Origin of the sequence: Halosimplex marinum (genome assembly GCF_051414075.1) — an archaeon.
GTDB classification, from domain to species: domain Archaea; phylum Halobacteriota; class Halobacteria; order Halobacteriales; family Haloarculaceae; genus Halosimplex; species Halosimplex marinum.
On the sequence record NZ_JBLKNY010000004.1, the window covers coordinates 111,526 to 169,196 of the forward strand.

Sequence of the window (57,671 nt, forward strand, 5' to 3'; positions counted from 1 at the left end):
CTCCGCGTACGCCTCGAGCGTCCCGTCAACGGTATCGGTGAGCCACTGGCGAACGTCGGTTTGGTCCCACCCCAGCGGCGAGAGGACGCTCTCGACGGCGCGAACGAGCTGTGTCTCGTAGTACGAGGCGTCGTAGCTGTCGATGTCCTCGTGAGCAAGAGCGACGCGGTCCCGCGAGGCCTTCGTGTCGTCGACGACGACGTATCGGATCTCCTGGCCGGGGTTGACGGCCAAACCCTGGTCGTGAGCCCGTTCGAGCGCTGCGACCGTATGCGTGTACTGCGTGTAGGCGTCGACCGGCTTCGAGACCCGCACCTGCTCGGCAAGCCGGTTGGGGTCGACCCGGCCAGCCTGGAGTCGTGTGATCGCCGCCTGGAGGCGTTGCAGCACCGGCTCGGGTGCCCGGGCTTCGTCAAGGCAGTCGAGACACTCGCGCTGGACGGCCTCGACGAACGGTGGCGTCGATCGCTGGCGGGCTTCGATGCCCCGGATCTTATACTTGCCCGTGTCGGCGAGCTGGCCGAAGTACTTCGTCAGGGCACCGGCCGAATCGTCCCGTCGCGGGACGAACGCCACCCAGTCGTAGGCGGCCTCGTACTCCAGGTCGATCCCGGCGGCGTCGGTGATCTCGGCGGCGAGCGTGTCGAGGTCTGATCGGTCGCCGGCCGAGACATCCGGCGCCGGCTTCACCCAGATCGAATCGACGATGCCGTGGACTACCTCCCAGCCTCCGGCCTCCAGTCGCTGTTTGGCGTCCAGGAGGATCTCCCGCGCGAAAGCGTTGATCGCCTCGTGGCACTCGATGCGGCCGAACTTGGCGTTCGCGAAGCCCTGATAGCCGAAACAGGCGACCAGAATCCACTTCAGCGCGTCCGAGCGGCCTTCGAGGGCAGACAATCGATCCTTGTCAGGGTCGTCAGTCGCCCGCTCTTCGCGGATGGCCGCCTTGATCGCGTCCCGATCCTCGATGATCGGTTCGAGGACATCGACAAGATAGCCCTGGTCGTCACAGATCGCGTAGTCGAGGCCGGGCACGTCCGCGCGGTCACGATGGCAGTCACACCGGATCACGTCCGGCGAGACATTCCGCGTGCAGATGATGTTCGGATAGAGACTGGAGAAGTCCAGTTCGTGGACATCCTCGTGGACCCCCGTATCGGGGGCGAAGATGAACCCGCCGCGGTCGGCATCGTGCAGTGTGTCCATCGACTTGAACAGCTCGTGGCGCCAGGAGTTCCACGGAACGAGGACACCGCGGGCGGTCGCCTCCCGTACCTGGATCGCGGTGAGGACGGTGCCGATCGACGCCCAGGCGAGTTCCTGGACGGGCTTGTGCGACCGCTCGACCAGATCGAGCACGCCAGCGAGGTTGGTCTCGTCGTACAGAAACGTGGCCGACTCGTCGATGATCGCACGCCCCGAAACGTTGTATCGCGCTGGGGAGTGACCCACGCGGCCGTAACTCGTGTAGGTCGACTGGCCGGCGAGTTGCTGGTACTCCACATCGGGCCAGCGACTTAGCGAAAACTCGTTGCCGACCTGGTCTGCCATGCTGTAGAGCGTCGGCACGATATCGGCGGTCGAGCAGACGAGTACATCGGGGTCTCGCGCTTCGACGGCGGCCGTGACGGCGTCGAGGATCGTCGCCGGGCTGCCGGTGACGGTGTCGCCGGCGACGGTCAGCGTCTCGTACGTGTCGCCGGCCGTCTCGGTGACCGGGACCGACAGCGAGAGGGTCGTCAGGTCCCCGGTGGGCGTCGGGTCGACTCCGCGTTCGAGACAGTAGCGGAACTCGCGTGTGAAATCGACGTTGTAGCAAGCAAGGTCACCCACGGGGTAGGCGTCGAGCTGGCGGGCTTGCCTAGCGAGTGACGTGACGCGGTCGACGTGGGACACGTCAACGGCCAGGACTCGCTCGATGTCACGGCGGAAGCCAGGTCGGCGTTCGACGACCTCGGTGCCAAGCACGTCGGGGTGGCGTTCGTAGAACTGGCGAAGAGGTACGAGGTCGATATCGGCCTCGGGATCACGGGGTCCGACGAAAATGCGGGGTGTGTAGTCGTCGACGACCGTGGGTTCGGCGCCGTCATCGGTGACCGTCCATTCGAGGACGCGCCCGTCCTCGAGGAAGTCGAAGGCGAACGGCATTGTGGTCAGCAGTCGTCCTCTTCGGTAGATTCGTCGGGGTCCGGTTCGACGGCTGCTTCGAGTGTCTCGACGCGCGACTGGAGAGTCTCGATCGTCCGTTGCTGTTCGAGGGCGATGCTCACGAGCACGGGATACATCGGCTCTTGGTGGTTCAACAGCCCGCTGGCGTCGGCGTGCTCGCGGGCGTGGGTGAACAGCTGGTCGAAGTGTGGCTGGTCAGTCCGTCGCAGCGCACGACGGTAGTCGCTCCACCGGACTTCGAGCGCGGTGAGCGTGTCGCGGAAAGTCGGGTTGGTGCGGCCCATCCTCAGTACCCCCCGTTGGGCTGGCCGGCCCACGTGTCCAGCAGCGGGGCGCCCGGCTGGCGGGTGGGTGCAGTCGTGATCTGGTCGTCCGTGTCGTCGCTGGCCAGCGACGGGCTCGACGGGCTGGCGGGCTGACACCCGGTCCCCTCGGCACGGGTGGCCAGTAGGTCCGCCCAGTAGGCCAGCGTCGTCTGATAGGTGTCGCCACCGCCGACGGGATACCACTGCGGCTCGAAGTCTTCGCCAGTAATCCGCGGGCCCATCTGCGTCGCCTCGCACGTGTAGCGGTGGGTCGCGGCCGCCTCGACCGGGTCGGTTAGCCCGTCCTGCTTCGTTCGAGTGCAGAGGACGGGCACGTCGTAGGCGTCGGCGTACTGGTGGAGACGGGCGAGACTGCGCGCCAGCAGCCGGCGCGTCTGGGCGTCGCAGAGCGTGTCGTCGGCCCGGTAGAGCGCGTCGACGGCGGGGACGACGACAAGGGAAGGCGTCGGCTGGGCGTCCGTGTCGTGGGTGCCAGCGTCGTTCCGCTGGAACGCGTCGGTGGTCGTCGCCGCTTTGACGTGGGCGTTGACTGCGGTGGGCAGGTCCGCGAGCGCACTGAAATGCTGGTAGGCGGTGAAGCCGCGGGCGACATGGATGCGGTCGAGGAGACGCCGACTCGGCGCGATCTGGGTCAGCGTCGCCGTCGTCGCGTACCCCTGTGCGTCCACCCAGAAGGCGGGGCCGTTCGTGTCGAGCAGGTGGTCACAAACGAGCGCGTGGACGACCGGGACGTTGCGGTCGGCCTCGATATCGAGCAGCGTCAGGCCGGGGTTGAGCGACGGGAGCAGGCCGTCGACCCGTTGGTCGGGGGTGCCGGCGACGGCCGAGCAGTTGTGCTGGGCTGGCCGCGTCGAGGTGTCGGACCGGGGTCGTGAGCGGTCGGTTCGGGTGGGATCGGGCATAGCCGATCATAGCTGGGGACACTCAGTAAGGGCTCGCGTGTGGTTTCCGGAGTTCTGAGGAGTGGTTAGAATTGAAGTTTCACGGCCAGTAGTGTTCGACTGTGTGGGATCTCTCGGCTTCCAGAATCGTTTCGTGAACGCATTTGGCAGCTGTTTGATTTCGGTGCTGACTCGGACCACGGTGCCTCCTATAGAGATCGAGTCCACGATGTCTCGTTGTGGCTACTGGATCAGGTTCTTGGGATGCCGACGTGCCAAACCTGACATCTATCGTATGTGTGGGCGTCTTCGTGGGCGACGTGAGTGGCTATCCCCTAAAGCGTGAAGCTGATCGTCGCCATCCGACCGTAGGTGTGACCAATATCGCTAACGACCACGACCAAGCACGTTACCGGATCGATATCGCGGAAGTGGTGGTCGGCGTCGTACGGGAGACAGTCACTGGTGTAAGCGAAGTCACCGATGATGAACGGGTCAAGCGCTCGCGTTTCGGATGTTCTCAACGTCAAGGAGAGTTTTCTTGGCATTCGCTCTTTCGACAAATTCCAACGCGAAATACTGAGGACCCCTTCGTTTATCAGCAGTAGATCTCGTAGGTGATTTGGCGGGATCTGTGTGCAGGACGTTCACACAGTGTTTATGTAGGTTGACAACAAGTATGTGGCAATATGGCTGTGGACACTTCGGAAGATACCGATTCTGATGATATTAAGCAGGTGTATTCTGAGGACGAATTCTGGTATAAGATTGACGTTGACTGGGAAGAAGTCAAAGAGACGTACGAAGACGACCAGAGTGACGCAGTGGATTCAAATGAGACTGAAACCACCGAGTTTGATGAGGGTAGACAAGCTGAAAGCGATAATGAAGACAAAGAAGAGGGGCCAGACACGTTTCCTGAAGCCCTATTGCTTGAGTTTTCGAAAGGGAAGCGAAAAGTCATTGAAGCCGAACACGAGACAGTCCCTGCGTTCGTAAGAGAGATTCAGTCTGCAGATGATAAGGAAATTCGGCAGGAACTCCGAACACTATACGTCCAGTATGAGTGGTCGCTGAAGCAGAAAGAAAACGAGTTTACTGGTTCCGATTTTCAGGATGTGCTATCCAAGCTGTCCGATGACGGGACAGTCGTTCGTGACCCTGTCGATGACACATTTGATATTTTATGGCCTGGCAACAGCCGGATCAACAAAGAGGTAGAGGGTGACGAGGTGACTGCACGGAAGCATCTTCGAACTGAACCTGTAATCGTTAAAAGGACAGGGGACAGCTCCTTTTCGATTCGTGGATCCGGTCGGAGTCGAGGAAAGGTGATTGATCGGCTCCGTGCAAACACCGATGCGGAGGAAGTTGAGCCGGATCGTGTTGACGAGTCTGTTTCAGGGCGTGTCAGCCAGGCTCTCTCTGGTGAGGGTTCAGACCGGGATACAAAGTTCCGTGAGAACTTCAAAATCGTTAGTATCCAGTACAAAGATTCCGCACTACCGGATCGTTCTAAGCTTACCCTCAAGAATGACGTTCGCGGTGTTCGCTCGGATATGGAGACACTGCGTGGATCGGGATATCTTCCCAGCGGTGGGATGGCTGGATTGGACTCATTCCGAGTTGAGGATATCATCCACGGTGGCCGTCATAAGATTGAGCTCCAGCATCTTTCTGACGGATTTCAGTTTCTCTCTGAGACATCCCGAAAAACCGACGATGAACGAGAGAGGTTCGAGAGAAGATTTTCGACAATCGTAGGGGTCGAATTCGATACCATCTATTCGTACGATGGAGCCGATGATCAGTATCTACTGAATCGGATCCTCACAGGAGAGTATAGTGCCTACGAACGGTTTTATGGCAATCTCTCAAACGAAGTGCGTGAATTCGTCGACGACGTCCTTGCGACAGATGAAGACGGAGAACTAGTTGTCGAAGAAAAGAAGACATGTCTCGAGTGTGGTGCCCTCTCTGACCCAGAAGAAGACACGTGCAGCGATTGTGGCGAAGTTGAGTTCAATGATCCAAAACCAGCTGAGATAACTATCGACAATGACGCCATCGCATCGAAAATCAATCGCAAACTCAAGAAAATCTCTCCAAGTCATGAACGAGTGAACTTCCTCTCGTACGAGACCACAACGGACACAATCTCCAACAATCGGGTTGCGGAAGTCGATGTGAAGTTCCACTGGGAGCCGGGACAGGCAGACCTGCTACGACGGCGGCAGGTTCGATTTGCACCGACCGGAACTGGTCTTCGTATACAGCGGTTCAATTCGTATATGCTTGAAGCCGCATATGTGACCTACAGCGGCTCTGAAGGACGCCAATTCCTCGGGTTCGGAACGCTCCCATTATATGATCTACTCTTTAGGGAGGATGCTCCACTTGACGAACTCGTTGGCCATGCCCTGTACGACGCATTCACTGATGTCCAAGACCGAGTTGCAGAGAAGGCGCGAGAATCCTATGATATCTGTCGGAAATACCTCACGGCAGCTTCGAGATATGATGACCTTCACGAGCACAAAGACGAATTGAGCGAACACTTTTCCAGCGGAACGTACTTCGAAAAGCAGGTCTTCTATCTGCTCAAGTTCCTGTTTTCTCGATCCGAGAGATGGGGCAAGGAGAGTGAGCGCGAATCGGACGGGGCAATTGTGTTTCCAAAAGACCGGAACTCGTACCATGTTCTATCATACGACACAAAGCGATCCTTCAGTGAGGGAGGATACGACTTCGATCCTGCTGAGGAGGATCAAGCGACGCGCTACATTCTCTACGACAACGAGATGACTCGGATTCGCGCGAAAACCGGCGACGATCAGCTTGATGCCCACATCATGATTTCGCAGCATTTCAACGAGAATCATTTTGACAAAATGGCTCAAAATATGCGGAGCCACTTCGACGTGTTCACGGACGGCTCAGTGTCGACAACGCTTGCATTCATGGACTTAGAGGCGGTGGTCAAGCTCTACGAATTGAAAAGGGAACTGTATGAGTATCTTGGGAGTGGAGACCTCGTGGATGATTTCAACGACCAGTTCCTTTCACTAGCGACGACGGAGGTGGAGGGCGAACGCTACGCACGAATTACTACTTCTGAGGTAGAGCAACTGGAAAGTCGGATGGCCCGACTCGCGAGCGAACTCTCCGATGATCGTATTCGTCCCTACTCGAAACGGGCGCGGGACGACTCTTGAATGAGGTCTATTGACGACGTTAGAAAGTACTGGAGCCAGTCCAGCAATCAGCCAATGGCCTGCACTGAGCAGAAGCCACCACACCACACTCACTGCGTCGGCGATGCCGTTGCCGGGTCGACCAGCGCGTATTCGCGGTCGCGGCTCGTTCCCTCGGCGGTGAGCAGATTGTACTGGGTCATCTTCGAGAGGTAGTTCCGAACGGTCCGCTTCGTGCGCGGGTCCTCGACTTCGTCCGTATAGTACTCGTGAATTTCGCCGGGTCCCAGCGGGCCGTGCTCGCGGACGATATCGTAGACGACCCGCTGGTGGGGCGTCAGCGAGTCGAGGTTGGTCTGTCGGATCGAGTCGCGGGCGTCGCTGGCGGCGTCGAGGAGCATCTCGTCGGTGATGCGGTCGGCGCCGCGGCGGTCGGCCGCACTCGCGGCGGTCCGGAGAATGCCGATGGCGAGGCGGGCATCGCCGGCCGCGGCGTCGGCGATCCGGCGGAGCTGGGCGTCGGTGATCGCATCGGGGTCGAGCCCACGCCGGACGCGGGCGGCGAGGATGTCCTGCAACTGGTCGACGTGGTACTTGTCCATCCGGACGTGCTCGCTCGACCGGAGCCGACTGACCAGCCGGTCGTCGACGCGGGCGATGAGGTCCTCCTCGCTATTGGCGATGCAGATCAGCCCGAACTGCGGGAGGCTGTGCAGGTCGTAGAGCACGTCGGGGTTCTCCAGCTGGTCGGCCTCGTCGAGGATGACGACCGTCCGGGGCCCGTCGTACTGCTGAAGGCGTTCGACGAGTTCGTCGTGGGGTGTCGACTGGCGGTGAATGTCGATGGTCTTCCCGAGCGTATCGAGGATCTGGTAGAGCGTCCGGAAACGGGTGTAGTTGCGCCAGCAGTTGACGTAGACTGTCTCGATGTCTAGCACTTCTTCGCGCAGCCGTTCGGTGACGAACTTCGCGAGGCAGGTCTTGCCCGCGCCACTCGGGCCGGTCACGAGAGCGGTGTCGGCGGGTTCGCCCTCGGTGATCGGATCGAGGACGCTGGAGAGGTGGTTGACTTCCGCGTCGCGATGCTCGATCTCCCGCGGAACGAACCCGGCGCGCAACACGCGAGCATCGCGGATCATGTCTGGTACGGAAGTGATCCGGCTTGGACCACTAAAACGTGTGCGGGCCGTTTCCGGAAAGGATCACGTGCGAGGAGATTGGCTTCGGATCCGGCCGCTTGCCCGTGGTTTGATCCGGTCACAGCGGTATTTCCGGAAACGAATCGGCTCGGGTTGCCGGTCGCTTTCAGAGTTCATATTTGGATTTGTCTTATGTAACAGTTGTCTGTTCTAAGGCCGAGGGAGACTTACATAAGACAACCCCCGGATTCGACAGCTGGACTGATACAGGGTCTTACAAACAGTCCCAGGGTGGTTGATTTCAATACTACTAGGGATGAATCACCTACTCAGTGAATGTGCGAGTGTCTCAGTGATTTCTATTGGCTGGGTCGTGGAAAGAAGTCGTATCGGAGTGGTTGCACTCGACGGTGGGCGTTGAAAGCCCTCGGCGCGCTCGCGGTCGCTAAGCGGGATATCCGCGCTCTCGGCACCTCCCGCGCGGATAGGGGCCGCGCAGGCGACTGCACAAGCGCGAGCGCGCCTCGCCCTTTCAGTCTGCTCTGTAGGATCGCTAGACTGCGCTGAAATTGGGCGGAATAATCTGACTGCTAACAGTACCAGATGGACCGACTATCCTCACCAAGATCGAGCGTCTTCGTGAAGATACAGTCTCTTATCCACAGAATATCAGCAAATGCTTGTAATTTGTATACCATTCAACTTACCATCAATCAGCCGAAAACTGCCGCGGTATAGCGATCCTACAGAGCATTTCAGTCCGCCAGGGTCCGCACGGCTCTGCACAGCACCGCAGACGGCCACGAGCCACCCCAGCCGATTCGCTCCTGCCGTCGCTCATCACTCGCGCGACTGCGGTCGCGCGCATGAACGCGCGCGACAGCGCACGCCGCCCGCACCGCAACCGCTCACCGCAACAGCTACCGCCTGCGATACTCATCCATGGTCAGAGGTTAGCTCTGACGAGCCTCCCCTCACAAGTTCAAGAGCGTGAGAAAGAACGATTTTCGCAACCCTGGCTACAAGAGGTTGGTTCTGTCGGCTTCTCACTGCCCACCAACTCAGATGTTCTAGGTAGGCGTCTCTGACTCAACAGCTAGGTCAAGAATCTCTCTGACGGCATCATCAATTGCCATTCTCGCAGCTTCGACATCCCCATTGGCGCGTTCCTCCTTTTCGAGGGAATCGAAAAGATCGGCTAGCTGTTCGATGTCCGATGGTTCGAGTTCCCGCGGATCTATAACGGGGGCACTTTTCAGGGCGCTAAGTTCAATCTTCTCCAGTCCTGAGTAGGACCGACTCACCTTGCTGATCTCCTTCCGCACGATATTACTGTTGAGGTATGCAAGGAGTGCCTTAACACACTCTTCGTCATCCTCGAAATCTGGATCGATATTATGGAAGTTATTCAGCGTCCGAAGGTCAATATCGTTGTAGATGAACTGTGAGCCTGTTCTACTCATGTACTTAGCGAGTATTGGGGCCGGATCTCGTCTGTCCACGCAGTACCATGGGTTACGCCGGTCGAAGAGTTCACGATCCGTGTCAAACGTCTCCGTAGCATAGGAGAGGTATTCCTCAAGAGGGGCTCTATCGGTGAGCTTCTCACCGTCTTCGTAGGCATATAGCAACCAGACGTCTTTTCCCTTATCGCGCCAATCCTCCCAGTCCTTTCTCGTGATTTCATAGCCAGGGATGTCCTGAGCACTCTTGATAATTGGTTGGAGGAACCGATCAGGAATGTCGTGGTCAGCCAAGTCATCCCTGTTCAGACAAAAAAGAGCATTATTCCCTGTCGCTATACCGCGTTTTATCGTGGCAATATCCGTAAAATCGCCTAGCCCATCGATTTCGCTCGTTTCCGTCGGCGAAAAATAATGCTGCCAGTTCTCTTCCGGGGAAAGGAGGCGTTGCAGCAGGTCCACTCTATATTTATCTTCATCCGTATCGTCTGCGAAATCAATTTCGAGTAATTCATTTAAGCTATCGACCTCGGGCCAGCTAGGGAGGTTAATAAAGGTCGTTTCATGCTTTTCCGGGGGTTGCTCATACTTGAGAAAGAGGAGACTCGTAGTCGTCCGGACGCCGCGGAAGGTATTGTCCTCTTCGTCAAGTTGCACGATCGCCTCAACCCGGAAGTAGTCGAGAAGATACTGCTTGAACGGGACGCCGAACTTTGTCTCCATGAATCCGGATGGAATAATGAATGCTAGGCGGCCGCCATCGGCGACGAACTGTGCGGCATGGGCAAGGAAATAGACGTACAGAGGGGACTTTCCGTGAAAGTCGATCCCCGTTTCGTCGGAGACAATCCTGTTTGCTTGTTCTTTCATCGCCGTCTCCATTGCTTGGGATCGGGAATATGGTGGGTTCGCGACAACGGCGTCGACGGATTGGATTTGGACACGGTCGTTTCCGGTCCAATCGTGCGCTCTGCACTCAAGGAAGTTCCCTCGCTTGAGTACTGGGTTGCCAGGGCCGTCGACGAGTTTGAGCGAGACGGCGGCCATCGACACTCCGAGCTCATCGATGTCGTTTCCACGAATATCCGGAAGTGGTTTATCTGCCCCACGATGGATTTTTTCCCTGACGGTTGCAGAAGAGAGCATACCGGCTCCAATACCCGGGTCAAGGATAGTATCGTCTGCGTCATCTATCGCCCACTTCGCAAGGACCTCACTGATGTAGTTCGGCGTGGCAAACTGGCCGAGGTCACGCCGTGCATCTTGGACGAACAGTCGTTCATACACCATACTGAGGGTCTCTGCAGGGTAAGAAGCCGAACTAAGTACGCTTCGCAGGGCGAGAACTGTTCGAATCTCGGATCGATCAAGTTCTCCGATCAACTCACTAGGAACACTTAGCTCAAAGCCTTTGTTCTGTGTGACCCCCTCCGCTTTAGCGAAGTCGGTCTCCACCGAGAGCGCTCCTAACTCTTCGTATTCTGGTTCATACAGATCGTATAGAGTGCTCTTGAGGAAGAAGTCAAAAATACAGGCTCGAGAAAGGATCTGTTGCGCACAGTGAGAGTCATCCATATTTCGTCTTGCAAGCCACTGCTGGTACCGGGTTGGAATATCATCGGCCAGTAGCTCGTTTTGAGATAAATTACACGCGATACTGTTGACAGTCTCGATGAGAAGACATGCGATTGTTTCTTGATCATAACTTGCTCCCGTTTTACCGGATTTCTCCAGCGATGATGGATCTAACTGCCACTGATGAGCCGCACCAACTCGGGTGCTTTTAACGGCTCCAAGAACCTGAAGCTCTTTGAGTTTCTTAATCGCTGTGTCATAAGAAGAGCCAACCGCAGATTCAATGTCACTCGTGCTTGCCGGCTCGGCCTTGGCGACCGCAGTGAGAAATTCATGGAGCGGGAATTTCAACTGAGGCTTATCTTCCCTTAGATCCTGACAGAGAGACATACGGTTGAAAATACAGCCACCTGTATTGGGTTTTTTGATTGGCGAAGGATGCAGAGTTAAGATCATTTCAGATACAGATATTCGGGTAGACGCGGCCTTCTCGGTTGGCAAAAAGGACAGGAAACCCCGATAGAAGAAGGTGATTTGAAGCTTATCGCTGATGGGGATATCCGTCTTCGAAGGTCCTGCAGGCATCAATTCGAAAATCGATGTCTACCGTGGCATCGAAGGTAGCCGTACTACTCGGTTTGATATCGCCACGCACCAGACAGACCCCATCAATAGAGAGGGCATTTTCCTCTATTGCCTCTTGAGTTTCGAATGAGAGGGAAGTCGCCTGTGCCAAGTCTCTGCAGGTCTGGATTGCATTATAGTGATCACCCGCTTCCGATTCTGCAGGCGTCGTGAGAACAGCGACATCAATGTCGAATTCCAATAGTTCCGTATGGATCATTTCAACAAACCTCGGGGTTAGTTTTTCGCTCTGAATGAGCACTTCTTCGCGAGCAAAGGAAAGATAGTCCTGCAACAGCCCTTCTGCCTTGAACCCACTTGAGAAGGAATCCGCAGGGTTTTCTACTGCCTCAAGTATCTCGCTTAACGCACCTCGCCCGAGTGATCGGCTACTCACGAACGGACGGTCGAATGTGAGGAATGAGCACTCTCGGGTTTCCTCCACACAGTGTTGACAGCCGTCCCAACAGAGTGGAGCATCACGCAGAACGTCTCGGATCGAATTTCGTGACTCATCGTCAGCAAGCTCAGCCGAGTCAATATCGCTAGTTAGCTCATCAAGCACAGTCTCGGAGACATCATCTGCGTCTGTTTCAGAGAGGTACTCATATACCGCTCGACGAACCGATCTAGCATGCGGGTATACATGATCTGAGTCCAGCCCTTTGAACGCTCGTGCCATTAATTCGGCATGGGCATGTTCGTCCTCGAAATCGCGTCTAGATAGTGAGTTGAACTTTCCTTGTACCTCCTCTTCATGCGCGGTCAAGAACTTGACGACAGGTGTGACCAACTCCCCAATGGTTTCGATACCGTCGTCTTCCAGCTGCCCCACAAATTCCGATAGATACCCGAATCCGCCGACTGCAGTCTCAAAGAGAACGATCCTTGTCTTATTGGAGGTCGCTGTTTGGACATCTGCCGCCGGGTGTTCGAGATAATACCCGAGATGCTCGGTTTCTGCACCGAATCGCATGCAAAGCCGGTCTCTCAGGAGGTGTGAAAGTGTGTGGAGGAGGGTTACTTCTGCAAAATCACGCGCGTCCTCATTTTCTTCGAAGTTAATACGTTTGGCGCGTTCACCGAGGTTGGGATCCCCTTTGAGACCGGACGCAGCTCCCTCCTCCATCTTATCGAACGCGTTGAAGCCGTTCTTTCGATCGACCTGCTCTTGGTCTTCATGATAGAGTAGATACTTTAGGCCAAGCCACTCCTCAATTCGCGTTGAAGAGTCGATTACGTCCAACACGAGATCTGTTAGGACATCCTCTTGGAAGTCTAGCTCAAGGGCGCTTACTTGCCGTGTTCGAAATCCGATGCCCTCCGAGAGGAAGACGTGCGCACTCCACATATAGTCGGGCTGGGAATTAAACGAAACTTCATCGATATATGCGCGGAACTCACCCTTATCGGCTAGCCCAAGAGAGAAGAGCGGCCGATCACCGTACCGAACAGCCCCGATACGCTCGGGGTCCCCACCCGACGAATCCGAATAATGCTGTAGAACGTTCGGATAGATTTTATAGAGTCGGTCATACCGCTCGTCCTTCCGGTATTCACTGCAGCCCCCCTCCGCCTGCGGATTCTTCTGGTGGGGACACTCATGACGAACAGGGCATTTCTCTTCGCTTGAGGCAATAACGAAGGCCTTCCGGCAATGGTTAGTTCGGGAAAGTGAGTCATGACTAAATTCCATGTGGACTGGTGGATAGTCCCAAGCTCTGTCCGAATCTAGGGAGTTGTTTTCATAGATGATCTGGCTATCTGATCCCTCCTGAAATTGGGTGAACTTCAACAACAAGGGCTGCACGATATCTTTATCGAACGCCTCAAGTGGGACCTCGTATTGATCCCGAGTTCCCTGACTCCGATAACTCGAAGAGCCATACAGGCGGTGGTCTTCGGCTTGTAGATAATTAACGGGCGGGAGCAACAATTCAAACGGTTCTGTATTTCGTAGCTGGAAGGGCGTGTACCCGTAAAGTGCGCTAATTCCTTTTTTACTCATGCAGTGGTTTCCTCCATATCGAACTCCGGTTGCGGCGCTTCGAAGGTTCCCGTGAAGTGGATAGAGTTCTGCAAGATTGTATTCAGTACGGGGAAAAGGTGCGCGCCCTCGGCACGCTGGTACTCCACGACCAGTTCTTCAAACCGACTCAAAACGTGTGTCGACGCCAGCACTTCGAGGTTCTGCTCTTGGAGTATCCCAACCTGATCTAAGAGGGACTCGATTTCGGATTTGAAGTTGTCCTCTCGGTTCGGTTCGAATCGCTGCACTGCGTTCGTCAGTTTGTCGGTGATCTCCTCCATGTGTAAGTCGTATTTTTCCTCTAATTCAGAAGTGGAGCCGTATTCACCGCTGACCCAAACCATTAGCTCCATAAAAAGAAGGTCATGCATCTCCGAGCGTTCTGGGATTCGGTTGATAGCATCACGGAGTTCACTCTCATTTTCTTTGACCCACTGTCGTAGGTGGTCCGGGTCACGCGTATACCATGCATGTCGCACCGTCTCCTCTAAGTTATTCACCAAGTGGGTTAGCGTCCGAAGAGAATCTGCTGTTTCCTCAATGGGTTCCATGTACTCTTCTGGAATATCTGGAAGTGCAGCGAGATCTCGACGGACCGATTCGAGCTTTCGCCGAATTTGCCGAAGCTCTCGGTAGTACCGCTGTGATTTCGTAAGAATACCTTCCGGGTCGATGTCCAACGCCTCATCCGTCGACTCATACCCGGAAACAACCGTTCGAAGCTGGGCTAGGAACTCCTGTTTCTGTCGCTCAAATGTATCCCTGCGTGTGCTTTCAGGGTCAACAAACGAGTGAGGCAATTCAGTATTTTCAACGTATGTGATCAACTCCCGGAGGAAGTCGATAAGCTCGGCGCGAGTTTTGATGCCGTCTCTACCATCTGCATAGGTATTGTACCCCTCCCGTGCCATCCTGTGGAGAGCTCTAGAAAGGACATGCTGAACCTGTATTGAGGCACTGTTCCCGATCTGCGACGGCGAGAGGTTCGAGGTGCTCTCCAACTCCTCTCGGAGTTCTTCGTCAAACATGTACATCATGCTGGAGGGCTTTGATGAGAATTCGATAATTCCGAGTCCGACGCGATAGGTATCTGGATTTCGTCCAGCCCGCCCGATGCGTTGAATGACACCTTCATTTTTCCCCGGCGGTAACTTATACTGAAGGACTGCAGCAACGCTGTTTAGGTCGACACCCATTTCCAGTGTCGACGTTGAAAGAAGAAGCCGTTTGCCTCCATCTTCTGCGTTGAACGAATCTTCGATGTGGTTGCGTTCCCGATCAAGAAGTTCCCCCGAATGGGTCCCGATGCTATTTGCGAAGTCAGTCATCACGTAATCCTGGAAGTCACTTCGCGACGAATCGACCCAATCACGAGGAAGTAGAGATTTCCAGGAGAAGGGGTCCTGATCGCTAATATCGACATCAGGATGGGTGTGTCGAACAACCTCTTCCCCCCGGTTGCCACTGGGAGAAAGGATGTAGCTCGCGATGTAGCTGTATTGGCGGTTGATCTCTGCAATGCTGTCGATGAAGTTCAGCGCCCGGAAACTCCGTCTCGCACACCAGAGGTTCAAACACTGAACCATCGCTTCGTTTAGAGTTTCAACACTCCGGTTGGGTGGGGGAAGAACGTAGTAATGGACGAGATGGCGCTCGTCGTCGACGCCAGCATCTGCTAGCACATCTTCGTAGTCTACATGAACGACCGCCTCCCGATCCAGCGTGGTCAGGTTTCGTGTAAACTCGACGGGGTTTGAGAGAGTAGCAGAGGACAGGACGAATTGTGGGATCGCGTCTTCTGCCTTGGCATCTTTGAGGAGTTGTAAAATGTACTGGACATGACCCCCGACATAGCTGGTGTATATGTGGGCCTCATCAAGTACGACATATTTTAAATCGTCATAGCGTGTTGCGTTGTTTCCTCGTGAGCTTCGAAGTCGATGGTAAACGGTCCAAACAGTGCTTAGCAGAATCGTCGGTGGATCCCGTGCAATGGCGGACTTGGTGGGAACAATGTAATCGAGGATTTCGTTACAAGCAGGACACCTGACCTGAGGGTTGCCGGCAACGGATTCGATCATCAAGTCGTTTTCATTATCATGGTGCTCGCATCTCGGACAGGTAATGCCGAAAAAGCTCTCTTCGTCCCTCTCTCTGACCTCATTGGGTGTCTCACCGTGATCTACCCCCAGCGATATCGTTGGCTTGCCTGTGTTCTCAAGACGGTCATTCAGTCGATCGAGCCGTGGCAGGAGCGTCGAAAGTTGGTCACGGATTAGCGCCTGTCGAGGATAAAGAAGTAATGAGGATGTCTGAACATTCCCTCTGTCGAGGGCATCAAGTGCATGTTTGAATGATGGGATCGAAAACGTGAGCGACTTTCCGGAGGCTGTCGGTCCATCCAGTGTAAGACAATCATTGGCTGGACTGAGTACTTCTTCGATCGCCGTTGCCTGATGACTAGAGAGCCCATCTATCATTGAGTTGCCTCCTTCAATAGCATGAACAATCAACTCGGCCTTCTCATCGTCCAGCTCCGCACCATCTAACACTTCTCTGAGGTCTCTTGCGCCGAAATCAGGTACTTTCTCAGTCTCGATGGAAATGTCCGACTCGAACACCAATGGGTCCTGATCGTAGCCATTTCGGATGTTCGAGAGACGATGAAGAAGATCGAAGTGAGTTGTCCGATAACCAGAGGGAAACTCTAGAAGCATCCCGTCTTCGAGTAACTCTGCTGGTGAGACGCCATCTTGTAGGCATTCCGCCAGTGCTTCATCGTTGAGATAAGTTTCTGGGGGGGACAACGATTCCCCATGCTTTCGGTAAAGCGACTCTTCGCGTTGTAGAAGGGCTTGATAACTTTTGATCGCCTCTGAGTTCGGAGTTGTCATGATGGTCTATGATCGTTATTAGCGGAGCGGTTGACGCTCATTTGTTTCCTGTGTCGGGTCAAGCTTTGGGAGGATACGGTCCGCTAACTCATGCTCTCGAACCGGTTTGAACTCCGAGAGCCGGAGCAAAGGCTGTGGAAGGGTTGCCGTCCGTCGCCGTTCATTATCGTCTTGTGGATAAACTCGGCTGAAGGCTTCTTCGACAGGAGAAGGAGTTGCTGAATGAGCCTTCGAGATCGTGTTCTGCCATTTCTCGGTCTGGGAGCCTGAATGTTGGCTGTCAACAACAACCGATATCACATATCCTGCTTCAATAAGGCCACGATAGAAGGGGACAGAAAGCCCCCGTTCATAGCTGTTAGCTGTGCGGGCGACGTTTTCCCATGTCCGTCGGAGTAATGTGGGAGAGACATGGCTTCTTCCATCATCAATATTAGTCACGGCGAGCTCGGTCAATGAACACAACATTCTAAATCCAGTGACAATGAGTGCTGTCCGAGCGTTGTATGATGATAGATCGATATTCCAGAGATCGCGGATTTCTGCGTCGAGATCACCCGGTGAAGTTTGGATTGCGTCACTCAGAATCCGATTCGTGACGATAACAGCTGCACTGAGCACCGAATACTGGCTATAGAATTGCTTCTTGCGATCATTTTCGAGAAGTTTCCGATAAGCTTCTAGTTGCTCTGAAAGGTATCGATGATGAGATTCTGAATCAAATTTTGCCGTTTCACGGAGCTCGATGAGGGCGAAATACCAGCCCGTGAGTTCGGTCTCCTCAGAGATCATGTGATTCGAATCGCCATCAAACACAACGCGGAAGCCCTCATGACTCAGCCGAACAGCATCCTCCGAACCAAATTGGAGGCCGAGTTTATGCGTAGACTTGAGCAGGCGAAGGCATTCCTTGGCTTCATCGGTGGCACCAGACTGATCCGCTTTGAGGGCAAGCGCTGGGATGAACTCAACGAGAGGGGGGTGGAATAGCTCTCTACCTGTCAATTCTTCATTTTCGCTTAGATTGAGCAGTTCACGACTGTACTGGAGTTGGCCAGCCTCAGAGCGGTCTCCCTCTACAAACTCATCCTTTGACTGAAGAAGTGGCAATTCGTCTGTTTGCGATCGATCGACGGTCTGTGTCTTCTCGGGTTCGCCCAATAGCCTCTCAAGAGAGAACCGGGTGATATCAAAGACCTTTATCGTCATTACGTTGATGCCCCGTGACCAACTTGAACTCGAATTGTCCTCAATCAGTGAACAAAGGAACTCGTGGAACCCACGGAGTGGGTTTTCGTCAACTCTTCGGGATTCTCGTACATTTCGAACCTCACTCAGGTATCGATCCCCCGTAATCCGGCTTTCGTACGCTGCGACGATTCCTGCAGGAGTTGCGAGGGTCAATGAGCGGATCGCGTATTCTCCGATTGCCCACAGGCTAACTCCTGCAAGCGTCACGAGTGATGCGGCCGTCGCGAGCCGTAACGTCTCTGGTATTACGTTCGTGATTGTGATTACGAGTGCATTCAAGAAGAGTGAAATACAGACCATAGCGAGTGTCTGCCGAAGGTGGCGGTTATCCGTAAACAGCCAGGTCAGTCTTGCAGAGTATTGTGGACTTGTCAACTGGACCCCAACGTAGGTTAATGAAAACACGATTGCGAGAACGCTCGCTTGGCTAGTGAACAGCACTTCCGCAAGTTGTCCTGGTGCGCTCTCGGAGACAACCGGACCGCGGTTAAATTCATACTGCCAACACGTAACAAAAGCTACCACTAGGACGAATGCCCCTATAGCAAAGACAGGGGACTGCTTTCCGATTCGCTTGTTCCAATCTGTCCCCGAGATATGGCGTCATTTCCCATCCTTCTTAATAAATTCAGGCCATTATACTGATGGATGTCGAGTGACACAATTCCATCCGATAGATGTGACTGTCAGTAGAGATCTACAGTTGGATACGGAATTAAAGTATATTAAAAATACATTTATATTTAGGGTCGAATGTAGTATATTATAAACTCGTCTTAATTAAATCGTTTAATTTTCATATTGACCTCCGACGAAAACTCAATACTGTATTTTTGCACCCTCTCTGGAGCAGTCGACACCGCTACCCCCTGCGATAGCGGGCAAAGCGCCGCTTTGTGGATACAGACAGTTGACAAATCGTCTCTTGGGCCTTGTCCGAGAGTGGATAGTCTTCCTGATTATCCCGAGTCCCTCACGTTCAGATTCGGATTTGTAGGACTTCTATATAGGCCGCGTTCTGCTCCATTGCACTGGTCGCACAACGGACCACCACAATCCTCCCCTTCGTCTTATCGGGACTGTCGTAGCAACATGGTCGCCGGTGAGCACTCGTGTGGTTTTCTGTGCGCCCCGGGGGGTGGGGCGCATCCTGCCGGAGGCGTCTCCGTCCAACGGAGTCGTTATGATGGAGACACTTGATTCGTCGGTCTCGTTTGACGAGTCCGACACGCGAAACGGCGAGATGCACAGTGCGATCAACGAGTGGATCGACGATCTGGTCGTAGCCGTCGACGACGCACGAGCCAGCCAGCAGTTCCAGGAGTGGCTGGACATCCAGCAGCGTTTCCACGACTACTCCTACCGGAACACGTTGCTGATCAAACGGCAGTGTCCTGAGGCGACGAAGGTCGCCGGGTATCGGACGTGGCAGGAAGAGTTCGACCGCCACGTCACGGAGGGCGAGTCGGCCATCTGGATCTGGGCGCCAATCATCACGACGCGGTGTCCCGAGTGTGAGAATTCGCCGAGCTACCACGAGCAGATCGGGTGTGACTACGACGAGACAGAGCCCGAGGAGTGGTCGGAGGGGTTAGTCGGGTTCAAGCCCGCACCGGTGTTCGACGTGTCCCAGACCGAGGGTGAACCGTTGCCGGAACTAGAGACCGAGGCGACTGGGGACGCCAGCGACCACGTCCCGCGGTTGACCGACCTGGCTGACGAGGTTGGCGTGACTGTCCGGATCGTTCCCGACGGCGAGTGGTCACACGATGATGCGGATGGTGTCTGCCAGTGGCCCGATAGTCGGGATGGGGATCCGGTCGTCGAGATCCGGGACCGCGAGTAGCGGGCAACAGTCGTCGGGACGTTGCTTCACGAATACGCCCATGCACTCTTGCATTCCGGAGATCTTGACGAACCCGAACGGGCAAAGCGTGAGGTCGAAGCGGAGGCTGTCGCCTATATCGTCGGCCGTCATTGCGGGCTCGACATGAGCGGGTCAGCGTTCTACCTGGCGGCGTGGGAGTCTGAGACGGAGGATGCGATCCGGGATCGGCTTCAGCGGATCAGCCAGACGGCGGCAGACCTGATCGAATTCGTGACTGAATAACGGCTCGTACTGCTATACTGGATCCGGCTGAAGGAATGCTGAAACCAATGAAAACTACGAACGGTGCAGTACGGGAAGAACGAGAACCACTCAAATTCCCATAGAGGAGGAGTCCTACAATCGTTGCCTCCTCAATGAAGATGCAAGAGATACTAGCGGCGAAATTGGTGATGATCCCAAAACCCCGTTCCAAGTCCAACTTAGGTGACTCTGATTTCAACGAGCGGTTCGATACAATTCGGATCGTTTAGTACTTTGAGCGGAAAGACTTGACTATCAGGTTTCAGTATCGGCTTCCTCTATTGCTCTAGGATCTACAAAGGGGAATTCCTCGGACGATTGCGGAACCGTGGCGGTCAGGTGGATTCCACCGTAATCCAATAACCGATATTCGCCTTCATACGCACCAAAATTTTCCGACCAGTATATATCTAACCCACCGCCCATTGAACCTGCCATAACAGGATTTACGCCATCAACTGCTTCTACTTCCTCTGCGATTTCGTTTAGTCTGTCTCGGTCCCACTCAATTTCTTGTTCAGCATACGGCATCACCAACCAGAGGCCTGTTGGACTTGCCGATACGACGGGGACAATATACTCTCGGATCTGTTCATACCGAGACAATAGGATCTCGCGCCAATTCTGTACGAATCCCGTGCTCACGGGTACAGATTCATGTTTATCCCGCTCTCTCGCTCCGACAATCTTCGCAATGTACTCTGTTGAACCACCAACCGATTCCGGGAGCTTGCAAACAACTCGACCGCCGCCAAAACTCAGCAACTTCCCCATCTCCTCGCGAATTTCATCGACGACGTCATCATACGTTCGCTGATCTGGGTTATCATCGGGGAGAGAGCTATGGCGAGATTCTGAGCGGGTGAGACATTCAACGGCATATCGTTCTAACTTAATTTGCAACCAGATAGGTATCTGAACAGGATCTTTTGCAGGCTGAATCGGGGGCATACATCTTAGATCCAATCACGCAGAAACGAATTAAATGCTTAAGGGTCCAACCAGTCTATGATCGAGTTTCGAACATAGTATTCACAGGACTACCCGTACCGAAACAAAGTGACTCGTCCAGCGATTAGGGATTCGTTGCTGGCTCACCGCTGGACCTAAGAGGGATACGAATAATTGGACGGGTATGTCTCTGACGCTGGATGAGTTGGACTCTCACCTCTTCAAGTGCGCCGACATCATCCGCGACGCGGTGGACCCGACCGACTACAAGGAGTATATTCTGCCGCTCGTCTTCTACAAGGCCATCTCCGACGAGTTCGAGCAGGAGTACGAGGAGATCGTCGACGAGTACGGCGAGGACTTCGCTCGCCGAAAGAACCTCTACGACGTGCCGGTCGTCCCCGAGGGCTACCTATGGGACGATCTCCGAATGGAGAGCGAAAAGGTCGACGAAGTTCTCAACGAAGCCTTTGAGGAATTGATTGCGGAGAACCCAGACCTCGAAGGTATCTTCAATACTAGCTACGTCGAACCCGACGGACTCACCGACGACCGACTAATCAAACTCCTCGAACATCTCGAAACCGTTGATCTCGACCGAGACAGCGTCCCACCGGACATGCTCGGCGAAGCGTACATGGATCTTGTGCGGCACTTCGCCGAGGAAGAGGGGAAATCCGGTGGTCAGTTCTTTACACCGCCGCACATTGTTCGGCTCTGCGTTCGTCTCGTCGATGAGTTTGAGGACGGGATGACCTTCCACGACCCGACCGTCGGCTCTGGTGGGATGCTGACCGAGGCGGCCCAGTACTATCGACGTGAGCAGGACGGTGACCCGTCGAAGCTCACCTTCACCGGCCAAGAGATCAACCCCGATATCGCCGCTATCGCACGGATGAATCTTGCGCTCCACGCGCTCAACGGCGAGATTGAGCGTGAGGATTCCCTGCTTCGGCCGGCTTTTACTGACGGTGAAGAGCTGGAACGCTTCGACCGTGTGCTCGCCAACTTCCCGTTCTCGGCAGACTGGGCGAAAAGCGACCTGCAGGACGACCCGTATGGTCGCTTCGACTGGCACGAGAAGCTTCCGCGGGCCGACCGTGGCGACTACGCGTTCATCATGCACATGGCCGAGCAACTGAAGGACCCCGACCGTAGCGACGATTCCGGTGGGAAAGCCGCCATCGTCATCCCGCACGGCGTGCTCTTCCGTAAGCACGAAAGTCGGTACCGGGAGCCGATGCTGGAGAATGACTTGGTTGAGGCCATCGTCGGCCTACCCGAGAACCTGTTCCAGAACAATTCGATTCCGTCAGCCATCCTCGTGTTGAACACTGACAAGCCCGTAGAGCGCAAAGGCGAGGTGCAGTTCATACACGCTGCCGACGAGGACTTCTACCGCGAACTCTCGAACCAGAACGAACTCACTGACGAGGGCGTAGCCCACATCGTCGAGAACTTCCGCAACTGGGCGACCGAGGAGCGGGTCAGTCGCACAGTGTCACTGGAGGAGATACGGGAGAACGACTATAACCTCAATGTTGCACTATATGTAGACACGACTGAACCGGAAGAAGAGATTGATGTAAAAAAAGAATTGTCTAAACTGCGAGAATTACAGGCTGAACGCAAAGAAATAGAGAACCGAATTGATGAACATGTTGAGGTGTTAGGATATGAATGAACCCGAGGGAGAGCAAGCAACACTCAATGAAATCACAGACGAAAGTACAGATGAAGAACACAAGCTAGAACGAGTAGGATTAAAAGAACTCAAACTCCCGAGTCAGTGGGAAGTATCGAAGATAGGAGAAGTATCTGATATAAAAAACGGGAATAGAAAAATAAAGGGGCACGAATATTCAGAGGAAAGTACTGGGTATCCATTTATACGTGTTAAAGATATGGAATTTGGGTCCGTTTCTACCGATAATTTAGAGTATTTAAAGGAGGAAACCGCTTCTCAGATGGATAGAGGAATAATCACCTCAGACGATGTATATATAACGGTAACTGGTAGTGTAGGTAATGCTGGAACTGTCCCCCAAGAGCTAAGTGGGGCAAGATTTACCGACAACGCTGCTAAATTGTATAATTTCAAAGGTATGAACAATGAGTATCTAGCACAATACCTTCGTTCCGAATTTGGGCAAAATGAGGTCCATAGATTCACTGCAGGTTCTAATCAGCCGAAGCTTTCTATGTATATGATTGAAAAGATGGAGGTTATTCAACCGATTTTAAGAGAACAACAAAAAATTGCCAGTATACTCTACAACGTTGACCAAGCAATTCAGAAGACTGCAGAAATCATCGACAAGCGGGAAAGGCTCAAATCCGGCCTGATGCAAGATATTTTTCGATATGGTATATATTCTGATGGACAGCTACGGTCACCTGAAGACAACCCAAACCAAAAAGCAAAGTATGGTTTAGTCCCGGAGGGTTGGGAAGTAATACCTCTCAAAAATATCGTCGCAGATGATTCTCCAATTACCTACGGGATTGTGAAGCCTGGCGACCATCACCCCGGAGGTGTTCCGGTCGTAAAGGTAGAGAACATTAAAAACGGAGAGGTTCAGACGGACAATCTACTTCATACTGACCCGGAGATTCACAAGAAATTTGATAGAGCGGAACTCAAAGAGGGCGACTTGCTGTTTACGATTCGTGGCACAGTAGGTCGAATGGCTTTCGTCCCGGAAAGTTTGGAGGGAGGGAACCTCACGCAGGATACCGCGCGAATCAGGGTTGGAGACGCCAATCCAAGATTCGTACGATACTACCTCGAAACTGCAACGCCGAATAACTACTTTGAGCGTCACACAAAAGGTCAAGCCGTCCAGGGAGTCAACTTAGAAGACCTCCAAGAAGTCCCAGTTCACCTCCCTTCTCGTGAAGATCAGAAGCGAATCGTCAATATTCTCGACTCACATACAGAGCTGATTCAGAATGAGAGAGAGTATCGTGACCAACTCAAGCGATTCAAACAGGGCCTCATGCAGGACCTCCTCTCTGGAGAAGTCAGAACGACCGACACTTCCATAGAGGTGCTTCCCGAAGTCGCACAGCATGGTTAGAACGCCGTCCGAGCAGGGCGTCGAAGGGTCCCTCCTCTCGTGGCTCGATGGCGTCGGGTGGGAAACCCACGGCCAGGACGGCCGCCGAGGCGCGAACGTCCTCGACGATACTTACGAGCGCCGGACCAACGATGTTGTCTACTGGGATCTCCTCGCCGAGCAGGTCGTCGCGCTCAACGACGACGTGACCGAGGACAACGTCGACCAGTTCATCTCATCGCTCAAACGCGACCTGGACCACGACAATCTGATGGACGGCAACCGCGAGTTCTACCAACTGCTCACCAAGGGCAATCGCTTCTCGGTCACCCGGGACGACGGATCGACCGAGACTGTCTACATCGACCTAATCGACTTCGAGACCCTCGACAACAACCGTTTTCACGCCGTCAATCAGTTCTCTGTCTCCCGCGGTGCGACCACCATCCGCCCGGACGTGAACCTCTTCGTCAACGGGATTCCGCTGGTGACGATGGAACTCAAGAGTCTTGCCCAGGACAACGACTACTACGACGCTATCAGCGACCTCCACGCATACGAGGACGACATCTCGCGGCTGTTCGTCCCCGGACTGTTCAACGTCGCCGCCGACACCACGGAGCTGCGCTACGGCGCCGTCGGCGCACCCACCGAGTTCTACATGAAGTGGGGTGACGCGCCACCCGAGTACGCGGACGACAACGAGATGAAACAGGCCATCCAGGCGCTGTGTAACCCCGCGACGGTGCTGGATCTCCTCAAGAACTTCGTGTTTTACGAGCGCCGCGCCGGAGGTGACGCGAAGATCGTACCGCGCTACATGCAGTACTACGCGGTCAACGAGATACTCGACCGCGTCGTCGAAGGCGAACCACATCCCGACCCCGACGAGGAAGGCCACCTCGACCGCGGACTCATCTGGCACACCCAAGGGTCGGGGAAGTCGTACACTATGCTCTACGCGGCTGAGAACCTGCTCTCTCGGATCATCCTCGACACGCCGCAGGTATTCCTCATCGTCGACACCGACAAGCTCGCCAGCCAGATGCGCGACACGCTCGCCAACATCGGCTTCGAACAGTCGACTATCGCTGAGAGCATCGACCACCTGCAGGAACTCATCGAGCAGGGTCAGAGCGGGCTCGTGCTCACGACCATCCAGAAGTTTCAGGGCGTGGACCCGGAGATTCAGGGGAACGACGAGGTGGTTGTGATGTCCGACGAGGCGCATCGCTTCATGGAGAAGGACCTCAGTAGCCGCCTCAAGGCCGCTCTCCCGAAGAACTTCCACTTTGGGTTTACCGGCACCCCAGTCCGCGAGGGCGAAGGCCAGGAGGACCGCAACACCTTCGACGAGTTCTCACCCGAGGGTGAGGAGTACCTGCACCGCTACTCGGTCAAAGAGGGGATCGACGACGGACTGATCCTCCCCGTGTTCTTCACGCTCCGCCACCAGATGGAGTGGAACGTCGACGAGGCGGCCCTTGACGAGGAGTTCGAGCAGCAGTTTGCCGGTCTTTCGACCGAAGAGAAACGCGAGTTCATCAAGGAGAACATCACCAGTCGGGACTTAGCCGAACTCGAACCGCGAGTCGACCGCATCGTCAAGGAGATCGACGACCACTACGAAGGCGTCGAGAAGAACGACTGGAAGGGGATGGTCGTGACCCCAAGCCGCGAGTCGGCCGCAATGTACGGCGAGCGACTGCAGGCACGCCGCGGCGAGGAAGAGGTAGAAGTCCTCTATACGGCCACCAACGACGATCCGGATCTGGTCCAGCAGTTCCACACTGACGACGAGGAACGCGACCAGATTGTCAAGCAGTTCAAGGACGAAGAAAACCCAAAACTGCTGGTCGTTCACAACATGCTCCTGACGGGCTTCGACGCGCCCGTCCTGAAGACGATGTATCTCGACCGCAACCTGAAGAACCACAGTCTCATGCAGGCCATCGCCCGGACCAACCGGGTCGCCGACGGGAAAGAGAACGGTGAGATCGTGGACTTCCAGGGTGTCTTTGAAAACATCGATGAAGCTCTCGACTACGACACGGAAACGCAAGAGTACGCCGCCCGTGACAAAGACGAACTCTTCGACGACTTGGTCGAGCAACTCGACACAGTTCTCGATATCTTCGACGGTATCCCGATGGACGATTCCCAAGAGACGCTTGACGAGTGTCTGGCTCGCGTGAGTACCCATCCGGAGAAGGGTGACTTCAAACAGGGCTTCCGCCGGCTGCAGAACCTCTACGAGTCCGTCTCACCCGACTCCCGGCTCGTTACCGAAGGGATCCAGGACGAGTACAAGTGGGTCGCTCGTGTCTATACCGCCTTCCAGCGTCATCACAACCGCAAGGACCGACCCGAGGATGCCATGCGGGAAAAGACGAAGGAGATAATCGAATCTCACGTCGACGTTGGCGAGATCAAGCGGGACTTCCCGGTGTACGAACTCGGCACAGAGCACCTGGAAGCCATCGAGAACATGGACGAACCCGCGACCGCGGCGACGAGCATCGCCCATACCACTCGCGAGCACCTACAGACGCGGACCGGACAGAACCCGCGATATGAGCGCCTGAGCGAGCGCGTCAACGAGATCGTTGAGGAGTGGGAGCAGGGCGACCGAAGCGATCCAGAAGCTGTGGAGGCTCTCAGGGAAGTCGAAGAGTCAGTCATCGAAGTCGACGAGCAAGCCGGCGAACAAAATAGAGCACGAGCGGAGTTTGCCATCTTCACCCACCTCACTGAGGAGACTCCCGACGCCGTCGATTCGGAAGAGCAGGCCCAAGCTGTGGCCGAAAACTTGGTCGGGGAATTCGACGACCGAGTCGACCGGAGTTATCCCGGCTGGGAAAGCAACGACACGACACTGAAAGAGATAGAGAAGATACTGTTAGACGTACTCGTCGTCGAGCACGACCTGCCCGACTTGATGAAAGACGACTCGTTCGCAGACGACGTTCGGGGCTATCTCATCCAGAACTATGTCCAAGACTGAGCGGACAACGTCGCTCGCTGGGCACTCTGTGGACTATCAGGTCCGTCATAGTGAGGACGCTACTGAGCCGCGAATCGACGTTGACATCCATGGGGTGCAGATCACACTCCCCGAAGAATCAGACGAGGACCCGGAGCGGTTGTTGAACGAAAACGCAAACTGGGTGCTCGAAAGGAAGTTGAAATACGAGCGATACCGGGAGCAAGCTCCAGACCGGATGTTCGAACCCGATGAAGAGTTCCCCTATCTCGGTGAAGACCGGGCGATTGTGGTCGAACCACGGGGAAGCCACAGCGTCGACGAGGAGAGCATCCGGCTCCGGAAGAGCACGGTTGACCAATCCTCGTTACGGCGAGTGCTCGAAAACTTCTACCGAAGTCGAGCCCGCGAGTATCTCACTGACCGTGCCGACCACTTCGCCGACGAGATGGGTGTAGAGTATGACCGGATAGAACTACGGAACCAGCGGACCAGGTGGGGGAGTTGTTCTACTAATGGGGCCCTCAGCCTGAACTGGCGCTTGGTGATGGCACCCCGAGGTCCCATCGACTACGTGATCGTTCACGAGCTGGCGCATCTTGTCGAGTCGGATCACAACCGAGAGTTCTGGCGTATCGTCGGAAAGCAACTCCCAGACTACAAGGAACACGCCGACTGGCTTGACAAAAACAGCATCAAGCTGGTCTTCTCTGAGGACGATATTTGAGAACTGTCTTTGCGTCTAGAACGCCTCCTGTAGTGGCCCCGCTTGGTTGACTGTCTCGTGCGTTTCGCGTACCTCGTCGAATGAGAGATATCGAAGAGTGCAGTGTTCAGCCGGCCCCAGAACCTGTTGGAAGGTGGGTCGGTTGATCTCCTCTCGGACTTTATCCTCGTCGTCAACGGCAGCGACGATGTGCATGTCAACGGCGATATTCGGGACTTTGACCATGAAGTCCGTCATTCGGAGAATCCCGCTGTAGATACTCGTCGTACTTTCGACTTCGAACATTTTTGCGATAAAGTCTCCGTCAAGCCAGATCACGTCGACGTATTCGATAATGCGGGTCGCAGCGGGACTGAACCCTGGAAGATTGAGATGTTCAACGCACTCCTCGCCGAGTCGACTTCCGTTGTATTCCCGATTCTTGTCGTTCCGAGCGACGTACACGTCGTATCCGTGTGCGAGACCGAGTTGAATGAGGCGCCACTGAATCTCGGTGTGTTCCCGTGAGTCCTTGCCTTTGCTTTCTTTCGTCTCCGGCCCGTCGGGACCATCGCCACTCTGGAAATCCTGAAACGCTTCTTCGATCGAGTTGTACTGTTGGAGGAGGCTGTTGACGGCGTCAGGTGACACACGGAGGAAGCGGTACGGGACCCACGCCTCTTCGTAGCCGAGTAGCACTGCTACCTGTTCACGGGGAACAGAGATCTCCTGATAATCTTCGACTGTGAAGATGAACCGACTTTCCTCGTTTTGCCAGAGATCACCTCCGGTCTCCGGATCTTCGAACGCTGTTCCAACTCGACCAGCCGCGAAGAACTCGCCATTGTGATAGAACAAGAGTGGATCGCCAGGTTCCATCTCCTCAAAGAAGGTGCGCTTCTGCTGGCCTTCTGTCGTTCCCCAGATTCGCACCTGATCTTCACGTTGCAAATCTTCCGGTGCGTGCTCTGGAATTGCGACCGGCGATGCGACTGTCTCCTCAAATGAGTGGATCCAATCATCGCCAACCGGGATAATATACAGGCGAGTCACTATTGTGGTCAATTGCTTGCGACTGGTTTGAAATTTCGGGCTGAGAGGATGTAGAAGGAGTCACTTGGTAGCCGGAAGATTCAATGAGAGATACCGACTGCGTTCCATCGTGTCAGCTGTCGGGCCAACCGAGCGGTGGCAGTGGTGGGCGACAAGATACATCCTCAACGATATCCGGTCAGCAATGTCGCCCCATCCCATTCCCTTATATTCGGTAGACGGGGAGGCACCTGAAACCACGAGTCGGGAACTCGACCGATTCACGTCGGAGTTCCCGTCCGATAGTGCCTATCTCTATGTCCTCTATACCGATGACCACCCGTCAGGAACGGCCTGGACGCCGAGCCGTCTGCGGCCGGTCTACGTCGGCGAGACTACCGACATCGCGGGGCGACTCGCTACGCATGTCGACAAGCTTCGCGGGCCCAACCCGAACCACGATAGCGACCGGTGGGGAAAGTACAACCACCTCGCTACCGTTCGCGACCGGGCGGATAGCCGACTGTATGTCTGGGCACGGCCCGTCACAGCAATCGAACGTGGCCCCTACGGCCACGACTGTGCCGCCAAAGAGCTCGAAGCGAAACTCGTCGGGCTCCTCCACAGGATCCCCCCGTTGCGACGAACACTCGCGAATCGCGAGCATGTCCCTCACTGGAGTCGCTACGCGCGGAACAATGATCGAATTGTCTGGGTCCAATTCGATCCGCTCGCGGATCACTTCGACCAGTCTCCCACGCAGGAGACGGCGCCAACGACCGAGCGTTCGAAAGCGGCGCTCTGGCAAGACTGGATCGAGCAGTATCTCGTTGCTGACCTCACAGCGGACACAGCGCCCGATCCGATCCCGTTGTTCGACACGGCTCCAGACGGGGAGACGGTCCACGTCACGGCAGACGAAGTACTGGCCCGCAGTCCGCAGATAGAGCAGCGGATTCGGACCGTAGCCACTCAGTGTCTCGATGGTGGAACACCGATCGGTCGAGACCGGGAGGGGCTGCTGTATCTCATGTACCAGATCCAGGAGGGGGCCGAACCGTCAGATCCCGCAGCGATCGATCCACTCTATCTCGGGAAAGCAGAAATGTGGGGTAAACAAAAGGATTTGAGCACGAACTTCGACGAGTTCCGCCCGAATCACACGGGGACGCGAATGTTCGCCCGCTGGGGCGACGGCCCCGACTGGCACATCGGGCAGCTGTCGGCCGCTGTCCGGACGGGCGAGGAGGGGCACGTCCACTGGGCGGACGCCCTGTTCGAACCGGAATCGCGACGGTTACGCGACCCAACCTACCTGTGGGTCCACGTCTGGGACCGCGACGACGATGTCGGCCCGTATGGCGACTCAGTCTCACTGCCCGTTGTCGAAGCACAACTGATCGCCCTCGCGTACGACGTAGCACCAACCACGCTCCTGAACAAGGACGGCGTTCCCGCGATGGCCCCGATCAAGCAGGCGGAGTCTCACTTCGATTCCCCAGCCGAATGGCCACGTGGCGGGAGTCGACAGCAGAATCTGGACGACTTTCGCTAACCCGATTTGAGGTATAGCCCGTGGAAGAACCCCACTCTCCGGACCCAGGACGGATTACTGGTCCGCTTCGACAGGGACGAGATCGCGGTGACGGAAGGGCACCGAGAGTTCACGGTCCGAGTCAACCGCACGGAGATCGTATGCGTATGCATCCAGATCTCGACTCGTTTCCGCACCGAGATCGTCGACGAACACGTCCACAACTTCACAGACCGTCCCATGTAATTCCGCATCAGGGTCATCAGCATCGAGATAAATCCGAACTCTATCACCGACTGAATACGGGTCCGTCGCGGGCTGGGGGATATCTTCCATGAATCCGGGGTAGCATCACCGCTCGTATCAGTCCACCGCTCCCGCTGGACCGATTCCTCTTGGAGTCCCGATCCGTACGGATCGACGGGTTCCCACATTACACGCCGTGGCCGAAACACCACAGCGAGATACACTAAAGTAGTAGCGACAACGGGGACGAGACAGATCAGCATGGAAGTTGGCTTGGTCAGCTGTACGAAGAGCAAACAGAACACCGCCGCGGAGCCACGAGAGCTCTATATGGAGTCGGCGTTCTTCCGGAAGGCGCGCGAGTACGTCGAAACCAACCACGACACGTGGTATATTCTCTCCGCGAAGCACGGGGTACTCGAACCTAACGGCGACCCCATCGAACCGTACGACGAGACGCTCAGCGGAGCAGCGGTCGACCAGAAGCGGCAGTGGGCGGACGCCGTCTTCGAGGAGCTCCACGATCGAGGGCTCATCACTGACGAAAATCGGCTGGTGTTCCACGCTGGCCGTGACTACTACGACGAACTCCTCCCCTTACTCCAAGAGACGGCTGTCGAAACCACGATACCGACGGACGGACTCCAGTTCGGTGAGACGCTATCCTGGTACAACGACCAGTTGTAGTTATATAAGACGTTATCCGACTATACGCCCTGAACTTCTGTATCGCCAAATTTTCGGATTCCCCGTGCATGATAAACGTCTTCGAGGGTCATCCCGCCGTCTTCCAATTCGATCGTCATTTCCCGTCCGAAAACGCTTTCACGATCAGTATTCCCGAGAAGACCCTCGTTCGTCACAACGAATTCAAGCGTAATCTTATCGAGGCCCTCTACCGCGAGACGATCAGTAGCGGCCATGAGGCCATGCCCACCTACCGAATCATCCGCAGAAATATCCGTGAGCGGCTCTCCCACGAATCGAACTCTGTGCTCTCCAGATTGCAGGGAGTTGCCGACCCGGTTTGCGTACGTACCATCTTCATCAACTCGTCGTAATCTACTACGATCTGATCCCGGGCTAAAGTCAGACACTGGTTCGAAATCAATTCGCGTCTCTAATTCAATATCTGTTGCGACGCCATTCCCTTGATTCGATAGCCAGATCTCAAGCTGCTTCCCATCGACCTCGTATTCTTGAATCTCAAGATGGGGTTTATTCTGGACTTGGAACTGCCTTGATTGGAGCCAGTACTGCCCAAAATAAAGAAGAACGAGCATCGCAGTAAGTAGTACTGAAATTGCACCCTGATTCCGATTTATCCCCGACCGGACCGATGGGAAGTACCACAGAATACCACCGATAAGAACGATCACGATGAGGCCAACGAGCCAGGGCCAGTTTTTGTGCTGGAGTAGATGCTTCGGGATCATCCTATATGATTCGTTGATGAATCTGCAAGTTTAACCCTGTCGAGGTGGCGTTTAAATTCGATTTAGAGGTTCTGCAGTCGGTCGTAGAATACCTCGTGGAACCGCTCACCCCGGTCGAGCATCCAATCGTGATACTCCGGCCAGTCGTCCTTGGCAGCGAGGTCACCGGGTCGTCGGAGCGTGATCTTCGCTCGATTACTGTTTTCGCGCGCGTCTTCGGGCGACTGCCATATCAGTGACTCCCCCATTGCTTCCTCGATCTGGTCCTGCTGGTTCTGGAGTTCCTGATAGATCTCGGGGTCGTCCTGAATAACGAGCTGGCAATAGAGGTTGTCCTCGACCGTATTGGCCGTGAACTGGAGTTTGAACCCAGCGCGGCCGATCGGGTTGTTGTACCAGTGCTGGGGTTTCGGCTTCCGCGCTCGCAACGGCGTCTCCCGATCAGTGATTAGATCCCGGAACTGCGTCCAGTATTCTTCCTGGAGCTGCTGGGTGTCCGAAAGCTCATCCTCGCCCCGCTGTGCTTTCTCCTTCCACTCACTGGGGTCTTCGATCGGATTGAACCGAACAGCGGGCGCCGAATCGCCGATCCGCCAGACCTCAAGCCGAACCGCAAACAGGTCGATGCCCTCGCGGCTGTTTTCGTTGAGCCATTGGAAGGCGTCCTTGTGTTCGTCGTTGAACTGCGGGGCGATCCAAACGATGATGTCTGCGTCGACACCGGCAGCATAGGCGAGACACTTCCCGAGGTGGTCGTGGTCGGATGCCTGCAGTTGGTTCTCGATGACGATCTGGCGGCCGTCGTCGATGACCTCCGCGACGATGTCGACGTTGTACTTCCCGACGCTTTTCTCCGTCTCGGTAACTTCGAGATCCAACCCGAGGACATCTTCGAGGTGCGACGCGTCCTCGTCGCGAATAGAGTCGGCGAGCCAGGGTGTGAACTGGTGGGCTTCGTGTTCCCAGTAGTCCCGCACGTCCTGGGGTTCGAGATCGCGAAAATCAGGCGGATCGAACTGGGACATACGTGGCCTGTTCTTTCCAGGAACTATAACAGTTTGTGAGAGCTACTGCAGGCGTCCAGAGCACGACAGTAGTGGTACGAGACTGTCGACTCACCGAAGCGCCCGCTGTTTCAGTAGGCCGCCCCCAATTTCGCCCGTAACACGATAGTTGTCCAGTGAGCTACGGCGACCTGAACTCTCCCTCGTACAGATCGTTGAGTGTCCCATCTAGCAGCGCGCCGACTCGCACACGAAGCGGTGCTTCTGCTGGCGGCTTCACGTTTAGTGTCTTTTTGATACCCTTCTGTTCAGGGATCGTCGGCAACGACGTGCGGTCCTGAGCAACGACGCCTTTCCCCTGCTGTTCGATGTCGACCTGCACGGCAGCGTTTGTTGCTGGAGCGTCGCCCCAGTTCGAGACGGTCACGTCGAAATTGATCCCCTGGGCAGGCATCACGTAGGACTCCCACTCCAGAGCGAGCGACGGCGACGTATCCACCTCCTCGATCTCCGCGTTCGCTCCCTGTTCTTTCACATTCTGTGGGACCTCTCCAACGGTCCAGCCGGACCCGGTTGTTTCGACGTAGTAGTATCGCTGCCCCTCGTGTTCGTAGTAGGACCCGGAGATGTCGTCTTCACCGGCCACGCCGACGGCCATGTGATTGGCATCCGGAAGCAAGAGCAGGACCACCCCATAGCCCATCGCCTGCAGGACGGCGGCCAGCAGGATCGCGGTGTCCTCACAGTCGCCACCGCGGTCGACGAGCGTTTCGAACGGGTATTTCGGATACTCGTTGTAGCCCGTCGCCGGCTTGTCCTGTGTGTACTCCATTCCCTGGACCCACGCGATCGCGTGGTCGACCGTCTCCCGCGTCGAGAGGTCGTTGCGGTCGCCGAATTGCTCGATCGTGTCGGCGAGCCCAGCGATCGACTCGTCGTCGAAGTCGTCGGAGACGTACGCCCCGTAGTCGCCGATCCGCGGCCGCGTCTTGTAGTAGCGGTACTGTGCCTTCGGGATCGAGAGCGTAAACTCCGTCTGCAGTCCATGGGCCTGTTGCGTAAAGGTCCGCTCGTGGACACCGTCGACAGATGGGTCCGGAAGCGTGCTCCCCGACAACCCATCGAGGTGGTCCGCCTCCGGCAACGGGGTCGCGCTCGTCCCGACAATGTGGTCCGAGACCTTCCGTGTCGTCCCGGCAATATCGGCGTGGAGCATCGTGCCGCCCTTGAGCAGGCCAACGTCGGTATCCTCGCCCGCGATCGTGTGCCGACCGTTGTTGGTGAGTGTCACAAGCGGCGTTCTGGGGTCCTCGTCATCCGTATCGATCTTGATGACTTTGATCCCCGGCGCACCGTCGAGCGTCACGTCCAGCGTTACCCGGAGCTGCGACCGTGCGACCCGTGTCTCAGACCACGTGAGCGACGGCTGTGGTTTGGCCGTCGGCGTCGCCTGGACGGGCTTAGCTGTATCCTGCGGTGCTTGGTCCGGGGTTGGCTGTGGATCTGTTGTGTTGGAACATCCTGCGAGAGAAAGGGGAACTGCAGCACCCGCAACCGAACGGAGTATCGTACGGCGGTTCACGACCCGTCAATCCTCCTGATGGTGCTTATAGGTTCGTTTTACTGATCACAAAGTCGCGAACAATGAGATCAGCTTTCGCTATCCAGTTGTGGATCAGCCCGAGGTTCTATCCCGATTACCGACGAACGATGGTGATATGACTCGCGACACTGATCTGGACCGCTTCTACGACCTCCTGGCCGACCTCGAAGCGGCCGTCGACGGGATGCAGTATCTGCGCGACTGCGACGGCTACATGGACTGGCCCGAGCGTGGCGTCTACTTCTTTTTCAGTCCCGAAGAGGCCCGCGCTGGCGGCCAGCGTCGACTCACCCGAATCGGGACCCACGCCGTCTCCAGTGGGAGTGGCACCTCGCTGTGGGACCGGCTGCGAACCCACCGCGGGATCAACAGCGGGACCTTCGCCGGCGGCGGCAACCACCGTGGCTCGGTCTTCCGTAAACGAGTCGGGGAGGCGATGCGTACCCGCGACGGGCTCGCCGAGGTTTACCCGGAGTGGGGCGAGGGTAGCAGTGCCGACCGCGAGATCCGGCTCAAGGAAACCGGGCTGGAGCGCCGCGTGACCGAGTACATCGGGGACCTGCCGTGCCTCTGGCTCGACGTCAACGACGAACCCGGACCCGAGAGCGACCGGGCCTACATCGAGCGCAACGCGATCGCGCTGGTGAGCAACTATCGAACGGACCCACTCGATCGCCGGACGGGTGACTGGTTGGGGATGTACTCGCCGGCGCCCGCGATCCGTCGCTCCGGACTGTGGAACATCAACCACGTCGACGAGTCCTACGACCCGGCCTTTCTCGATCTCTTCGAGGAACGCGTCGCAGAGACCACGCCGCTGTAGCCCATCACCTACTTGCGCAGGAGAATATACGACGCGACAGGTAGAGATAGGTCCAGAGCCAGCGCTGGGACTGTCGCTGATCCGAATCCGCACGATCGGTTTGTCACCCCCAGGAGGGGTGCGGGGGAACTCGATCCCTCGCGGAGTACAATGGGACATCGCGCACTTCTCGCGTACGAACGACCGGACAGCACGTACAACCTACACTACTCGCACTGGGGTGCCCAGAACCTCAGACTCAAACCCGCCATCACCGAACAGACGCCCTTCGGCGGCGACGATCCAGACGAGACGCTCCAGACCGTCCACCGACGACTCCGGGAAGCGACCACCGACGAGGGTGTCGAGCACGTCCTCGACAGTCACGACATCCTGCCCCAACAGATCGACATCGACCCGTGGGCGATCCGCGTCACCATCGACGAGATCATCGACGAACACCTCGATTTCCTGCACCACGAAGCCTTCTACGTCGTCGACAGCGATCTCCGAGTCACCGCCTACCGCACGCATTGGTTCGGCCTGCAATACGACTGCGAGGCCGTCAACGACGCGCCGACGATCGGCAATGGAGCACTCAGAACCGTCCGGTGGTACGAGGGCGAGCCGGTCGGCGACGGCCATGCACAGGGGGAGTTCCGCGGGCTCAAGAACACGGTCGGCGATATGCTGGATCGGGGTGTGTTCACCCGGGCTGAGGCGACCGGGTATATGGCCCGGAAACTCGACCACTGGGTCGACGACACCGAGGAGCTGATCGTCTGCAAGCCCCGGCATATCGAGTAGATCCTGCATTCGCCGTATCGGAGCCGACGTCAAGAGCATTTCACAGCCACTGACGGCTTAGCCCACAGACCCATTACGTGGCTAACCAAACCGTACGGATGGTGGCTATATGACAGTCGACCTCACTACATTCGACCGCCTGCGAACACGGTATCCAGGGTCAAGCTGGGCACTCTGGAGTGACTCGTTTCCGGAGGTAGGTTGTCTTGAGGAAGACTCAGACGACCTCGTCGCGTTTCTCGAAGCCAACCGGGACCAGCTCACGCCGGCCGTCGTCTTTGTATCCCTCAATCCGTCTGCAGAGTCTCCTAGCGACTGCGCCAATTTCCACTCACCGAGTGGTCGCCATTACGACGACCGACTGAAAGCGTTCATTCAGGAGGCAGGACTCGACTCGCTTCTCGGGGGGTACATGACCGATATCGTTCCCGACACGGTTGATCCCGACTCGGATAACGTCGACCCAGAGGATGCAGATGTAACCCGATTCCTCGACCAACTCGATATCCTCGACCAACCTGCATACGACATAATCTGTTTCACCGGGTCGACCTTCGAGACGCTCCAGCAGTACTTCAGTGCGTCAGTGACCGACCGACCACACAACATCGAGTCGTTCTCGGTGACAGTGTCCGGGCGTGACCTCTCGGTCTATCGGGTCTGGTTCTACGGACTCTACGGGGTCCACCAAGACAAGGTCACCGAACTGGTAGACCAGCTACAGTACCTCGATCGAGTGATCAATTGAGTCGATACCGAGGCAGCAGCGAATCTCCTCACCACGTCCCGTCGAGATGTCTGCAAAGGCGTGCATATACTCACAGTGATTCCCAGTTCTCGTCGCTCGTCCGTGGCGTCGTCAACCGCTGAACTGTTTCAAGATCCCGGTTCGCGATCTGTGTGAAGTTGAATCCCTGTTGCCCGCAGTTAGTCATCGCCTCGGAAAACGCGCCTTCTTCGATGAGACGGTGAATCTCTTGGTACCCGATCGTCGGTTCGAGTGCGATTGGAGATGCAAATTCGAGATAGGCACCATCACTGTCGATCCGCTTTGCCTCGATAGGCAGGACGTGGCTGAGACACGTCGGATGCTCGTCGACGCTCGATGCACAGTAGAGCAGAGCCGTATCTCCAGCCTTCGCTGTCTCCCACGCCTCACGCCGTCCGAATCCCTCTTCTTTCCAGTATGGGTCCGCGTTGAAGTAGCGGTGGTGACGGAGGGGTTCGTCGACGAACGTAGGCCCCATTGCCCCGTCGAGGTATTCCGGCTTCGCGTGGTCGCTGATCTCTCGGCCGTTCGTCTGGATGAGAAAGACGCTCATACTGGCATGGATTCTGCATTGCATATCAATTTTGGAGTCTGTGGCAGGGGAACCCGATCGCTGTCCCGAACTTCGTTCAGACTCCACCGCACGGGATTTTATCGCCCCCGAGAGGGGTGCGGGGGGCAGGACAGACTCGCCTCGCGCTGACCTTCGATGGCAACGAGCAATCCCTACGAACGCGACTTCGACGAACAGCACGAAAACTCCATTCCGGCCGAGGACTGTCCCGAGTGCGAGGGTCAACTCACCACGGATGGTGGCGAAACCCGGTGTACCGACTGCGGACTCATTATCGAGGCCTGCCGGGTCGACCGACGTGGACCGCGAACTTTCAACGAAGATGAAACCAGCCGGGAACGCACCGGGGCACCGATCACCCAAGCTCGCCACGACCGCGGCCTCTCGACAGAGATCGGGTACAAGACCGACGGCAAGGGCAACTCACTCTCCGGCGAGAAGCGGCGACAACTGGGCCGCCTTCGTCGCGAGCACACCCGCGCGAAGTGGCAGTCCAAAGCCGAACGCAATCTCGGCCACGGCTGTACGGAGATCGCCCGCATCGTCGGGGCGCTGGACTTAGAGCGCGACCACCGAGAACAGGCGAGTAAACTCTTCCGGTCGGCCCAGTCGGCGGACCTCCTGCCCGGCAGGTCGATCGAGGCGTTCGCCGCGGCGACAGTCTATGCGGTCTGTCGCTGTTCCGATGCCACCCGGACACTCGGCGAAGTCGTCTCGGTCGCACAGTGTGCCCGCGAGAAGATTACCAATGCCTACGACGTGCTCAACGACGAACTCGGGCTACCAGCGCCACCACAGCGGCCACGAGAGTTCATCCCGGGTCTCGCGTCGGCAGTGGATGTTCCACCTGAAACAGAGCGCCACGCACGATCACTCGCCGAGCAGGCCTGGACGGCGGAGGTGAGCATCGGCGTCCACCCGGGTGGCTTCGCGGCGAGCTGTCTCGAAGTCGCCTGTCGAGATCACGAGGTCGAGATCATCCAACAGAAGTTGGCGAACGAGGCCGACGTAAGTCCGGTCACGGTCCGGACTCATCGTGATACCATCGAGGCCACCCGCGGAGAGTGGTCATGATGATAGCCGCGTGGCTCCGTACTCTCTTCCCAGATCGGTCTTCGAATAGCGAAGTCTTCCACGAGTGTCGCCACTGTGGCAACGAGGTCGACGACAGGACAGACGCCTGTCCGAGCTGTGGCCACACGGGCATCGCGACGTACGAATTCGACTGAACGCGCCGCACGATCTGTTTTTTAGCGCCACCAGGGGTGGGGCGCTCACGATCGGGCGCTCCGATGACCGATGCATCCACTGCAACAACTGGAGTTCCCGAGCCGAGTCGCAAAGCGCGCCCAGTACGAAGCCTTCGAGTTCACCCTGTCACCCAATGGAATCGTCGTTCGAAACGGCAGTCACGCGAATCCAGCCGAGCACGAGTATCTCGTCACTGTCGAAGACGGCGTCCCTGCAACCTGTGAGTGCCCGGCCGACGACCAGTACGAGGGCGCGTGCAAACACCGAGTCGCGGTGGCGATTCGTCGGCCGCTGCTCGATGCTGTCGCAGTGGCTGATGGACAACCAGTCGCGACGGACGGTGGTGAAGTCGACGTAGCGCCAGCCGCATCGAATCCCGATGCTGAGTCCACCGAGACTGAATCGCATTCAGAGCGGACCACGACGGACGACGAGGAGTGTTCGGAGTGTATCGGCGAGTTCCCGTGTTGGGAGTGTGTCCGAACGGGACGGCGTGACCTTCCGAAATGAGACATCACGATGAGCCCGAGAAGGAAAGACTCGATCACCGATGGCTATCTACGAGGACGGCTTGCGTAGGTCCCCGTTAGCAACTGGATAGTATCAGACTCCACCCCTGAGTACTTGGTATGTAGTCGACGGGTATTCATAGTTATCCAGAATTAGTGTCTAATGCTACTATTTTCACCACCAATCGGGAAGATATTTACAAGACCACGAGACGATGTGGAGTAGGTCGCTCGTTTCGCGCCGCTCGCCCCCGTGATGGGGTGTGATCCGGCACGCTGAGCGACAGCTATACCCATGATAGACGACACGTCGCAGGACGATTTCGCGCAGGAGAATCAGTCAGAGATGCTTCGCAGCGTCGTTGCCGGGCTCGCACCGACACTCTCGTGGCTTGCACTCGCGCTCGGTGGGCTCGTCGTCGTGCTGGTCGAGCCGGCGGCCGCACAGACGACGACAGCGGCGAATGGAACCAGTGTCGGGAGTAGTTTCTGTCAGACGGATATGGCGACGACGATCCGGAATCTCTTCACGCTCATCCAGTTCGGCGGCCCGCTCGTTGGCGGGCTCGTCGCGCTGGGTACGACCGTCGCGATCCCGCTGCTCCGGCGTGCGGATACGAAAAAGGAGCTCAAATCGATGCGCGTCCAGGCAGTCGTCTGGGGCGTCATCGTCGCGCCGCTGGGGACGACTATCCTGCAATTCCTGCTCACGTCCGTCGTGGCGGGTGGCGCCAGTTGCAGCTTCTGAGTCGCTCGCTCGGCGCCGGCGTCGCGATTGCCGTCCTACTGGCGATAAGCGCGCTCGTCGCAACCCAGTCGGTCGCCCGCCCGCTCGATACCAAGGCGTACAGCCCGGACGAAGATCACGACCACGGCGACAATCGGAGCCTCTGGTCTCGGGACCGCGATACGATCAACCGCTCCGCGCTCCGGAACCGGACGGGGTCGGTGACGAACGCGTTGGCGGCCACGACGGATATCCCGTTCAACCGGCCACCCGAAGCCGTCGAACGCCACAACCGCGCACAGCTCGACAAGTTCCCGGGCTTCCAGCGCGACGAGTCGGTGCACCCACCGGGTGTAGCGCTGACCGACGGGACGTACATCCGCGACGGGTACGTCGATATCTTCACGACCCAGCCGTCGACGAACGCCCGTCTCACCCCAGACCGGCAACCCTACTACGTCGCCTCGGATGGAGCCGTGCTTGCGACGCTCGATTACCGACTGCGTGTCCCGCGTGGCTACGCCACTGCGACCGAACGAATCACATGGTCGCTACAGTCGCACAACATCACGGAGGTCCGACTCCTCGTCGACGGGCAACGCGAAGCGAAGTCGGTCGGAACGCGAACGCCGCGGTTGGAATACGACCTAGCCGACGACCGCGGGCTGAATCACACGCTCTCTGTCGAAGCGAATCTCTCGGTGGAGTTGCAACGCACTAACACCTGGTGTACCAATGCTACCAGCGCAGGCAACTGCACGGCGTGGACCTCGGAGACGACGACCGTCACCGAGAATCTCACCGTGACAGACTCGCGGTCGGTACGGGAGTACTCGCTGGATGTGTACGGGTTCTACGCTCGCTATCCCGATGGCGACCTCGGGCTGGCGATGTTCAAGACCGCGCCGTGGCTGGGGTATTCACTGCCCGAGGGGCAGGTCAACGGAGTGTGGCGGTTCTACTCCGCCCGCGATCCCAGCTGGGACCGACTGGTCACGACGACGGCCGAGGCGTCGACGACCGAACACTCACCGATGCACCCGCTCCAGATGGCGGCCTACCCAATCAAGACTGGGCCGACTGCATCGCCGGCCGATACCGTCTCGATCCTCCGCGTGAACGGGCGCCAGCAACAGCCGCCTACCCTTCCTGAGACGGTCAACCTGGACGTGCTCGAACGGCCCTACCAGACGAGCTACAACATCATGACCCGCTTCGAGACGCCCAACCGGGATCTGTCGGACGTGACCGCTTCCGGGCTAGTCCGGGGTGCTCGGACCGATGTCGACCCGCGGATGTTCGAGGAAGTGCCCATCCATCGGAGTAACCTCACGCTGACCGTTCTGAACACGACTGCCCGGACGGCGACCGTCCACATCTCCTTGCGGGATGTCGAGACGGGCGACCCCATCGAGACCGATGACAGCGAGGGCTATGTCGTCCTCGGGGGCAAGCGCGTCCAGACCGGCGCGGACGGGACGGTCACGACGACGGTGGCCCGGCCAGCGGGTGCGATCGACGCCCGGTTCGAACCGGCAGAGTGGTGGCTTCGACAGACGGGCTACGTCGGTGATTCGGACACCGTCTCCGTCCAGGGGACGGTGCTGTCGATCGTCACCTCGCTGTACCGGGCCGGTGTCCCGGTCGGACTCTTCCTCCTGGCCGTGTTTCTCATCAACCGGATCACGGGGTTGTCTGTGTGGCCCCCATGGAGGGGGCTATGACGGGTGAACAGTACTCCCGCCGGCGGTTCCTGAAGAGCGGGCTTGCAGTCACCGTAGCGGGGCTGGCCGGGTGTTCGGGCACTGGTGCAACCGGAACTGCTACCCCGGAGTCCATCTTTCAGGAAACCTCGGTTTTGAGGAACTCGCTCAGGGTCACGCTCCGGGAAGATCACGACGTATCGAAGGTCAACCTGATCGCGCCCGATGGGAGTGAATTCCACTCAACTGGCGTAGAAACCGGCGTAACTACAGTGAAATTCAATCTCTTTGATTTCTATCCTGGTCAGCACTATTCCCCTGGTGAATACGAGCTTATCGCAGTTCGTGACGGTAAGGAACTCTCTTCTACATCGCTCAATTTGCAGCCAGATCTCCGGCTTACCAGTATCGAACAGTACTCTGGTGGCACGGACTCACCACAGAATCGAGCGAATCTCCTCGTCACAGTGGAGAACGTGGGCACGGCCCCAACCTGGGTATACTACCTTGGATACAGTGGAACCCCAAATGCCACTCACACTCCTCAGGAAGGGCACCCGAAGGACTCACCGTTAAAGGCACTCGAAATGCCAAAATCGAAGGAAGAAACGATCCTAGCACCGTCGGAGACGCAGTCGTTCCTCGGACGGTGGCCACCGTTCCAATTCTCGGGCGAAGAGCACTGCCGAGAGATGACGATAGAGTTCGGACTGACTGTCTACTCTGGTATCGGTGATAATCTCACGCGTCAACACCGAGCGACTCTCTCCGGCGAGAAGATCCAGGAACTGTACAGAGAGACCTGCAGTGAAATCTCGATCGAGACGACCGAAAAGAGGGGGACAGATGGGTAGCCGATTTCGCTTTCAAATCTCGTTCGTCGTTGCCGCTGTTGTAGCCGCGTTTACCAGCCCTGCTCAAGCCCAGAGTGGCGGTGACTCCAGTGGAGGCGGTGCTCTCGGTGATGTCTTTGTCTGGGCGATCCAGGAAGGCCTTGAGAAACTCTTCGAACCGCTGGAGGGGATCATCGAAAAACATGCAAACGACGTAATCGAGATCATTGTCGGTACACCACACCCGAATCGGGTTTTCGTCCAGCCGACGAACAACTCGTGGCCAGACATCTACGGATACTTCTGGGATACCATAGTCCCACTCTCGCTTCTTCTGTGGGCCTTGGCGGTTGGCCTGGTAATCTTCCTCGAATCGACGAGTTATCTCTTCAGTAGCTATCACAGGACGAAACTGAAACGACGTGCATTCGCTGGTTTGCTCGGGATCCTCGCTTGGTGGTGGATGGACGCATTTGCTCGTCAATTCACCCAAGATTTAGCGCTCTTCCTCGCACCGGATCTCTCTGATATCGAACTCTTCCAAACACTCTCGTTTGGTTCACTGGGGGCTCTGATGACAGCGCTCACCCTCTCGGTCGACTTCTTCTTGTTTGCCCTCGTCGTTCTGATCTATTTCATCCGAGAGGTGATCCTGTATCTCTTCACTCTCATGATGCCCATCCTGATTGCATTGTGGATCCCTGGAGTGGGCCCTTTCAGTCTCGTCTCGAAGTTCATGAAACGGCTAGCCGGATTCTATGTGCCGTTTCTATTCATGACCATTCCAGTCGTACTACTCTTCCGCTTAGCTGATATTCTGGGCTCGAGTTTTGGAATCTCACTTTCCGGGATTGGTGCCTGGCTCACCGCCCTCGTCATCCCGATCGTTGCAATTGCGTCGCCGTTCGTCCTGTTCTGGCAGGCCGGGTCGATCTTCTTCATGGCTCAGAGTGCCTCCCACCATGCATCGAGGCGGCGCGCCAAGTCACGACTGGGCGGGACGAAAAGCCGTGCTGGGACCGTCGCCCACGGAGGACGGAACTTCTCCCGCGGAGCGCAGGGCAAGTCCGCACTCAAGCCCAACGGGCAAGCGGTGTTGGGCTCCGGCGACTCCCGGGCCCACGCCGCAGGGTCGCGGCTCAACGACGCAGGGTCACGACTCCGGGGTGCTCTAGCACAGCCATCGAGTACAGACGCCCAATCAGACGCCGGCTCGGCGGACAGTTCGCCAACGCAGTCGAACAATACTACAGACAACTCCGGTGGCGATGCGTCGGACGAGCAATCCCGGAGCCAGTCGTCCGACAGCCGCGCCCAGGAATTCGGCGCGCTCCGTGACCCGACCCGAACTGACGACACGAACTCTGACCGAGACCGTGACGCGATCGACGACGAACCTCGCTACATTCGCTAAGATGGACGACCACAACCCTGCAAAACGCATTCCGAAATCGCTCGGTACCGACACGAAATTGTTCGGCAGTTACACGATGACCGACCTCGCCGTCGCACTGTTTCCCGGCGTGGTCGTCGTCCTCTGTGTCCAGGTGTTACTCCCCGCGGGAATGACCGTCCGCGGCTATCAGGTGCAGACGCTCGCACTCCCGCTCGCCGGCGTGATGATCGGCCTCGGCGCACTCTTCGTCTACCTGACGCCGGCGTACACGACCAGCGCAGACTGGGTCACCTCGATGCTGACCTTCCACAGTCGCTCGGAACAGACCGATCACGAGGCGGCCAAGGAATACACCCAGATCGAACGGGTGTACCCCGATCGCGACGCTATCGAACGCACGGACGGCGCGATGATCGGCCTCGTGCAAGTGATCCCGCCGACGATGGCGCTGGCGACCGACGAGGAGTGGGCACAGAAGGCCGAGAGCTTCCAGGACTTCCTGAACACGACCGTCGAGTTCCCCATCCAGATCTACTCGACGACCCAGCCGTTTCCCGTCGACGAGCATCTCGGTCGATACGAATCCCGCCTCGACGATCCCGATGTCGAAGCCAATCCCCAGCTGGAGGGACTCATCGAGAACTACCTCGACTGGTACGAAACCGAACTCCACGAGCGTCGGATGACCATCCGCGACCACTACGTCGTCGTCCCCGTCGCGCCGGCAGAGGTCCAGTTCGACGAAGCGAGTCTCGCACAGCAACTCGCTACCCTTCCGGTCCTCGGCGCGATCGTCCGCGAACTCTACGCCCCGCGAGAGGCAGTCGAACGGGAGGCACTGCTCTCGGAACTCGACGACCGACTCGATCAGGTTCGTGCAGGGCTCCGCAGTATCGAGGGCTGTACCGCCCACCGTATCAACGCGACAGATGCAACGAAGGTGGTCGGCGAGTACTGGAGCGACGAGCCCCAGGCCTATGGCGACCTGGACCAAGTGCTTCGCACCCGTGGGATCGTTGGAGGGCCGGACCGATGATCGACTCACTGCTATCGGTCCTCCCGACTCGAAACGAGGAGAGTACGGACACCGACGATACGACGGATCAGACAGCCGATGAGGGGCAGGGACAGGACAGCCCGACAGACGGCGTCAGCGTCGCGTACGACCCGACCGAGGCCACTGGGAGTGGAGCTATCCCCGAGGTGTCCGACATCCACCAGACGGTCGTCACACCGTCGAGCATCGAGCGTGAACCGACTGCCGTCCGGACGGATAACAAGTGGACACAGACGCTACTGGTCGGAGAGTACCCGGACACCCCGATGGACGGGCTCTTCGAGACACTCTATTCGACCGCGGCGACACGGCAGACGGACATCAGTCTCCACATCTCGCCGCGGGATACGACCGCGACGCTGGACACGCTCGAAAACACCATCGAGGACCTGGAGGCCGACCGGGAATATCTCGAGGAGAAACGACGGGCCGGTGCCCGGGGCGTCGAGAAAGACCTGCAGGACTATCAGGCGCTGTACGACGCCCTCCGAAACACGTCGATGTCGGCCTTCGACGTCTCGATGTATCTCGCCGTCCAGGGCGAGTCACCGGAGCAGTTGAACGTCGACGGCGTGACGAGTGCGGCCCGGGAGTCCCCGACGAATCTTACGCCCGTGATGCCGCGGTGGACACAGCTCGATTCGTTCATCTCGGGGAGTCCCGTTGGCGTCGACAAACTCAACGAGTCGATGGATACGACGACGCCGATGCTCGCCGGTGCTGTCGGCGCGATGTTCCCCTTTGTCGCCGGTGCCTTCGCAGAGCCCGGCATCGAATACGGGACCTATGCGCTGAACGAGAGCCCGCTCATCCTCGATCGCTTCGAGCGGGAGACAGGCTACTGTACGATGGTTATCGGACAACTGGGTGCTGGGAAGTCCTTCTCGACGAAACTGCAACTGCTCCGGCGGGCGATGTACGACCAGGATACGATCATCATCATGCTCGACCCCCTGGAGGGATTCGCCGGGGTGAACGACGCCCTCGGTGGCGAGCGAATTACCGTCGGCGGGACGCGCGGCTTCAACCCACTCGAAATTCGGGCGACGCCCGACACAGTGCTACAGGACGTGCCCGACCTTGACCCGTGGTCCGAGCAGATCTCGTGGGTGCTGACGTTCTTCGAGACCTTCTTCGAACACGTCGCGTCGAATCCGCTCGGCGACCGCAAACAGACGCTCCGGCGGGCGATCCAGGAGGCCTACGAGCACCAGGGTATCACACGGGATCCGACGACCCACGACCGACAATCACCGACGGTTCGCGATGTCATCAGTGTCCTCGAAGCACTCCTCGAGGACCCAGCCGAATTCGGCTACGCGACCGAGGGCGAACAGGAAAAGGTCCAGCGTGATGCCCAGTCACTGCTCACGGATCTACGGCCATCCTTTCGTGAAGGCGGCGACCTCGCAAACCTCGCCCAATCGACGGAATTCGATCTGGATTCGTCGGTCCTGTACTTAGACCTCCACCAAGAGGAAGGCGCCACGGGTCGCTCGGAGACGAGTCTGATGATGCAGGTGCTATTCAACGCCGTCTACGAACGCGCGAAGGGGACGGACAAGCGAGTTGTGTTCGCGATCGACGAGGCCCACTACCTGATGAACGACGCCACCTCGCTGGAGTTCCTGGAGACGGCCGTCCGGCACAGTCGCCACTACGATCTGTCGTTGCACTTCATCACCCAGACCGGCGGCGAGTTTGCGCTGACGCCCGAGGCGAAGACGATCGCGAATCTCTGCTCGCTCACGTTGATTCATCGGGTCCAGGAGGAAGCCGAGAAACTCTCAGAGTGGTTCGGCCTGAGTGAGCGGGAAGTGAACTGGATCCGGACCGCAAAGGCAGGCAACGACGAAGATGGATTTTCGGAGGCGTTGCTCGGGATTGACGAGGAGGGTTGGTTCCCGCTTCGCGTCCGGACGAGCGAGTTCGAAGCAGCACAGATCGATGCGAGCGATTGATTCCCGATTAAGTGACCGACTTTGATCGCCTGCATCTAAGAGCAATATTTGTGATGTGATCTCGTATCACAAGACTATTCCAGCCGACGTTCGTATGAATCGGCGTGATTCGCCGTCGATCGGTTCTCATTGGCCTCTTCGTCGTGCTCGTGGCTCTTTCGGGCTGTGTCGGCCTAACGCAGTCTGACGCCGGGCCCACGGACTCCCCGTCGTTGACGGTCAGCGGGGACCAGCCGACCCTGACACAGTCGGCGACGCCGACCCGAACGGCAACGACACCGAACGGCACACTGGATGTCCACTTCATCAACGTCGGCCAATCGGCGAGCACGCTGGTTGTCGGCCCGACGAACGAGACGATGCTGATCGACTCCGGCGACTTCAGAACTGACGGGGAACACGTCCTGCAGTACCTCAAACAGCACAACATCAGCCGGATCGACCACTTCGTCGTCACCCATGCCGACGCGGACCACATCGGCGGCAACGCGGCCATCATCGAGTACTACGAGACCGAGGCCGACGGCATCGGCGCGATCTACGACCCCGGGATCGCGGCGAGTACCCAGACCTACGAAGCGTACCTGGATGCCGTCGAACGGCACAACGTCACGCTCTACGAGACGCGCGAAGGGGATCCACTGCCGTTCGACGGCGTCTCGGTCGACGTACTCGGTCCGCCCGACCCGTATCTCGATGACCGCGACCGCAACGAGAACAGTATCGTGCTCACGCTCACCTACGGGGAGACCCGGTTCCTGTTCACGGGCGACGCCGAGAGCGACCAAGAGCAGTACCTCGTCGACAGCTACGACGAAACACTCCGGGCGACAGTACTGAAAGCGGGCCACCATGGAAGTGGGAGTAGTACCGGCGCGGCGTTGCTCGACGCAGTGGGCCCGAGGGCAGTCGTCATCTCCAGCGCGAACGACTCCCAGTATGGCCACCCCCACGAGGCAGTTCTCCAGCGCCTGGCCGATCGCTCCATCCCGGCCTACTGGACAGCGACACACGGAAACGTCGTTCTCACAAGTGGCGGCGAGCAGGTCACCATCAAGACACAGGAAGCGGCCCCAACCGACCCGCTCTCGATCCGCGATGGGACGCCGATCGAACCGGGGGCAACCGATCCAGTCGCTCCCCGAGCGACGATTAACGGTAGCATCACTGGCTCTCAGGGACCGCCCATTGCGACTGACGGCGGGACCGCGACGGGCAACGAAGATGGCGCGCTCGTCCTTGACGACGTCCACGCAGATGCCGCGGGCGACGACCGGGAGAATCTCAACGGCGAATACGTTGTCTTCCGGAACGCCGGTGACGAATCCCTTGACTTGGGCGGGTGGACTGTCGCGGATGCCGCCGATCACACCTACACAGTTCCCGACGGTTTCACGCTCGCACCGAACGCGACAGTGACGCTACACACCGGCAACGGGACCGATACCGACAGCGATCTCTATTGGGAGGCTGGATCCCCGATCTGGAACAACGGCGGCGATACGGTCATCGTGACGACCGCGGATGGCGAGGAAGTCCTCAGAGAGGGGTACACATGATCCCAGACGGCACCTACACGGCAGTCGTCGACCGCATCGAAGACTCACTGGCAACGCTGGAAGTGGACGGCGACGACGAGCTGTATGCCCTCACCGTCGACGAGCAGGACCTTCCGGACCCAGCACGACACGCCGATGCAATCCTGCAGATCGAACTCGTCGACGAGACACTCGTTGGGGTGGACTACGACGAACAAGCCACCGAAGACCGTAGCGCGCAGGCGCAGGATCGGTTCGACAGGCTCTCCCAACGGCCACCACGCGACGATGAGTCAGACGGGTCCCGTTAGAGCAAGGATTCTGCCGGCACAGGAGACGCGTTACGACGAGTTCTAATTGGGCGCAGGGAGCGGTTTCAGTCTTGACATCCTCCTCCGCGTGAATGCGGAGGAATCCCGAGCGGTGGGAGTTTCAGGATCGCAGTCCAATCGGCGGACTACTACGCCTTTCGGGCACGGGTAGTCCCACCGCATTGGCGTAGTGGACTGCTGGCCATGCCACGTGGCCGGTACCCCTCTCCTCAACCGTGTCTGGCGTCCCGGTGTTGTTTTTGCCAGCAGGACGCCGGCAGGCGTCAGCAGAGTCGGGGGTATCGTGATGCTCCCTTTGAGCAGTCGGCACAGACACACTCTGCTGGAATGTGCGTTCACCGGCTGGTCTTTCAGATACCGCCTCGTTACGTGGGCGGACAGGCCGCCTCCGGAGGACGGTTCGGAATCTACTCCGTTCCGACCGATTCCGACAGTACTGTAGAGCGGCCCGTCACTTAAACGTCAGCGTGAGAAACTCGGAGGCCGGCGTTTGGACGGTAGTCTGTTTCCCAGAGTGACGGCGCGTATCCACGCCGTGAACGGCGTGGTATTGCGCCTGTTCAGTCTATAAGGGGTGTATTATCACCTACTTGTAGTCGTTCTGATGGTCACAGGTCTTCAGCGCAACACTGACTTCGTGAGTGAGTCTACTTCTCGGGATCCTGCATCGCTACTCACTCTTCGTCTTCGAAATACGCGAGCACATCGGCCTTGATCTCGGTGAATTCGTCGCCGGTCCGGTCCCGGGGACGCGGCAGGTCCACTGAGATGACGTCGAGGACAGTCCCCGGTGCCGTCGAGAACACGACGATTCGGTCGGACAGATAGACCGCCTCTTCGATGTCGTGTGTCACGAAACAGATCGTCTTCTCGGTCTCCATCCAAATGTCGAGTAGCTCTCGGTGGAGCGATGTCTTCGTGCGCGCGTCAACGCTCCCGAACGGTTCGTCCATGAGGAGTATCGGTGGGTCGACAGCGAGCGCGCGGGCAATGCCGACTCGCTGGCGCTGTCCGCCGGACAGCTCCCGCGGATACGCGTCGGCTTTGTCGGTCAGGCCGACGAGTTCGAGACAGTAGTCGACCCGCTCTTCTGTCGTGAACCCCTCGGGTGGACCGACCTCTTCGAGCCCGTAGGCGACGTTTCCGGCGACGGTCCGCCAGGGAAAGAGCGCGTCGTCCTGGAAGACCATGCCGCGGTCGGGGCCGGGCTCGGTGACCGGGTCCCCGTCGACGAGGACGGCACCCTCTGTGGCCGCTTCGAGCCCGGCGATGATGCGGAAGACTGTCGACTTTCCCGAGCCCGACGGGCCGACGATCGAGACGAACTCGCCGTGACCGACGTCGAAGTTGACATCGGCCAGCGCTTCGACGGGACCGCTCTCGCTCTGGTAGATCTTCGAGACGTCGTCAACACGGATCTGCGGGTGTTCGTGGGTCCGTCCGTCGTCCGCGTCGGAACGATTGTGTGAGTGTTGTGCGGTCATGTGTGTCACCGCCAGGCCAGCGTCCGCGCTTCGAGGAGTTTGATCAGACGGTCCGAGATTAAGAACAGGATGCCGATCACGAGCATATACGCGATGACGACCTGCATCTGGAGGAAGTTCGCAGCGTCCCAGAGGTGTTTCCCGATCCCGGGGACGCCCAGCAGTTCGGCCGCGACCATCACCATCCACGCCTGCCCGGCGGCTGTCCGGAACCCGGTGAACAGCTCCGGCATCGCCGACGGGAGGACGATCCGTCTGATCAGTCCCAGATCCGACTTCGTGCCCAGCGACTGACCGACTTCGAGCAGCTCGTCATCGACACTCCTGACGCCGCTCTCGGCGTTGTAGTAATTGATCCAGAACGCGACGATGGCGATGATGAACGCGGCACCGCGGTCGTTCAGGCCGAACCAGATGATCGCGAAGGGGATCCACGCTAGGGGTGGGACTGGACGGAGGATACTGGCGATCGTGCCGACCGACAACTCCGCAGTCCGCGACCAGCCGACCAGGATCCCGACGGCCATCCCGAACGCCGACCCGACGAGGAGCCCGGGGACATAGTGGCGGAGGCTCTGCCAGATCAGCTCGAACATGAGCCCGGATGTCGCATCGGAGACGAGGACTTCGAGAACGGCCGGCGGCTGTGGGAGGAGGTTCCGCGGCGTCACGAGCGCGCCCGCCCACCAGACGAGTACGAATGCGACGAGCGCGCCCGCCTGGATGGCGAGTGTGCGACCCTGTTCGAGCCGGAGGCCGTCGGTCGGGTACCCCGCCGTTGTCGATTCGTTGTCACTCGCCACTGCTTGCCTCCTCGTAGAAACTGTGGTCGAAGACATCTGACTCCGACAGGTCCGTCTCCACAGAGTCAAGCTGTTGGTGGAAGTCGTTGTAGACGAGCGACTTCTCGACGATCCGCTTCGGGTTGGAAACGAAGTTCGACGCAGGCGAGTTGATCGCCCGCGTCGCGACCTCCGACGTGAGGATGTCGGACCCGATCACCTCGCTCGCCATCTCGGCTGCCTGATCCCGGTTCTCGTGGATGAACTCCGTTGCCCGGATGTGGATGTCGACCAACTCTTGGACGAGGTCCGGGTTGTCGTCAACCAACGATTGAGAGGGCTGGAGGACTGCACCCGGCTGGCCGGGCATGATCTCGCCGGCGTATTTGAACGGCTCCATGTCCGTCTCCGAGTTCTCCTGTAGTAACGTCGGAACCGGCTCAATGGCGCTGCCGCCGTCGGCGTTCCCGGTCGACAGCGTCGACTGGAGCGCGCTCGGGCTCTGGCCCAGGATTTCGACGACATCGAGGTCGAGCCCGAGCACCTCGGTGATCCAGTATCGCAGGAATACGTCTGGCGTGGAGCCGGCCGGGAGCGTCGCGAACCGCGGCTTGCGACCCTTATCAGCGCGGAACTCCTCGAAGGCGTCGGCGCCGTGTTCGACCCAGTACGACCGGAACTCGGAGCTACCGACCATCACGTTCGGTTCGACCACGTTGGCCGCGACGACCGTCGAGGAGACGCCGTTGGCGATGGCCACCAGTCCAGGGCTGATCCCGACGTACGCGAAGTCGATGTCACCCGAGGCGTACGCCTGCACGAGCGGGGGGCCGCCGCCGAACGTCTGCACCTCGATGTCGGGCCCGAGGTCATCGTACCAGCCCTGCTGGTCGATGACAAAATACTGCATCATCGGGAAGACGTTGAGCGTCCCGAGCGTCAGCGAATCCGGTGATGATACGCCGCCGTCGCCGAGACACCCTGCAAGTCCAACTGTCGCTCCTGCGGCTGCCCCGCTTGCAGTCCGCAACATATCCCGGCGAGAGAGGGTTCGCTCAGTCATGCGTTCCCCTCGGAGATTTGTCCCAATATCATTTTCACCCCGAGATAGACTTACCGGTGTCTATGACAGTCAGACCAGGACGCGTTAGTTCGCGGCGTACATTTGCACGCGCCCACACTATCACGGAACTACACCTCTCGTCCGACCAGTGTCTTGAGTCGAGGCAGTAGGTCGAACGATGCCGGTACGGGCTGGAACACACGCCGCGCGATGCTCGGCTTCAGGAGTGCGGCCGGCGGTTGTTCGAGTCGCATCACCCGCAGGAACGCCTCACTCAGGACTGCATCGGTGTGAGCTCGGCTAAGCAACCGATCGAAGTACCAGTTTGACAAGTCGGCACCCCTCGGCTTGGGGCCTGTTGTCTGTAGGAACCCAAAGTCAGCCTCGCATGGGTCTCGCTTCCGCTCGGCTAGTCCTGTCAACGCTCACGCTCTTAGGCGTTGTTGCCGAGCGCTTCGGCGCAGCTCGCGGCACCGGCGGGTCGCCGAAGCGGGGTCGCCGACGGCCGGGGTAGGCTTATCCGTCGTGCCGGTGACCGGCGAGACATGGAGTACACGACACTCGGGTCGACCGGGATGGAGGTGAGCCGGATCTGTCTCGGCTGCATGAGCTTCGGGTCGAGCGACTTCCGCGACTGGGTGCTCGACGAGGACGAAAGCCGGCCGATCATCGAACGGGCGATCGACCTCGGGATCAACTTCTTCGACACCGCGAACGTCTACTCGAACGGCGAGTCCGAGCGCGTGCTCGGCAACGTCCTCGACGACTACGAGCGCGACAGCCAGGTCGTCGCGACGAAAGTGTACGGCGAAATGGTCAAGACGAATCCGAACGCGAGCGGGCTCTCGCGGAAGGCCATCGAGCAGGAGCTCGACAACTCCCTCGACCGGCTCGGCATGGAGACCGTCGACCTCTACCAGACCCACCGCTGGGACTACGACACCCCCATCGAAGGGACGCTGCGCACGCTCGACGACGCCGTCCGTCGCGGGCAGGTTCGACACGTCGGCACGTCCTCGCAGTGGGCCCACCAGTTCGCCGAGGCGCTACACACGAGCGACCGCCTCGGCCTGGAGCGGTTCCAGACCATGCAGAACCACTACAACCTCGCCTACCGCGAGGAGGAACGCGAGATGCTCCCGCTCTGCGAGCGCGAGGGGATCGGGGTCGTCCCGTGGAGTCCGCTCGCTCGTGGGTATCTCACCCGGCCCCACGAGGAACTCGCCGACACCGTCCGCGGGGAGTACATGGAGAACAGCCAGTTCGCCGAGCGGATCGCGACCTACCGCGCGAACGGCGGCGAGGAGATCAACGAGCGCGTCGAGGAACTCGCCGCGGAAAAGGGCGTGACCATGGCGCAGATCGCGCTCTCGTGGTTGCTCCACCAGGAGGCCGTCGACGCGCCGATCGTCGGGACGACGAGCGTCGAACATCTGGAGGACGCCGTCGAAGCGCTCGACATCGACCTCTCCGACAGCGATCTGGAGTACCTGGAAGCGCCGTATCGCCCGGTCGAGATCAACGGCCACGAGTAAAGTCCCGATTGGGTGTCGGCGCGCTCGAATCGGGTCCAGAAGTGGCGATCCGGCCAGTCGCGAAAGCTCACGAACGGCATACGGGCGTTCATCAGCGTCGTCTTCCCGACGCCGGTCAGCGGCGTAGCGCTCGTCGATCGGCGGGATAGCCAGATCCCACTCGGCGAGTGCGATACAGACTGAGTAGAGATATAACCGTATTTTTAGTTATCAGACCAGCTGGATGGTGTTGCCGTTCGAGGTGACGTGCAGGTCATCGCCCAGCTGGTATCCCTGGCTCGTCGCCAGGTCGACATAGCCCGAGAAGCCGGACATGTCCTGGTGGGCGGGGATGACGTTCTGGGGCTGGAGCGCGTCGAGCATCTCGTAGTGTCCCTCCCGCGAGAGGTGGCCTGAGACGTGCACGTCGTCGTAGATGCGCGCGCCCTGCATCCCCAGCAGCGTCTCGGACTGGTAGCGCTGGCCCTCGTTGGTAGGTTCGGGGATGATCCCCGCCGAGAAGATGACCTTGTCGCCGTTCTCCAGCTCGTAGGGTGTCTCGCCGCGACCCATCCGGGTGAGCATGGCGCGCGGTTCGCCCTGGTGGCCGGTGACGACGGGCAGGAAGTTCTCCTTGCCCTCGTTCATGATCCGCTCGAACGTCCGGTCGACGGAGTTGCGGTGGCCGTACATCCCCAGGTCGTCGGGGAACTCCACGGCGCCGATGCGCTCGGCCGTGCCGGAGTACTTCTCCATCGACCGGCCCAGCAGGACGGGCTGGCGACCGATCTCCTCCGCGAACTCGACCAGCGAGGTGACCCGCGCGATGTGGCTGGCGAACGTCGTCGCGACGATGCCGCCCTCGTAGTCCTCGAGGCTCAGCATGAGGTCGCGCAGCTCGCTCCGGGCGACGGCCTCGCTGGGCGTGCGGCCCTTCTTGTTGGCGTTGGTGCAGTCCTCGATGTAACACAGCACCCCCTCGCGGCCGATCTCGCGGAACCGCTCCATGTCGATGGGGTCGCCGATGACCGGCGTGTGGTCCATACGCTTGTCGAGGCCGTAGACGACGGCGCCCTCGGGCGTGTGCAGGACCGGGTTGATCGCGTCGATGGTCGAGTGGGCGACGTTGACGAACTCCAGGTCGGTCTCGTCGCCGATCTCCATCGTCTCGCCCGCGTCCATCTCGACGAGGTCGTTGTCGACCTGGAACTTCCCCTCGTCGTCGATCTCCTCGCGGACGAGTTCGAGCGTGAACGGCGTCGCGACGATCGGTGCGTCGTAGCGGTGGGCCAGCTTGGAGATGGCGCCGATGTGGTCGAGGTGGCCGTGGGTCGGCACGATGGCCCGGACGGTGCCGTCGATGTCGGACATGACGCGGTCGTCGGGGATCGCGTCCATGTCGATCAGGTCGAGGCTGTGCATCCGCTCGGTCTGGATGTCGTCGTGAATCAGTACCTTCGAGAGATTGAGGCCCATGTCGAAGACGACGATGTCGTCTCCGGCACGGACGGCCGTCATCTGACGGCCGACTTCCTCGTAGCCGCCGATAGTTGCGATTTCGATTTCCATGGTAGAGTCCGATCGGAGCGATCCCAGAACCCGTCTCAGAGTCCGCCGACAAAGGAGAGCAGGCCGGACGGACGCCGCCGACAGCGACACAGAATGGATCGCGGCGGAATCGTTCGCACGGCCTTCCCGGGGACAACGCGTCTCGGTTACGTCGACATCCGCGACCGCGGCGTAAATAGTTCCCGAAACGGGGATCGCCCGGAAACTCCGGTCGACGGCCGATGGTCGGCGGGCGCCACCGCGGCACGTCGAGACGGGCGAACGCTACCGCTCGGTCACCACTGTCGGAGCGCGCGTCGGCCGTGGTTCCACGAGAGGACGCCGAAGAAGGTGACGACGCCGGAGAGCGCGGCGACCCCGCCGGCGAAGAACACCCACTCGATCCCGGCGGTGCCCATCACCCAGCCGCCCAGCAACGGCGCGAAGACGCTGCCGGGTTTCCAGACGAGCGAGCGCACGCCGAAGCTGCTGGTGATGCCCTCGCCTTTCCCCTCGTCGGCGAACAGGGCCATGCTCGCCGGTTCGCGGAACGCGTCGGCGACGCCGAGGAGGCCGTTGAGACAGACCGCAGCGGCGACCGCGCCGGTGACTTCGCCGGCGATCGGAAGCGACACCGAGAACAGCTCCGTCGCGGCGGGCGCGAAGGGGAACGCCATCGCGACCAGCCCGTAGGCACCGCCGCCGGCGAAGACGAACAGCGCGCGGCCGTGGCGGTCGGAGAGGCGGCCGGTGACCGGCTGGACGAGCATGTTGGTGAACTTCTCGGCGGCCAGCACCGCGCCGACGACGGCCGACCCGTAGGCGAGGCCGCCCTGGGCCGCGGAGACGCCGACGAAGATGGGGACCCACTTGCGGACCAGCGAGACGGCGACGGCGTACTGGGCGCGGAAGGTCGTCATCGTCAGGATGCGGCGGTTCAGGGCCAGGTCGGTGAACGCGAAGCCCGCGACGCTCGTCTCGTCGGGGTCGACGAACAGCCAGATGCCGACCGTCGCGAGCACGAACAGGACGGCGATGAGCCCGAACACCACGTCGAAGCCGGTGAGCGCGTAGAGGACGCCCACGCCGACGGTGCCCGCGATGCCGGCGGCCATCCGGACAGCGTTGTAGCGGCCGATGTAGTTGGCGCGGCTGTCGTCCGGGGCGAGGTCGCCCATCAGCGCCAGGCCGACGAGGCCCGTCCCGGTCATGCCGAGCCCCTGGAGCGTCCGCGAGACGAGGAAGCCGTCGACCGAGACTACGAGCGAAAAGGAGAGATACGCGACCGCGCTCAGCGCGAGCGCGCCGAGCAGGATCGTCCGCTTGCTGTACCGATCTGCCGCCCAGCCCAGCGGGACGATCCCGACGGTGCGGGCGACCTCCAGCGCGGTCACGAACAGGCCGATGGTCACGCCGGTCGCCCCGAGCGCGTCGATGTAGTCCGGCAGTAGCGTCAGGACGGTCATGAACCCGAAACTCGACGCGAACCGCGCCAGGTAGAGCGAGGAGAACTGCAACTCGTCGTGGGAGCGCGCCATCACACGTCACCGTGATCGACCCCCGGAAAAACGGGTTCCGGATCCGGAGCGACCCGCCCGATCCGCCGGGGGCGGCGACGCGGTGCGGTCAGTCCAGCCGGAACGTCTCGAGGTTCTTCGGCGCGACGGTCCGCATCCCGAACTCCTGGTACAGCGCCGAGGAGAGCTGGTCGGTCGAGGACTCGTCGCCGTGGACACAGAGGATCGTCTCCGGGCGGGGGTTCATCGTCTGGACGAACGTCTCCAGGCCCTGGCGGTCGGCGTGGCCGGAGAAGCCATCGACCGTCTCGACGCCCATGTTCAGGGGGACCCGGTCGGCCCCGCGGCCGGCCGTGTCGTTCAGCGAGATCTCGTCGCGGCCCTGCTGGATCTGGCGGCCGAGCGTCCCCTCGGCCTGGTAGCCGACGAACACCAGCGTGTTGTCGGGCTCGCCGCCGAGCAGGCGGAGCCAGGACATCACGGGACCGCCGGTGATCATCCCCGAAGTCGTCAGGATGATCGCCGGCTCGTCATCGACGATGTCCCGGCGCATCTCGTCGCCGCCGTCGACCTGGTGGAACTGGTCGGCCAGGAACGGGTTGTCGTCCTCGTAGAGGATCCGCTCGCGGAGCCGCTCGCGGAGGTGGTCGGGGTAGGCAGCGTGGATCGCCGTCGCCTCGCGGATCATCCCGTCGAGGTAGACGGGCATCGTCGGGATCCGGTCCTCGCGCATCGCCTCCTCGAGGACGAGCATGAGCTCCTGGGAGCGCCCGACCGCGAACGCCGGGACCAGGATCTTCCCGCCCTTCGCGTGGGCCTCGTTGATGACCCCTTCGAGCTTGCGCTCGGAGTCCTCCTGGTCGGTCTGGTAGTCGTCGCGCCCGCCGTAGGTCGACTCCAGCACCAGCGTCTCGACCCGCGGGAAGTCGTTGACGGCCCCGTCGAGCAGGCGGGTGTCCCGGTAGTGGATGTCCCCGGAGAAGGCGACGTTGTAGAACCCCTCGCCGACGTGGAAGTGCGAGACGGCCGACCCGAGGATGTGGCCGGCGTTGTGCATCGTCAGCTTCACGTCGGGTGCGATGTCGGTGACGTTGCCGTACTCGACGGGGATGGTGTGTTTGAGCGCCTTCCGGACCATCGAGCTGTCGTACGGCGGCGTCCGCCCCTCCTTCGAGGCCACGTCGAGGTAGTCGAGCTGGAGCAGGCCCATCAGGTCACGGGTCGGCTCGGTCGTGTAGATGGGGCCGTCGTAGCCGTACTTGAACAGGATCGGG

General features: G+C 58.6%; 43 protein-coding genes and 1 pseudogene (2 of these 44 only partly in view). 23 read left to right on the top strand and 21 right to left on the bottom strand.

The features are described from left to right. The 3 genes in view from ACMGFI_RS08860 to ACMGFI_RS08870 are tightly spaced (at most 5 nt apart) and all read right to left on the bottom strand, a layout consistent with a single transcriptional unit that may run on beyond the window. Positions 1-2,148, bottom strand: partial view of a type B DNA-directed DNA polymerase gene (locus ACMGFI_RS08860; protein WP_436909012.1) — the 5' portion only. 3 nt of this gene lie to the left of the window's left edge; only the first 2,148 of its 2,151 coding nucleotides appear in the window; its start codon is at positions 2,146-2,148; the stop codon falls past the left edge of the window. A gap of 5 nt (positions 2,149-2,153) precedes the next feature. Continuing rightward, positions 2,154-2,453: a DUF8156 family protein gene (locus ACMGFI_RS08865; RefSeq protein ID WP_436909013.1), complete on the bottom strand. Its 300-nt coding sequence runs from the start codon at positions 2,451-2,453 to the stop codon at positions 2,154-2,156. Positions 2,454-2,455: 2 nt separating this feature from the next. Continuing rightward, a complete protein-coding gene (locus ACMGFI_RS08870; RefSeq protein WP_436909014.1) occupies positions 2,456-3,397 on the bottom strand; it encodes a P-loop NTPase family protein in 942 nt (313 codons plus the stop codon). A gap of 290 nt (positions 3,398-3,687) precedes the next feature. On the opposite strand from ACMGFI_RS08870, the gene ACMGFI_RS08875 reads away from it, so the two are divergent. Continuing rightward, on the top strand, positions 3,688-3,984 hold the full coding sequence (locus ACMGFI_RS08875; RefSeq protein WP_436909015.1) for a hypothetical protein: 297 nt from the start codon (positions 3,688-3,690) through the stop codon (positions 3,982-3,984). An 81-nt stretch (positions 3,985-4,065) separates the two neighbouring features. Continuing rightward, positions 4,066-6,591, top strand: coding sequence for a hypothetical protein (locus ACMGFI_RS08880; protein WP_436909016.1), 2,526 nt, complete (start codon positions 4,066-4,068; stop codon positions 6,589-6,591). Between the two features lie 89 nt (positions 6,592-6,680). Here ACMGFI_RS08880 and ACMGFI_RS08885 read toward each other — a convergent pair whose 3' ends face one another. From ACMGFI_RS08885 to ACMGFI_RS08905, 5 genes are all read right to left on the bottom strand, one after another. After that, on the bottom strand, positions 6,681-7,709 hold the full coding sequence (locus ACMGFI_RS08885; protein WP_436909017.1) for a Cdc6/Cdc18 family protein: 1,029 nt from the start codon (positions 7,707-7,709) through the stop codon (positions 6,681-6,683). Between the two features lie 1,070 nt (positions 7,710-8,779). Further along, entirely contained in the window at positions 8,780-11,137 is a 2,358-nt protein-coding gene (locus tag ACMGFI_RS08890; protein WP_436909020.1) for an HsdM family class I SAM-dependent methyltransferase, read from the bottom strand. Between the two features lie 151 nt (positions 11,138-11,288). Next, on the bottom strand, positions 11,289-13,379 hold the full coding sequence (locus ACMGFI_RS08895; protein WP_436909022.1) for a hypothetical protein: 2,091 nt from the start codon (positions 13,377-13,379) through the stop codon (positions 11,289-11,291). Beyond that, entirely contained in the window at positions 13,376-16,294 is a 2,919-nt protein-coding gene (locus tag ACMGFI_RS08900; protein ID WP_436909024.1) for a DEAD/DEAH box helicase, read from the bottom strand. The genes ACMGFI_RS08895 and ACMGFI_RS08900 overlap by 4 nt, the downstream gene beginning before the upstream one ends. Positions 16,295-16,312: 18 nt before the next feature. Then, positions 16,313-17,845 (bottom strand): hypothetical protein, encoded by a 1,533-nt coding sequence (locus ACMGFI_RS08905; RefSeq protein WP_436909025.1) that lies wholly within the window; start codon positions 17,843-17,845, stop codon positions 16,313-16,315. A gap of 883 nt (positions 17,846-18,728) precedes the next feature. Between ACMGFI_RS08905 and ACMGFI_RS08910 the strand changes: the two are divergent. After that, positions 18,729-19,655, top strand: a pseudogene (locus ACMGFI_RS08910) (ImmA/IrrE family metallo-endopeptidase). Positions 19,656-19,931: 276 nt separating this feature from the next. Here ACMGFI_RS08910 and ACMGFI_RS08915 read toward each other — a convergent pair. Then, the gene (locus ACMGFI_RS08915) at positions 19,932-20,627 is read right to left on the bottom strand and encodes a hypothetical protein (RefSeq protein WP_436909026.1); all 696 of its coding nucleotides are present in this window, start codon (positions 20,625-20,627) and stop codon (positions 19,932-19,934) included. A gap of 184 nt (positions 20,628-20,811) precedes the next feature. Between ACMGFI_RS08915 and ACMGFI_RS08920 the strand changes: the two genes are divergently transcribed. Genes ACMGFI_RS08920 through ACMGFI_RS08935 form a run of 4 tightly spaced genes read left to right on the top strand, consistent with a single transcriptional unit; the run spans position 20,812 to position 27,396 of the window. Continuing rightward, positions 20,812-22,311, top strand: a complete 1,500-nt coding sequence (locus tag ACMGFI_RS08920) for a type I restriction-modification system subunit M (RefSeq protein WP_436909027.1) — start codon at positions 20,812-20,814, stop codon at positions 22,309-22,311. Next, on the top strand, positions 22,304-23,707 hold the full coding sequence (locus ACMGFI_RS08925; protein ID WP_436909029.1) for a restriction endonuclease subunit S: 1,404 nt from the start codon (positions 22,304-22,306) through the stop codon (positions 23,705-23,707). Before ACMGFI_RS08920 ends, ACMGFI_RS08925 begins: the two co-directional genes overlap by 8 nt. Further along, complete coding sequence (locus ACMGFI_RS08930) at positions 23,700-26,690, top strand: type I restriction endonuclease subunit R (RefSeq protein ID WP_436909030.1); 2,991 nt, start codon at positions 23,700-23,702, stop codon at positions 26,688-26,690. Before ACMGFI_RS08925 ends, ACMGFI_RS08930 begins: the two co-directional genes overlap by 8 nt. Continuing rightward, positions 26,677-27,396 carry a M48 family metallopeptidase gene (locus ACMGFI_RS08935; protein WP_436909032.1) on the top strand — a complete coding sequence of 240 codons (720 nt, stop codon included), beginning with the start codon at positions 26,677-26,679 and terminating at the stop codon, positions 27,394-27,396. The genes ACMGFI_RS08930 and ACMGFI_RS08935 overlap by 14 nt, the downstream gene beginning before the upstream one ends. 15 nt (positions 27,397-27,411) lie before the next feature. On the opposite strand, the gene ACMGFI_RS08940 is transcribed toward ACMGFI_RS08935, so the two are convergent. Beyond that, the gene (locus ACMGFI_RS08940) at positions 27,412-28,428 is read right to left on the bottom strand and encodes a type II restriction enzyme NmeDI-related protein (RefSeq protein ID WP_436909033.1); all 1,017 of its coding nucleotides are present in this window, start codon (positions 28,426-28,428) and stop codon (positions 27,412-27,414) included. A gap of 109 nt (positions 28,429-28,537) precedes the next feature. On the opposite strand from ACMGFI_RS08940, the gene ACMGFI_RS08945 reads away from it, so the two are divergent. Continuing rightward, positions 28,538-29,962: a GIY-YIG nuclease family protein gene (locus ACMGFI_RS08945; RefSeq protein WP_436909035.1), complete on the top strand. Its 1,425-nt coding sequence runs from the start codon at positions 28,538-28,540 to the stop codon at positions 29,960-29,962. Between the two features lie 54 nt (positions 29,963-30,016). Here ACMGFI_RS08945 and ACMGFI_RS08950 read toward each other — a convergent pair whose 3' ends face one another. Next, entirely contained in the window at positions 30,017-30,277 is a 261-nt protein-coding gene (locus tag ACMGFI_RS08950; RefSeq protein WP_436909037.1) for a DUF8139 family protein, read from the bottom strand. Positions 30,278-30,448: 171 nt separating this feature from the next. On the opposite strand from ACMGFI_RS08950, the gene ACMGFI_RS08955 reads away from it, so the two are divergent. Continuing rightward, positions 30,449-30,874, top strand: a complete 426-nt coding sequence (locus ACMGFI_RS08955) for a DUF6884 domain-containing protein (RefSeq protein WP_436909038.1) — start codon at positions 30,449-30,451, stop codon at positions 30,872-30,874. Between the two features lie 20 nt (positions 30,875-30,894). Here ACMGFI_RS08955 and ACMGFI_RS08960 read toward each other — a convergent pair whose 3' ends face one another. From ACMGFI_RS08960 to ACMGFI_RS08970, 3 genes are all read right to left on the bottom strand, one after another. After that, complete coding sequence (locus tag ACMGFI_RS08960; protein ID WP_436909041.1) at positions 30,895-31,623, bottom strand: hypothetical protein; 729 nt, start codon at positions 31,621-31,623, stop codon at positions 30,895-30,897. 62 nt (positions 31,624-31,685) lie between these two features. Next, positions 31,686-32,648 carry a DUF4268 domain-containing protein gene (locus ACMGFI_RS08965; protein WP_436909042.1) on the bottom strand — a complete coding sequence of 321 codons (963 nt, stop codon included), beginning with the start codon at positions 32,646-32,648 and terminating at the stop codon, positions 31,686-31,688. Positions 32,649-32,808: 160 nt separating this feature from the next. Beyond that, complete coding sequence (locus tag ACMGFI_RS08970; RefSeq protein WP_436909043.1) at positions 32,809-33,993, bottom strand: transglutaminase-like domain-containing protein; 1,185 nt, start codon at positions 33,991-33,993, stop codon at positions 32,809-32,811. 352 nt (positions 33,994-34,345) lie between these two features. On the opposite strand from ACMGFI_RS08970, the gene ACMGFI_RS08975 reads away from it, so the two are divergent. The 3 genes from ACMGFI_RS08975 (at position 34,346) to ACMGFI_RS08985 (ending at position 36,587) form a co-directional block, all read left to right on the top strand. Beyond that, positions 34,346-35,053, top strand: coding sequence for a GIY-YIG domain-containing protein (locus ACMGFI_RS08975; protein ID WP_436909044.1), 708 nt, complete (start codon positions 34,346-34,348; stop codon positions 35,051-35,053). 150 nt (positions 35,054-35,203) lie between these two features. After that, positions 35,204-35,839, top strand: a complete 636-nt coding sequence (locus ACMGFI_RS08980) for a DUF6735 family protein (protein WP_436909045.1) — start codon at positions 35,204-35,206, stop codon at positions 35,837-35,839. 109 nt (positions 35,840-35,948) lie between these two features. Then, positions 35,949-36,587, top strand: coding sequence for a hypothetical protein (locus tag ACMGFI_RS08985; protein ID WP_436909046.1), 639 nt, complete (start codon positions 35,949-35,951; stop codon positions 36,585-36,587). Positions 36,588-36,657: 70 nt separating this feature from the next. Here ACMGFI_RS08985 and ACMGFI_RS08990 read toward each other — a convergent pair whose 3' ends face one another. Further along, on the bottom strand, positions 36,658-37,161 hold the full coding sequence (locus ACMGFI_RS08990) for a hypothetical protein (protein WP_436909049.1): 504 nt from the start codon (positions 37,159-37,161) through the stop codon (positions 36,658-36,660). A 156-nt stretch (positions 37,162-37,317) separates the two neighbouring features. Here ACMGFI_RS08990 and ACMGFI_RS08995 point away from each other — a divergent pair, with 156 nt between their 5' ends. From ACMGFI_RS08995 to ACMGFI_RS09040, 10 genes are all read left to right on the top strand, one after another. After that, entirely contained in the window at positions 37,318-38,256 is a 939-nt protein-coding gene (locus ACMGFI_RS08995; protein ID WP_436909050.1) for a transcription initiation factor IIB, read from the top strand. 225 nt (positions 38,257-38,481) lie between these two features. Further along, complete coding sequence (locus tag ACMGFI_RS09000; RefSeq protein WP_436909051.1) at positions 38,482-38,943, top strand: SWIM zinc finger family protein; 462 nt, start codon at positions 38,482-38,484, stop codon at positions 38,941-38,943. 294 nt (positions 38,944-39,237) lie between these two features. Next, entirely contained in the window at positions 39,238-39,690 is a 453-nt protein-coding gene (locus tag ACMGFI_RS09005) for a hypothetical protein (RefSeq protein ID WP_436909052.1), read from the top strand. Then, on the top strand, positions 39,678-41,393 hold the full coding sequence (locus ACMGFI_RS09010; RefSeq protein WP_436909053.1) for a DUF8186 domain-containing protein: 1,716 nt from the start codon (positions 39,678-39,680) through the stop codon (positions 41,391-41,393). Before ACMGFI_RS09005 ends, ACMGFI_RS09010 begins: the two co-directional genes overlap by 13 nt. Continuing rightward, on the top strand, positions 41,390-42,226 hold the full coding sequence (locus ACMGFI_RS09015; protein ID WP_436909054.1) for a twin-arginine translocation signal domain-containing protein: 837 nt from the start codon (positions 41,390-41,392) through the stop codon (positions 42,224-42,226). Before ACMGFI_RS09010 ends, ACMGFI_RS09015 begins: the two co-directional genes overlap by 4 nt. Beyond that, positions 42,219-43,619, top strand: a complete 1,401-nt coding sequence (locus tag ACMGFI_RS09020) for a TrbL/VirB6 family protein (RefSeq protein WP_436909055.1) — start codon at positions 42,219-42,221, stop codon at positions 43,617-43,619. Before ACMGFI_RS09015 ends, ACMGFI_RS09020 begins: the two co-directional genes overlap by 8 nt. A gap of 1 nt (position 43,620) precedes the next feature. Then, positions 43,621-44,637 carry a TraC-like domain-containing protein gene (locus ACMGFI_RS09025; protein WP_495849318.1) on the top strand — a complete coding sequence of 339 codons (1,017 nt, stop codon included), beginning with the start codon at positions 43,621-43,623 and terminating at the stop codon, positions 44,635-44,637. After that, positions 44,634-46,619 (top strand): VirB4 family type IV secretion system protein, encoded by a 1,986-nt coding sequence (locus tag ACMGFI_RS09030; RefSeq protein ID WP_436909057.1) that lies wholly within the window; start codon positions 44,634-44,636, stop codon positions 46,617-46,619. Before ACMGFI_RS09025 ends, ACMGFI_RS09030 begins: the two co-directional genes overlap by 4 nt. Before the next feature lie 104 nt (positions 46,620-46,723). Next, positions 46,724-48,178, top strand: coding sequence for a lamin tail domain-containing protein (locus ACMGFI_RS09035; protein WP_436909058.1), 1,455 nt, complete (start codon positions 46,724-46,726; stop codon positions 48,176-48,178). Beyond that, positions 48,175-48,468, top strand: coding sequence for a DUF3006 domain-containing protein (locus ACMGFI_RS09040; RefSeq protein ID WP_436909059.1), 294 nt, complete (start codon positions 48,175-48,177; stop codon positions 48,466-48,468). Before ACMGFI_RS09035 ends, ACMGFI_RS09040 begins: the two co-directional genes overlap by 4 nt. A 695-nt stretch (positions 48,469-49,163) precedes the next feature. On the opposite strand, the gene ACMGFI_RS09045 is transcribed toward ACMGFI_RS09040, so the two are convergent. From ACMGFI_RS09045 to ACMGFI_RS09055, 3 genes are read right to left on the bottom strand one after another with little or no spacing between them, the layout of a single operon-like run. Beyond that, positions 49,164-49,973 carry an ABC transporter ATP-binding protein gene (locus tag ACMGFI_RS09045; RefSeq protein WP_436909061.1) on the bottom strand — a complete coding sequence of 270 codons (810 nt, stop codon included), beginning with the start codon at positions 49,971-49,973 and terminating at the stop codon, positions 49,164-49,166. Between the two features lie 5 nt (positions 49,974-49,978). Further along, positions 49,979-50,776: an ABC transporter permease gene (locus ACMGFI_RS09050; RefSeq protein ID WP_436909063.1), complete on the bottom strand. Its 798-nt coding sequence runs from the start codon at positions 50,774-50,776 to the stop codon at positions 49,979-49,981. Further along, a complete protein-coding gene (locus tag ACMGFI_RS09055; RefSeq protein WP_436909065.1) occupies positions 50,766-51,818 on the bottom strand; it encodes an ABC transporter substrate-binding protein in 1,053 nt (350 codons plus the stop codon). The genes ACMGFI_RS09050 and ACMGFI_RS09055 overlap by 11 nt, the downstream gene beginning before the upstream one ends. A 545-nt stretch (positions 51,819-52,363) precedes the next feature. On the opposite strand from ACMGFI_RS09055, the gene ACMGFI_RS09060 reads away from it, so the two are divergent. Continuing rightward, entirely contained in the window at positions 52,364-53,353 is a 990-nt protein-coding gene (locus ACMGFI_RS09060; protein WP_436909066.1) for an aldo/keto reductase, read from the top strand. A 210-nt stretch (positions 53,354-53,563) separates the two neighbouring features. Here ACMGFI_RS09060 and ACMGFI_RS09065 read toward each other — a convergent pair whose 3' ends face one another. The 3 genes from ACMGFI_RS09065 to ACMGFI_RS09075 form a co-directional block, all read right to left on the bottom strand. Further along, positions 53,564-54,901, bottom strand: a complete 1,338-nt coding sequence (locus ACMGFI_RS09065) for an RNase J family beta-CASP ribonuclease (protein ID WP_436909067.1) — start codon at positions 54,899-54,901, stop codon at positions 53,564-53,566. 275 nt (positions 54,902-55,176) lie between these two features. Then, positions 55,177-56,418, bottom strand: a complete 1,242-nt coding sequence (locus ACMGFI_RS09070; protein WP_436909068.1) for an MFS transporter — start codon at positions 56,416-56,418, stop codon at positions 55,177-55,179. Between the two features lie 88 nt (positions 56,419-56,506). Continuing rightward, on the bottom strand, positions 56,507-57,671 hold the 3' portion of the coding sequence (locus ACMGFI_RS09075) for a beta-CASP ribonuclease aCPSF1 (RefSeq protein ID WP_436909069.1). The gene runs 758 nt beyond the window's last position; only the last 1,165 of its 1,923 coding nucleotides appear in the window; its start codon lies beyond the right edge, outside the window; its stop codon occupies positions 56,507-56,509.

Excerpts from the sequence above, each read along its gene's own strand:
- ACMGFI_RS08865 (WP_436909013.1), bottom strand. The coding sequence starts at position 2,453 with ATGGGCCGCACCAACCCGACTTTCCGCGACACGCTCACCGCGCTCGAA.
- ACMGFI_RS08870 (WP_436909014.1), bottom strand. The coding sequence starts at position 3,397 with ATGCCCGATCCCACCCGAACCGACCGCTCACGACCCCGGTCCGACACC.
- ACMGFI_RS08880 (WP_436909016.1), top strand. The coding sequence starts at position 4,066 with ATGGCTGTGGACACTTCGGAAGATACCGATTCTGATGATATTAAGCAG.
- ACMGFI_RS08885 (WP_436909017.1), bottom strand. The coding sequence starts at position 7,709 with ATGATCCGCGATGCTCGCGTGTTGCGCGCCGGGTTCGTTCCGCGGGAG.
- ACMGFI_RS08890 (WP_436909020.1), bottom strand. The coding sequence starts at position 11,137 with ATGTCTCTCTGTCAGGATCTAAGGGAAGATAAGCCTCAGTTGAAATTC.
- ACMGFI_RS08895 (WP_436909022.1), bottom strand. The coding sequence starts at position 13,379 with ATGAGTAAAAAAGGAATTAGCGCACTTTACGGGTACACGCCCTTCCAG.
- ACMGFI_RS08900 (WP_436909024.1), bottom strand. The coding sequence starts at position 16,294 with ATGACAACTCCGAACTCAGAGGCGATCAAAAGTTATCAAGCCCTTCTA.
- ACMGFI_RS08905 (WP_436909025.1), bottom strand. The coding sequence starts at position 17,845 with ATGGTCTGTATTTCACTCTTCTTGAATGCACTCGTAATCACAATCACG.
- ACMGFI_RS08915 (WP_436909026.1), bottom strand. The coding sequence starts at position 20,627 with ATGCCCCCGATTCAGCCTGCAAAAGATCCTGTTCAGATACCTATCTGG.
- ACMGFI_RS08920 (WP_436909027.1), top strand. The coding sequence starts at position 20,812 with ATGTCTCTGACGCTGGATGAGTTGGACTCTCACCTCTTCAAGTGCGCC.
- ACMGFI_RS08925 (WP_436909029.1), top strand. The coding sequence starts at position 22,304 with ATGAATGAACCCGAGGGAGAGCAAGCAACACTCAATGAAATCACAGAC.
- ACMGFI_RS08930 (WP_436909030.1), top strand. The coding sequence starts at position 23,700 with ATGGTTAGAACGCCGTCCGAGCAGGGCGTCGAAGGGTCCCTCCTCTCG.
- ACMGFI_RS08935 (WP_436909032.1), top strand. The coding sequence starts at position 26,677 with ATGTCCAAGACTGAGCGGACAACGTCGCTCGCTGGGCACTCTGTGGAC.
- ACMGFI_RS08950 (WP_436909037.1), bottom strand. The coding sequence starts at position 30,277 with ATGGAAGATATCCCCCAGCCCGCGACGGACCCGTATTCAGTCGGTGAT.
- ACMGFI_RS08955 (WP_436909038.1), top strand. The coding sequence starts at position 30,449 with ATGGAAGTTGGCTTGGTCAGCTGTACGAAGAGCAAACAGAACACCGCC.
- ACMGFI_RS08960 (WP_436909041.1), bottom strand. The coding sequence starts at position 31,623 with ATGATCCCGAAGCATCTACTCCAGCACAAAAACTGGCCCTGGCTCGTT.
- ACMGFI_RS08965 (WP_436909042.1), bottom strand. The coding sequence starts at position 32,648 with ATGTCCCAGTTCGATCCGCCTGATTTTCGCGATCTCGAACCCCAGGAC.
- ACMGFI_RS08975 (WP_436909044.1), top strand. The coding sequence starts at position 34,346 with ATGACTCGCGACACTGATCTGGACCGCTTCTACGACCTCCTGGCCGAC.
- ACMGFI_RS08980 (WP_436909045.1), top strand. The coding sequence starts at position 35,204 with ATGGGACATCGCGCACTTCTCGCGTACGAACGACCGGACAGCACGTAC.
- ACMGFI_RS08985 (WP_436909046.1), top strand. The coding sequence starts at position 35,949 with ATGACAGTCGACCTCACTACATTCGACCGCCTGCGAACACGGTATCCA.
- ACMGFI_RS08990 (WP_436909049.1), bottom strand. The coding sequence starts at position 37,161 with ATGAGCGTCTTTCTCATCCAGACGAACGGCCGAGAGATCAGCGACCAC.
- ACMGFI_RS08995 (WP_436909050.1), top strand. The coding sequence starts at position 37,318 with ATGGCAACGAGCAATCCCTACGAACGCGACTTCGACGAACAGCACGAA.
- ACMGFI_RS09000 (WP_436909051.1), top strand. The coding sequence starts at position 38,482 with ATGCATCCACTGCAACAACTGGAGTTCCCGAGCCGAGTCGCAAAGCGC.
- ACMGFI_RS09005 (WP_436909052.1), top strand. The coding sequence starts at position 39,238 with ATGATAGACGACACGTCGCAGGACGATTTCGCGCAGGAGAATCAGTCA.
- ACMGFI_RS09015 (WP_436909054.1), top strand. The coding sequence starts at position 41,390 with ATGACGGGTGAACAGTACTCCCGCCGGCGGTTCCTGAAGAGCGGGCTT.
- ACMGFI_RS09020 (WP_436909055.1), top strand. The coding sequence starts at position 42,219 with ATGGGTAGCCGATTTCGCTTTCAAATCTCGTTCGTCGTTGCCGCTGTT.
- ACMGFI_RS09025 (WP_495849318.1), top strand. The coding sequence starts at position 43,621 with ATGGACGACCACAACCCTGCAAAACGCATTCCGAAATCGCTCGGTACC.
- ACMGFI_RS09030 (WP_436909057.1), top strand. The coding sequence starts at position 44,634 with ATGATCGACTCACTGCTATCGGTCCTCCCGACTCGAAACGAGGAGAGT.
- ACMGFI_RS09040 (WP_436909059.1), top strand. The coding sequence starts at position 48,175 with ATGATCCCAGACGGCACCTACACGGCAGTCGTCGACCGCATCGAAGAC.
- ACMGFI_RS09045 (WP_436909061.1), bottom strand. The coding sequence starts at position 49,973 with ATGACCGCACAACACTCACACAATCGTTCCGACGCGGACGACGGACGG.
- ACMGFI_RS09055 (WP_436909065.1), bottom strand. The coding sequence starts at position 51,818 with ATGACTGAGCGAACCCTCTCTCGCCGGGATATGTTGCGGACTGCAAGC.
- ACMGFI_RS09060 (WP_436909066.1), top strand. The coding sequence starts at position 52,364 with ATGGAGTACACGACACTCGGGTCGACCGGGATGGAGGTGAGCCGGATC.
- ACMGFI_RS09065 (WP_436909067.1), bottom strand. The coding sequence starts at position 54,901 with ATGGAAATCGAAATCGCAACTATCGGCGGCTACGAGGAAGTCGGCCGT.
- ACMGFI_RS09070 (WP_436909068.1), bottom strand. The coding sequence starts at position 56,418 with ATGGCGCGCTCCCACGACGAGTTGCAGTTCTCCTCGCTCTACCTGGCG.